This window comes from Amycolatopsis sp. NPDC004747 (assembly GCF_053601335.1).
Window position 1 is genome coordinate 1 of record NZ_JBSGBQ010000047.1, and the last position, 57,671, is coordinate 57,671.

The following is a 57,671-nucleotide window of genomic DNA, read 5'->3' on the forward strand; positions in this document are numbered from 1 at the left end:
GGCGCCAGCTCGGCGGGCTTGCCGGCCAGCTCGTTGAACTTGGCGTCGCCCAGCGCGGCGAACGCCGGGTCGGCCGGCGCGAAGACCGTGATGGCTTCCTGGCTGTTCAGCGTGTCGACCAGGTTGGTGGCCTTGACCGCCGCCACCAGCTTGGTCAGCAGCGGGTTCGTCGACGCGGCCGAAGCGACCGGCTGCGGGCCCATCGAGTCCAGCGAACCGGGCGCGGAACCCTGCGGCAGCTGCGAACAGGCCGGGCCGAAGACGTCGGCGTTGGTGGTCACGCCGGAGCCACCGGCGGCCATACTGGTCGAAGGCGCGGGCACCGTGGACGACGGCGCCATCGAGCTGCTGGAGCTGCCCGACGAAGCGGTATCGCTGCTGCCGCACGCGGTCAGGGTGAGCGCGGCGGCCGCGGTCAGACCAATACCGGCAATACGAAGGTTACGCACGAGAATTCACTCCAATTGATTACGCGGCTGAGGCTGCCGAGCCGGCGAGAACCTCTTGTTGCCCGTGATTCGGGACCCGGCGAGATCCGGATTGGTGGATCGGGAAAGAATTTTTCAGGCTGCGGTGAACGTGACGTTGTGCCATCCTGTGGCGCCGTCGGGCACGGTGCCGGCACGCTGGTCGGTCTGGGTGTAGCCGGACTTGTCGGTGGCGCGGCAGAACACCTGGTGCACCCCGGCCGGGATGTCGACCTCGGTCCACCACATCCGCCACGTGTTCGGGTTGACCTCCTGTGACAACGTGGTTTCCTGCCACGGTCCCTGGTCGACGCGGACCTCGACCTTCTCGATCCCGGTGTGCTGCGCCCACGCCACCCCGGCGACCCGCACCTTTCCCCTTTGGACGTTCGCGAAGCCGCGGTGCGAGTCGATCCGCGACTCGGTCTTGATCGGCGCCTCCTGGGCCCAGCTGCGCTTGAGCCAGTAGGCCTGCCGCGCCGCCCACGTCGTGACCTCGATGTCGACGACCCATTTCGTCGCCGACACGTACCCGTACAACCCGGGGGTGACCAGCCGGGCCGGAAACCCGTGCTCCAGCGGCAGCGGCTCGCCGTTCATCCCGATCGCCAGCATCGCGCCCCGATCGCGGTCCTGCGCCGCCGCGACCGGCGTACCCGAGGTCCAGCCGTCGACGCTGGTGCAGAACAGCTGCTCGGCCCCGGGTTGCACGCCGGCCTCGGCGAGCAGGTCCGCCAGGTCGACGCCGATGAAGTTCGACGTGGACACGTAGTCGCCGCCGACCTCGTTGGACACGCACGTCATGGTGACGGTGCGCTCGACCAGCGGCCGGTTGCGGATGTCGTCGTAGCGGTAGCGAATCTCGCGGTCGACCATGCCGTGCAGCCGCAGGCTCCAGTCTTCCGTGCGCAGCTGTGGCACCGACAACGCGGTGTCGACGCGGTAGAACTTGTCGTTCGGCGTCAGGAACGGCGGGGTCCCCAGCTTGGCGAAGTCGGCGTCGGCGGGGATCATCGGCGCTGTCCGCGCCGGGACCAGCTTGCCGACCGCCGCCCGGGAGGCCGTCGCGTCGCGTGAGGAGCTGATCAGCTGCCCACCGAGCCCCGCCGCGCCGGCGCCGGCGACCACCCCGGCGCCACCGAGCAGGAAAGCCCGCCGGGAGGTGCCGGTCTTCTCGTCCTCGTCGTCCCGCCACACGCGCGGCGCGATCCGGTGCAGGAGCAGGAACACGGCGATGCCGACGACCAGGCTCGCGCCGGCCGCGAGCAGCGCGACCGCCGTCAGGTCCGGGCGCTGGTACACCGCGAACGCACCGACCAGGCCGAACACGGCGATGAGGACGGTGCCCGGCACCGGTGACCGTCGTGAAAGGACACCCGCCAAGGCGGCGACACCGACCATGACCACGGCCATGCTGCCCAGCAGCACCAGCTTGTCGTAGGTCCCGAACGTACGGACGGCGAAGTCCTTCAGCTCGACCGGGGTGAGATCGATGGCGCCGTTACCCACCGCCAGGTACGGCGAGGCGTTGACGCTGATGAACCCGGCCACCAGGTGCCCTGCGGCGAGCGCGGCGGCCAGCGCCAGGACACCGGTGAGCGCGGCCGCGAAGAATCGCAACCGGGCGCGCGGCGGCGTCGGCGGAGCTTCCAGGTTTTCAGTGGCGGTCATACCGGTCGTTCGACGCCACCCGGTCAAGGTATTGGTCCACGGCGGTTCGAGCACCCGGCCAGGTCGATCCACTGTGGACAAGTTCCGCCATGTGGGTGACCGGCTGGGTCTTTCGTCACACCACCAATCCGCTCGGGCCGGTCCGGACGAACCCCTGGTGACCGCCGCCGGCCGCGGCGCGTGACTCGGCGCCCGCCGGCGTCGTGCTCCAGGTGCTGCGCTCCCGGGCACACACCGAAGAGGCCCCCGGGAAGTCCTGCTCGAAATCCGGCGCAAGGCGGCGACCTTGGACGCCCGCCGCGGACGCGCGCAGACCTGGGCGCTGACCATCGCCCACCGCCGCGCGATCGACCGGGAAGAGCGGGCTGACCGGCTGGACGCCGGCACCGCGACGGTCAGCGTCAAATAGGCGGGCAGCAACGACCCCAGCCGGGTAAGGGATTCGTAAGACTCTTCAGCTGGTTCGGCGGTATGCCGCGACATCGGCTCGCGGCAGGTTGGAGACGCCAACACGTCCACCGGGCCACGTCGCTGCCCCGGCAAGAGAGGACCCGTCACCGTGCACGTCGCACTGGTTCGCCGTCTGATCGCAGAACTGGCAGGCACCGCAATCTTGTGCACCTTCGGTATCGGCGCAGCGGTGGCGGTCAGCGCCGCCTCGGCCGGGGGCGGTGGGCTGCTGATCGTCGCGCTGGCGCACGGTCTCGCGCTCGCCGTGGCCATCTACGCCTTCGGCGCGACCTCCGGCGGCCACTTCAACCCGACCGTCACCATCGCCCTGGCCGCGCGCGGCAAGTTCGCCTGGCGCGAGGTTCCGGGCTACCTGGTGGCTCAGCTTCTCGGCGGAATCCTCGCCGCGTTACTGGTCTATTCGGCGTACACGAGCACCGCACTCGACGCCGGCCTCGGCGCGACGACCTTCGGATCGGGCGTCTCCTTCGGACCGGCCGTGCTCGCGGAAGCGGTGGGGGCCTTCATCCTGGTCACCGCCGTGTTCGCGCTGGCCGTCTCGCCGGACGCCCCGCGCGGCGTGCACGGGTTCGGCATCGGCTTGGCGCTGGCCACCCAGATCATGGTGTTCGGACCGCTCACCGGCGCATCGGTGAACCTGGCCCGCACCATCGGGCCGGATGTCGTGCTGTTTCTGACCGGCCGGAGCGTGACCTGGTCACAACTGGCCGCCTACCTCGTCGCACCCGTCGCGGGCGGGCTGGTCGCGGCGTTCCTCCACGGCTTCGTGACCCGTCGCGCATCAGCGAAAACCGTGACCGCGAAACAGGTATGACCCGCCATGGCTGACGACGCTGCGTTCGAACCCCCGCCCGGGTGGGTGTACCTCGAAGCTCACCTGATCTGCGCACGCACCTGCCAGGCGGCAGTTCAAGGCTGGTTGATCGAAGGCATGTCCGTCACCTTCTCGAGTCACCGGCCGGTTGGCGCGGGTGCCGGCTTGGCGTGCGGCGACCTTGCCGGCGACGTGGCCGAGCGTGCGGCCGTTCAGCCCGATCGGGAGCCGGCGCGGGGTCAGCCGGGTGAGGGGTAGGCTGATCAGGCCGTGCCCTGCGCGTAGAAGGCCTTGGTCAGCAGCCTGACCATTTGTGGCCCCTCCCAGGTGTCCCACCTCGCGATCGCCAGCTTTTCCACGATTGCCGCCGCCTCGTCGAAGGGCAGACCGTCCGCCTGCAAGCGGCCGGCCTCGTCCCGCACGAACGCGAGGTAGGCACGCACCTCGCGGATCAGCTCGACATCGGCGACTTCGCCGTGGCCGGGCACGACGATCCCGGGCTCGAGCGCGATCAGGCTGTCGAGCGCGTCGAACCAGCGATCAGGGGCGAATCCGACGTCGAACGGCGGCAGGTAAGGGAGAATCGCGAACATCCGCGTCTCGAACAGGTCGCCGCCGAACAGGACCCGATCATCGATGAGGACCGTCTGATCATCCGGTGCGTGCGCGGGACCCCATTCCCGGAGGACCGCGGTGGTCCCGCCGAGGTCGAGGGTGAGGGGGCCGTCGTGAACGATGTCGGGGCCGACGAGTTCGAGGCCTTCGAACTCGTGCTCCACGGCTTCGCCGAGTCCGAGCTTCCTGAACGCGTCCGCGTAGCCGGGAGCGTGGCGTTCCAGCCGATCGCGTTGGGCGGCACCGAGAATGATCGTCGCCGTACCCTTGAACGCCTGAAGACCGAATCCGTGGCCGGGATCCAGCTGGGTGATCGTCACGGACAACGAGCGTTTCCCGGCCAGGCGCTTCGCCTGTTCGAGGACGTGGCGTCCGTTTCGCGGCCCCACGCCGGTGTCGATCACCAGAGCCGCGTCGTCGCCCAGCACGATCCCGACGTTGGGCACCAGGGACACCCGGCCGTCCGGGATGACGAAGACACCGTCGGAGACCTCGACCGGTTCGCCCGTGACCCTGGGCGCGGACTGCTCGTGTCGGTTCAGTTCTGCCATGAAGTGAATCCCCCTTTGCGGTGGTACCGGCCGTTCAGACGAGCGAATGGAACGACCACCGTTTGCCCTCGGCCAGCCCGCACAGCTCCCGGCCCGCCGCCTGCAGGACGACGCGCGAGGACGAAAAGTGCTGCGTACCGCCGTGCACGTCGCGGAACAACCGCTGGAGCGTCCCCGATCGCAGCGCCGTCGAGCCGCTTGACGCGTAGACGAACCCGGCGATCTCGTGGCACCGCCACGTCGCGTTGTTCAACGCGACCTTCGACAGGGTTTCGAGCCGCACCGTCGGCGGGTCACCCTCGGCCAGCCTCTGCTCGATCTCCTCCCACACCTCGTAGAGCAGGGCCTTGGCGGATCGGAGTTTGACCTCGGCGGCCGCATAGTCCTCCGTGAACGCGGGGGAATCCGCCGGCGCGCCGGGTTGGCCGGCTTTGCCGCGCACGGATTCCGCCAGCTCGTCCAGCAGCCGCCTGCCGACGCCCAAGGCCCACGCACCGTGGTTGATGCTCGCGAAGTTGCCCGCGCCGATCCGGTACACCGGGCCGCCGGTGACGGGCTCGGCACTCACGGCCGCGAACGCGTGGTTCGCCGGGACCAGGACGTCCTGGGCCGAGTAGTCGATGCTCCCGGTGCCGCGCAGGCCCATGACGTCCCAGTTGTCCACCTGATCGACGTCGTCTTTCGGCAGCACGAGGCACAGCGGTGTACCCGTGTCGGCATCGATCGCGGAGGTGAACACGTGTGTCGCGTGCTTGATGCCCGAGGCGAAGCTCCAGCTGCCGCTGAGCAGGTAGCCGCGCTCGGTCCGTACCGCGCGCCCGGCCCTGGTGCCCTGCCCGGCACAACCGAAGCCCGGCTGCGCGAACAGCTCGGCCGCGGTGTCGCGGTCGAGGAAGGCACCGGCCAGACCGGTCGCGAAGCCGATCGCGAACGCCACCCAGCCACTGGACGGATCGGAGTACGACAGAGTGCTGATGAGGTCCAGCGCCTGAGCCGGGCTCATCTCCGCGCCGCCCCATTCGCGGGGCGTGAAGAGCCCGAATGCGCCCGTCGAGCGCAACTGCTCCACTACCGCATCGGAGAGCCGCCCTTCCCGGTCGTGCTCGGCCCCGTGGCTGTCGAGCAACGTGTGCAACCGCTTCGCATCGTGCAGCACGGCTGCGGCTTCCGGTGCCGCGGGGAACCTGACGATTCCGGTCATTCCGACCTACGCTCCTTGCCTGAACAGGGAAATTGATCCCGAAACGACGCGAACGCACTCATCGATGTCCGCCGGCTCACCGACACCGACCTCCGCTATTCTGGTCATTCGGCACGGCCGGACAATCAGGATTTCATTCAGTGAACCGACGGGGAGAACGGCGCTCATGACGGACGGCAGCACGCCCCGCCCCCGCGGTGGGAAACCGGCTCGCGGCGAGCCCGTCGTCGACCGTGCCCTGCGTCTGCTCTCGGCGTTCGAGGCGCATGACGGCGCACTGTCCCTGGAGCAGCTCAGCGTGGAAGCCGATCTGCCCAAGGCCACCGCATTGCGCCTGGCGAGGCGGTTGACGGAATGGGGCGCCCTCGAGCGCACCCCGCAGGGCGAGTACGTCATCGGACTCCGGCTTCTCGAGATCGCGATGCTGTCCCCGCGAGGACAGGGGCTGCGCAGGATCGCGCTGCCGTACCTCGAGGATCTCCATCACGCGACGGGCCAGCACGTGCAGCTGGCCGTTCGAGACGGCCACGAAAGCGTGCTCGTCGAGCGCCTCTCGGCACACGGCGCCTCGGGAGTCCACCACCGCATGGGAGGGCACTACCGGGTCGGCGGACGAGCGCCGCTGCGGGTCACCGGCGTGGGGCGGGTGCTGCTCGCCTTCGGTCCTCGCGAACTCCGGCAAGACGTGCTGGCCGGCGACCTGGGGTCGCCCTTCGAGGACGGGGCCTCAACACCTGAGCAGCTCCGGGCGATCCTCGCGCAGGTGCGCCAGGAGGGTGCCGCCATCGTCTCGATGGCCCGTCCCACCCCGATGACGTCCGTCGCCGCACCGATCTTCGGGCCCGCGCAAGAGGCCATCGCCGGACTGTCCGTCCTGGCGCCGACGGGCTCGTTCCAGCCGGCCGGCCTCATTCCCGCCGTCGTGGCCGTGGCGCGGGCGATCTCTCGCGTCGCCCGGCTCGCCGCGGCTCCGGCCGACGGCGGCTGAAGCGAAACCGAACGTCCCGGCAGGACGTCAGGTGTTCAGCAGGCTCGGCACGAAGATGTCCTCACAGGTCAGTCGATCGCCGGACAGGCCCTGCTCGTGGGAGTACCGCAGGAAAGCGTCGATCGTGGCACGGTTCGCCGCGAGCCCGTGCCGCCATGCGCCGTCCCCCAGCAACGCCCGGTTGCGCTCCCACAGCTCGCCGAGCCACGGGATCATGAAGTCGGATTGCTGGGCCATCCTGCCGTAGCGGTCGTAATGGTTCATCGCCGCGTCCCGGGATTCGCAGAACGCCTGGTACACGGCGTGCTCCAACCCCGGGTGCCCGGCGAGCAGGCTGCGGCGGACCACCACGGTGTGCATGATCGGGTAGATACCGGTCCGCGCGAAGTACCCACGCTCCACGGTTTCCACGTCCGCGAACAACGGGCGCACCTGCGGAGCGCCCGCCAGCACGCTCTGCGGCACGATCGCCGTGATCAGCGCATCGATCTCCCCTGCCACCAGCATCCCGTCCAGCGTTTTGCCCTCCGGTGTGGTGGTGACATCGACGTTCGAGGGGTACCGGAACGGAATGAAGTCCAACGGCCGCTGATACCGGTTCGTACCGCCGATCACCCAGCGCGACTGTTCGGGTACCACACCGAAGTCATCGGCGAGGATTCCCTTCGGCCAGATACCGGCATCGTGACCGTACGTCGCGAACTCCCCGATCGTCTTGCCGGCGAGATCCTCCGGCTTCTCGATACCGCTCGACGCGTTCACATAGATCGCCGAATGCCGGAAGTGCCGGTTCGGGAACACGGGTATGGCGATGTACTCGGGGTCAGGCATCTCCAGGCTGCGCAAATAGAACGTCAGCCCCAGCTCGGCCACGTCGAACCCGCGGTTCCGGACGGTCTCCTCGAAGATCTCCGAAACGATCCCCATGCTTTCGAAAGTCGCTTCGGCGCCCTCGATCCGCACACTGCCGTCGAACAGCGCGCGCGTGTGATCGTAGTTCCAGACCCCGACCCGCAGCTGAACACCAGCCATCATTGGCCTCATATCTTGCTCGAATGCACGGAAAGCCGGACGGATCGCACTGATCCGGCAAGTTCGTCCACAAGCTACGCACGGGTCCGGCACCGGCCAACCGCGATTTCAGTGAATGAACCCGGTGGTCCGGGCCGCCGGGTCGATGCGGTGTGGTCGGGGTCGGCAGGGCCGGAAGCGGTGCTCCGGAGAGATCGTCTTGACTGAGATAATCTCAGTTCGTACGATCTTGGCATGGCTACTTCTCGACCCCCGGATTTCCAGGGGCTCCTGCCCGAGGCTGCCGCGCCGCCGGACATGGCCGTCTACCAGCTTCCGACCGGCACCTACCAGACCAGGGCCGCGTTCGCGTTCAAGGGCGGCTCGTTCGGCGACAAGCGGGCCTTCGCCGCCACTGCGGTGCTGGTGCGCCACCCGCAGGGCGATCTTCTGATCGATGCCGGTTTCGGCGCCGGCATCGCCGCGCACGTCAACGCCCAACCCCGGTTCGCGCGCGCTCCCTACACGACGACCAGTACCGCCAGTGCGCAGCTCGACGCCGCAGGCTACGACCGCGGCCGACTGAAGGGAGTGCTTCTCACCCACGCCCACTGGGACCACGTGAGCGGCCTCGACGAGCTCGATGTGCCCATCTGGATCAATGAGGCCGAGCTGCGATACGCCGCCGGAGCCCGCGACGGGCGCGTGTTCCAGACCGTGTCGAAAGGACACGAACTCCACCACTACGATTTCGACGGCAAGCCCTACCTCGGCTTCTCCTCGAGCTACGACGTCCACGGTGACGGCTCGGTGGTGGTCGCCTTGGCCGGAGGCCACACGACAGGCTCGGTGATCGTCTTTGTCACGTTGCCGACAGGCAAGCGGTACGCCTTCATCGGCGACCTCGCGTGGCAACTCGAGGGCGTCACCCGGCTGGCCGAGCGGCCGCTCTTGATGCGCAAAATGGCCGACAGCGACGAGGGCCGGGTGCGCGACGGCCTGCGCCGGATGGCCTCGCTCGCGAGCCTCATGCAGGTCGTCCCGTCACACGACCTCGGATCCTATGACGGCATTCCGCTGCTGCCGGCCCGGTAGAAGCGGAAAGGTACGGTCTCGGCATGCGAAGTGGAGAAGCTCCGAGCACGCCTTCGGACGACGTGGCCGCGCCGGGCGAGCTGCGGCCCTCGGTCGACTCGGAGATCACGTGGCTTCTGCATCGCGCCGCCCAGCGCCTGCGCACCGTGACCGGTGAGCAGGCCGAGGCGCACGGGATTCACCTCCGCGAGTACATCATCTTGACCGCTCTGGACCTGAACCCGAACCTCACCCAGATCGAGCTGGGAAAGTCGCTCGGCCTGGACAAGACGACGCTGATGAACCAGCTGGCCCAGCTGGAGCGGAGGGGACTGATCGTCCGGCGCACCGACCCGCGCGACGGACGCGCTCGGATACCGCAGAACACCGAAGCCGGCAGTGCCTTGCGCGCCCGGGTCGCGAAGTCGTGCGAGCGGGTCGAGGCCGCGATACTCGGCGGCTTCCGCGAAGACCACATCGACGTGTTCCGGCACATGCTCTTCGAGATCATCGGCGACACCTACGACAAGGGTTCGTGCCTGTAGCCGGCCGCCGGGGCGAGCAGTGCGGTTCGCAGGGACTGCAGCAGCCACTCCTCGGCCTGGTCGAGTGACCAGTGGTTGTCGCCGGTCAGGGTGAAGTACGACTGGTTGCAGAGGTAGAACCACAGCGTGTCGGTGGCCGACTCGATGTCGACGCCGTCGCGCAGTGCCTTCAGTTCGGCCAGGCGACGCGCGGTGAGCTCCAGGCCGGTGCGCAGGCTGGCGTGCGCCGACCGCAGCGCCTGGGCCGCGCCCGGTTCGTGGGGCGCGGTGTCGGTGACGACCCGCATCAGGTCTCGCGCGTTCTCGAAGCGGACGCGCGTGGCGTGGGTCGTGAACCGGAGCAGTTCGCCGGCGTCTTCGTGGGCGGTGATGCGGGCGTGGGTCTCTTCGACGTCGGGCGCGGTCGTGCGGGCCTCGATGATCGAGTTGAGCAGTCCCTGCTTCCCGCCGACCACGGCGTACACCGACGCCGGTGCCACCCGGGCCGCGGTGGCGATGTCGTCGACCGTCGTGGCGAAATAGCCCTTGGAGACGAACAGCTCCCGGGCGGCGTGGTGGATCGCCTGCCGCGTGGCCGCGGCGTATTCCGCGCGCCGGCCGCCGCCGGTGGTTCTCGAACGCTTGCTGGGCACGGTGGTAGCGTAGCGGCACACTCACTGGAGTCTGACTCCAGTGAGTAGACCCCAACTTTCCCGAAGGAGTTCCCGTGGACTACGTCTTCGTGCCCGGCGCCTGGCACGGCGGGTGGGCCTGGCACCCGGTGGCGCGCCGCATCGCGAGCGCCGGCCACCGCGCCGTCGCGTTGACCATGCCCGGGATGTCCCCCGGTGACGACCCCCGCGCGGTGCGGCTGACGGACGCCGTGGCGTACCTGGTCGCCGAGGTCGAGCGGCGCGAGCTGACCGACGTCGTACTGGTCGGCCACAGCTGGGGCGGCATCCCGATCGCCGGCGCCGCCCGGCGGCTGGGCAAGAGGCTGCGCGCGATCGCGATGGTCAGCGCGTTCGTGCCGCGCGGCGGGGAGTCGATGGCCGAGGCGATGGGGCCGCAGGTGGGTGCCTACGTCCGCGCGACGATCGCGGCGTCGCCGGACCACACGCTCGGCCTCGACTTCGCCGCCTTCCGCGACTCGCTCATGCCGGACGAGCCGGAGAACCTCCAGCGCCTGACCTACGAACTGCTGGTGCCGCAACCCGGCGGCTACATGCTCGACGCGCTCGACGTGGTCGACCTCGCCGACCTGGACGTCCCGATGACGTACCTGCTCGCCGAGCGGGACCAGGCCCTGGCCGCGCCCGGCGCGGAACTGGCGGCCCGGCTCGGTGCCGAGCCGGTGCTCGTGCCGGGGACGCACGAAGCGATCATCACGCACGCGGACGACGTGGCGAAGGCACTGCAGGCATCCGTGCGCGGCACCGACGGCTGATCCCACTGGAAAACAACGGAGTTCGCATGGACATCACGGCCGCGGTGGCCACCGAGCCGGGTGGCGAGTTCACCCTGCAGCAAGTCACCCTCGACGACCCGGGCCCCGGCGAAGTGGTCGTCGAGATCGCCGGGGTGGGGCTTTGCCACACCGACCTCGCCGCGAAGGACGGGCACCTGCCGTTCCCGCTGCCCGGTGTCTTCGGGCACGAGGGCAGCGGTGTCGTCACCGCCGTCGGCGAGTCCGTCGCCAAGGTGGCGGTCGGTGACAAAGTCGTGCTGAGCTTCAACAGCTGCGGCGAATGCCGGGAGTGCCGGCGCGGCGAACCCGCGTACTGCCACGAGTTCCGGGCCTGCAACTTCGGCGGCGCCCGCCCGGACGGCCGCAGCACCCTGCACCGGGACGGCACGCCGCTGGGTTCGGAGTTCTTCGGCCAGTCTTCCTTCGCCACGCACGCGCTCGCCCACGAACGCAACCTGGTGAAGGTGCCCGACGACGCGCCGCTCGCCGTGCTCGGCCCGCTGGGCTGCGGCGTGCAAACCGGCGCCGGGGCCGTCATGAACTCCCTGGACTGCCCACCGGGCTCGGTGCTGCTGGTGCTGGGCGGCGGATCGGTCGGCCTGTCCGCCGTGCTCGCCGGGGTCCTCCGGGAACTGGCGCACATCATCGTCGTCGAGCCGCACGCCCGACGCCGCGACCTCGCACTGGCGCTGGGCGCGACGCACGCGCTCGACCCCGCCGCCGGGCCGCTGGCCGAGCAGGTGCGGGCGATCGTGCCCGGCGGCGTCGACTACGCGATCGACACCACCGGCATCGCCGACGTGCTGCAGCAGGCCATGCAGGCGCTGGCGCACCGGGCGACCGTCGGCATCATCGGCGTTCCCGCCGACCCCGAGGCCGCGCTTGCGCTGAACATGCTCCAGGCCGAGGCCCTCGGCCTACGGGTGCTCGGGATCGTCGAGGGCGACAGCGACCCCGACGTGTTCATCCCGCACCTGCTCGAGCTGCACCGGACCGGCCGCTTCCCGTTCGACGAGCTCGTGACCACCATGCCGCTCTCGCAGATCAACGAGGCGGTGGCCGCCCAGCACCGGGGCGACGCCGTCAAGGTCGTGCTCGTGCCAGACACACGCGAGGCGCTGTCATGACGATCGGCTACGACCGGCAGCGTGCGGGCTACGCCGGGTTCTCCGCGACGGCGAGGTAGTCCGTGTAGATCTGCGGTGAGCCGGAGAACGAGGCCAGCTTCTTCCACTCCTCGTACATCTGCTTGGTGTCGCGGTGGGCGGCCGCGAACTCCGCCGCCTCGCCGGTGGCGATGTCGGGCTCGGGGTAGAACACGTCCAGCGCGGCCAGGCTCGCGATCTCCATCATCATCACGTACTGGTCGAGGCGGTTGCCCCGCTCGCCCTTGAGCACGTGGAACCGCCAGTCCGGGTAGTCGTCGATGCGATGGTGGTTCTCGGCGATGAAGCGGTCGAACATCTCCTCGGTCACCCCGGCGCGCAACGCCAGGTTGTGGATCCCGATCACCCGGGCGACGGGCTCCTCCCCCGGGCGGTTGCGGTAGCGGGGGCCGGGCGTGACCGTGCTCCGCGGGTTGTCGGCCAGCAGCCGGTAGTCGGTGAACAACGTCGGCAGCTCGGCGAACGTGCCCAGCCGCCGCCACCGCGCCAGCACCTCCGCCGCCTCCGGGTGCCGCGCCCAGAACTGCCGGGCCGGCTCGGTCTGCTCACCCCGGGCCGTGACGTACCGGTCGCGCTGCTCGGCGCTCTCGATCTCGTACAGCATCAGGTACTGCCCGGTCCGCTCTCCGCGCAACCCGCGCAGCAGAGTCCACCGCCACCCCGGGTACAAGGGCAGGTGGACGCCTTCGGCACGCACGAAGGTCTCGAACTCCTCCGGGGTGACACCGGCCTCGGTGTCGATGGCGATGTACTGGAAGGTGAACACCGACGAGCGTCCCATTGCGCATCCAATCCTCGGGCCGGGAAAGGAACCGTGCCTCCGACAAGCACGGCTCCCTGCACCACATCCTGCCCGTTCCGGAACAACGGGGCCGGCGAACCCTCCCCGCCGGACGCGATCCGACGGGATCCCACCGCCTGCGAGACTGCGGGAGTACGCGCGCTCAGCGCTGCCGGTTCAGCGCACTGATTTCGGCCTGGACCTGCTCCCGCACCTTCGCCGTACCGTCGGACAGCCGCGTCCGGACGCCGGTGGCCACGCCGCGCACCGGGCCGGCCACCGGGTACACCCGGTCCTCGCCGGGCAGCGGGACGCCCGGGCAGGTCGTGGCGCGCGGGCGGGAGTTCTTGACCAGGAACACGTTCACGAGGCCGTCGACGCACGGGTTGCCCGCCAGGGCGTACTGGCCGTGGAACGGCGAGTCGTCCACCGACACCAGCGGGACGCCGGCCGCGCGGGCCCCCGATGCCGCCTGCTCGTAGCCGGTCTGCGGGTCGAATTCGCCTTGCACGACGAGGATGTTCGAGGCCACTTCGGCGGGCACCTCGGGCAGTTCGTGCCGCGGGAGGTCGGACCAGTGGCCGCACGTTTCGCCGAGGCCGTAGGCCCAGCCGAACAGCGGGTAGCGCGGGCCCTGCCGGTCGCTGAGCCGCCGGTACCAGGCCGCGGAGCGGGTGGGCTGGTCGCCGCACGCGACGGCGTAGCGGGTCCCGGGGGCCTGGGTGTAGTCGGGAGCCAGCTTCGGGGCCTCGGCGACGACGCGGTCGGCCGTCAGCTCGGCGGCCGGGACGCCGAACGTCGTCCGCGACGCCGCGTCGAGGTCGGGGGCAAGGGCCGCCGGGTCCGGAGCCGCGCCGCCGTCGAGCGCCTGCGCGCCGAGCAGGAAGACCAGGGCGCCGAGGAGCCAGCGGATCGGGCTGCCGTTGCCGACGAAGACCCCGTCGAACGTGTCGGGGGCGAGGCCGTGCGTGCCGTAGTAGGCGCGGACGCGCTCCCACTCCGCCTTGACCTCGGCGGCGGTCCCGCCCAGCTGGGCGGGGAAGGTGCGCGCCAGCCACGGCAGGTAGACGTCGTCGAACTGCCGCTGGTCGATGACCGGGAACGCCTCGAAGTCGGCCTGCAGCCTGCCTTCGAAGTCGACGCTGGAGTCGAGCACGACCTTGCCGGTGTGCCCGGGGAACAGCGAGGCGTACTTGGCGCCGAGCCAGGTGCCGTAGGAGTAGCCGAGGTAGTTGAGCTTCTCGTCCCCGAGCAGGGTGCGGACCAGGTCCATGTCGTGCGCGGTCTGCCAGGTCGTGACGAACGGCGCGAGCGCGTCGCTCTGGCAGGCCTCGGCGACGGCCCGCGGCGTCCGCTGGTGCTCCACGATGCTCGCCGCGGACCGGTCGCGGGCGTCGAGCGGCCCCGACGGCAGCCGCCCGACCGGCACCTGGCACAGGAAGCCGTGGTCGTCGGTGCCCGCGTGCCCGGTGCCGCGCGGATCCATCCCGACGAAGTCGTAGAGCGCGCCGACCGACGGCTCCAGCGCGGCCAGCGACCCCGCGAGCGGCGTCCCCTGACCGCCTGGACCGCCGGGGTTCAGCAGGATCGCGCCGCGCCGCTCGCCGGTGGCCGCGACCCGGCTGATCGAGACCTCGAGCTCCGGCCCGGCGGCCGGGTCGGCCCAGTCCCGCGGGACCGTGACCCGCGCGCACTGCGCGGCCGGCTCACCGGCGGCCGGCTCGAACGGGCAAGCACCCCAGCTCAGCTGCTGCGTCGTGTACGGCGCGAGCGGATCGGCGGCGGCAGCGGGCACCGCCGCCGCGAAGAGGGCGGCCGTCGCGGCCACCAGTCCTGTCCGGGAGAGGCGCACCGGGGTTTCCTTCCGTCGGCGGGTGGGTGCGCCCGAGTCTGGCCCGGCGCCGCCCGCCGGAGATCAGCCCGCGGCATGATCCGGACGGGTTCGCCTCGGCCCCCGGTATGAGGTGACCAGTCCGTAGTGCCCGTCGTAACGCTGGTAGAGCACGGCGCCGCGGTCGGTGTCGGCGTCCTGGAAGAAGAGGAACGGCAGTTCGAGGGCATCGAGCCGGTCGCAGGCCGTCCGCGCGTCCAGCCGGGGCACCGGGTGGACGTTGACCACCCACGGCGTCGTGACGGTCCCGGCCGGCGGGGTCAGGCCGGCCAGCCGGGCGAGCCGGTATCCGGTCGGACCTCCGCGGTACACCACCGCGTCCTCGCCGGTGTCCGCGTCGACGAAGAGGTGGACGCGGTAGTCCATCAGGTCCATGGCCAGCGCGGCGTCGTCCGGGCGGCACGTCCTCAGCGGACAACTTTTGCGGCGCACGATCTCCCTCTGCCCGGCCGGACGCGGAAGCGGCGGCGGCTCGTCGCGCGGTGGCGGCCACGGCCTCGGCACGGCCGGGTTGTGCAGCCGCGCCAGCTGTTCGGCGAGCCGTTTCCGGAGCAGGGTGGCCGCCTCCTGGAAGAACACGCCGGTCAGCTGGGCGCGCACCGGGTGCCCGTCGACGACGAAGTTCGCCTGCACGAGCGCGGGCCGTGCCACGGCGGGTTTCCGGAACACCGTGAGCTTGAGCCTCGCGGATTCGACTTGGGCCGGTACCCGCCGGAGGAATGCGCCGATCCGGCGGCGGACGTACTCGCCGGCGCCCGGGACGACGTCGCCCGAGATGTCCACGGCCAGGTTGAGCCTGCGCGACACCGAGTGCCTTTCGTTCGTGGTGGTCGGGAACTGCGCGACAGCTTCGTCAGCGGTCCGCGGGCAGCTGCGGCGGGTCCGCTTCGGCGGCGGGCGCTTTCGGTTTGCCGGTGAAGGTTATTTCGCCTTCGCGGCGAAGGCGTTCGACCATGTGCGGATAGTGCAGCTCGAACGCGGGCCGCTCGGAGCGGATCCGGGGCAGCTCGGTGAAGTTGTGCCGCGGCGGCGGGCAGGAGGTCGCCCACTCGAGCGAGTTGCCGTAGCCCCACGGGTCGTCCACCGTGACGATCTCGCCGTACCGGTAGGACTTGAAGACGTTCCAGATGAACGGCAGCACCGAAGCGCCGAGCAGGTAGGCACCGACCGTCGAAATGGTGTTGAGGGTGGTGAACCCATCCGTGGTCAGGTAGTCCGCGTAGCGGCGCGGCATGCCTTCGTTGCCCAGCCAGTGCTGGACGAGGAACGTGGCGTGGAAGCCGATGAAGGTCGTCCAGAAGTGCCAGCGGGCCAACGCTTCGTCCATCATCCGGCCGGTGATCTTCGGGAACCAGAAGTAGATGCCGGCGAAGGTGGCGAACACGATCGTGCCGTAGAGCACGTAGTGGAAGTGCGCGACGACGAAGTAGGTGTCCGACACGTGGAAGTCCAGGGCCGGCGCCGCCAGGAGCACGCCGGACAGGCCGCCGAAGAGGAACGTGACCAGGAACCCGACGGAGAACAGCATCGGCGACTCGAAGGTCAGCTGCCCCTTCCACATCGTGCCGATCCAGTTGAAGAACTTCACCCCGGTCGGCACGGCGACCAGGAACGTCATGAAGGAGAAGAACGGCAGCAGCACGGCGCCGGTGGCGTACATGTGGTGCGCCCACACCGCGACCGACAGCGCGGCGATGGAGAGGGTGGCCCACACCAGCCCGCGGTAGCCGAACAGCGGCTTGCGGGAGAACACCGGCAGGATTTCCGAGACCACCCCGAAGAACGGCAGGGCGAGGATGTAGACCTCGGGGTGGCCGAAGAACCAGAACAGGTGCTGCCAGAGCACCGCCCCGCCGTTGGCCGGGTCGAACACGTGCGCCCCGATCAGGCGGTCGGCGAGCAGGCCGAACCCGGCGGCGGTGAGGATCGGGAACACGATCAGCACGAGGATGCTGGTGACCAGGATGTTCCAGGTGAAGATCGGCATCCGCCACATCGTCATGCCCGGCGCGCGCAGGCACACCACGGTGGTGACCATGTTGACCGCGCCGAGGATGGTGCCCAGCCCGCCGACGGCGACCCCGACGATCCAGAGGTTGGGCCCGACCCCGGGCGAGTGGATGGCATCCGACAGCGGGGTGTAGGCGAACCAGCCGAAGTCGGCGGCGCCACCCGGGGTCAGGAACCCGCCCAGCATGATCAGCCCGCCGAACAGGAACAGCCAGAACGAGAACGCGTTCAGCCGCGGGAACGCGACGTCCGGCGAGCCGATCTGCAACGGCAGCACGAAGTTCGCGAAGCCGAACACGCTCGGGGTCGCGTACAGCAGCAGCATCACCGTGCCGTGCATGGTGAACAGCTGGTTGTACTGCTCCTGTGACAGGAACTGCAGGCCGGGCCGCGCCAGCTCGGAGCGGATCAGCATCGCCATCGCGCCCCCGATGAGGAAGAACGCGAACGTCGTGACCAGGTACATCACGCCGATCTGCTTGTGATCGGTGGTGCGCAGCAGCTGCAGGAGCCACGCGCCTTTGACGCGTTCGCGCCCCACCTGCGGTCGGATGGCAATCGGGCCGGGTCTGGTGGCCGTCACGGGTGCTCCTGTCTTCTCCGCTCGTCGCACGCGACAGTCGACCGCGGCGCGCGCCTCGCCCGACAGGGACCAAAGTCCTCTGTGGATAACCCAAAGTCCTCCGGCGACGGGACGCCGCGGGGCTGGTGGCTTTCGGCCCTGTGCGGCACCGGGCTTCGGGGGAACGCTGGAGCCGTGACCGGCAAACGACAGTGGCTCGCCTGCGGGATGCGGGACGTCCCCGCAGCCGACGACTGGCTCTCACCCGCCGAAGCAGCGCGGCTGGCCGGGCTGAAGCACCCGAAACGGCGGTCGGAGCTGCGGCTCTCGCGGTGGACGGCGAAACACGCGATCGCGGCCGCGCTGGGGCTCGACACGCACGACGGCGCCCTGGCCCGGATCGAGGTCAGGCCGACCGCCACCGGCGCCCCGGTGGCCTGCCACGACGGCGTGCCCGCGCCGGTGGCGGTTTCGCTGACCGGCCGCGCCGGCTGGGCCGTCTGCCTGACCGGACCGCCCGGCGGCGCGCTCGGCTGCGACCTCGAACTCGTGGAACCACGCTCGGACGCCTTCGTGCGGACGTGGTTCACCGCCCGGGAGCGCGAAACGGTCTTCGCCGGGGAGCAGGCCCTGCTGGCCAACCTGATCTGGTCCGCCAAGGAAAGCGCGCTGAAGGTGCTGGAGACCGGCTTGCGCCGCGACACCCGGTCCGTGGAAGTCGAGCTCGGAACGGCACGACCGGGGTGGAGCCCGCTGGTCGTGCGGGCGGCCGGAGGCGGCGAGTTCCCCGGCTGGTGGCGCCGGTACGGCGAGTTCCTCCTCACCTGCGCGGCACGAGCTCCGTGGGACCCGCCTCGGTGCCTGGCGGAACCGCCGTCGCCGGCGATGGCGGTTCCGCCAGACGGACGGCTCACTCAGGTGCACCGCACCGGGCCATCCCCCGTTCCAGGGCCGCGACCAGGTACGGCCGCAAGCCGCTCGCCGGGATGATGTGGTCGACCGAGCCGACGGCACGCGCGCGAGCGATGTCGTGGACCTCGTCGAACTCCGCCGCCACCTCGCCGAGCTTCTCCGCGCGGATCCGTTCGGTCGTGTCCCGCAGGTCGGCGGGCGAGCAGGTGCCGGCCCGGACCCGGGACTCCGCCTCGGCCACCCGTGGGTCGGCCTGCGTGCGCGCCCGCACTTCCCTGGCGAACACCACCGCCGCCGCCGGTGCCCCGCCGATCACCGACGCGGAGGACCCTTCGACCGCCGCGACCTCCAGGTTTTCGTTGAGCTGCTTGGAGAACACGACGAACGCGCCACCGTGGTAGCGCGAGACGACGGCGAACACGATCGGTCCGTCGAAGTTGGTCACCGCGCGGCCGATCTCCGCGCCGTATTCCAGCTGGCGGCTGCGCATCGACTCCGGTGAGCCGTCGAAGCCCGACAGGTTGGCCAGTACGACCACCGGCCGGTTGCCGCTCGCCGCGTTGAGGGCCCGGGCCACCTTCTTCGACGCCTGCGGGAACAGGGTCCCCGCCGTCCACACCACCGGGCCGTCCCCGGGCACGGGGTCCTCGCGCGGCACCGGGTGCGACTCGAAGCCGATCAGGCACACCGGGATCCCGCCGACGTGCGCGTCCCAGACCACGGCGGTATCGGCGTGCTTCCACCGGGCCCAGCGTTCCAGCGGCCGGTGGTCGGTGTCGGCGGCCGCCCGCATGACCGCGCGGATGGCGAACGGCTTCTTGCGCTCCGGGTTGACCGTGGCGGAGAAGACGTCGCCGACGGTCGTGAAGTCCGTCCCGGCCAGCCGCGGGTGCGGGGCGGCGCGGACGTCCCGGTCGAGCGGGTCGGTGGTCCCGGCCCGCCGGGGGAACCGCTCCCCCGGCACCACGTAGGTGTGTTCGTAGTGCGCGAAGAGGATTTCGCACGCGGACTCGAGGTCGTCGGCCCGGTACTGGGCCTGGCCGTTCGGGCCCATGATCCGCTCGAACCCGCCGATGCCGAGGTTGTCCTCGGCCGAGACGCCGCCGGAGAAGTCGAGGGCCTGTTTGCCGGTGAGCACCATCGCGCTGTCCGGCAGCATCACGAGCACGCCGCGGGTGTGCATGAGCATCGTCGCCTCGGCGTTCCAGTAGGGCTGGGCACCGACGTTGATCCCGGTGACGACGATGTTGATCTCGCCGCCGCGCTGGGTGAAGGTGACGATCCGGCGCAGCACAGCGCCGATCCAGTCCATGTTTTCGGTGCCGCTGGTCATCGAGATGCGGGCGCCCGAGGACACCGCGAACCACTCCACCGGCACGCCCGTCCGCTCGGCCAGGTCGAGGGCCGCGACGATCCGCCGGCACTCCGGTTCGGCGAGCGCGCCCAGGCTGCGGCTGGGGTCTCCGGCGATCAGCACCCGCTGCATGCCCTCGGGCACGGTCGCGGTGTGGTTGCGGATCACGCCGGTCACGAGGTTGGCCGTGTTGCCGCCCGGCGGCCGGTCGACGGGCCCGTACTCACCCGCCGCGTCGAGGTCGTACTCGGTGAACTCCCCGGCGGGGAAGTCCGACGCGGCCCCGGCGGGCGGGGTGAGCAGCCGGATCAGCTCGTACGGGTAGACGTCGCCGCGCCGCTCGGTGCGCAGTGCCTTCAGCTCGTACTCGCCGAGCGGTTCGATCGGCTCGTCCGACGGCGCCGTCTCACGCACGACGACACCCGCGCCGCCGAGGTGGCTGACCTCCAGTGCGACGTCGCGGCCCGCCACCCGCAGCCGGACCAGGACGTGCTCCACGCCCAGGCCGCGGAACGACCACGCCTGCCGGTGGCCGAGTTCGCGCCACAGGTCCACCCCGGCGGTCCACTCCGGACGTACGTGCAGCAGCACCACGTTCTTCAGCAGCCGGCGGCCCGGCGGCCGGTGGGACTGGAACCGGCGCAACCCGGACAGCACCTCGCCGAGCACCCAGTCCAGCGCGGGATAGCTCACCACCTCGCCGCGCTCGCCGGTGACCGGCGTCAGATCGCGCACCTCGGCGAGCGCGAACAGCCGCTCGTCCTTCGGGTTGTCGCGGGCGACGCCGTGGAAGAGGTAGACGTCCTCGGCGGAGGCCAGCCGGGTGATCGCGAAGCGCGACAGCCGGTCCACGTTCAGCCGCTTGGCCAGCATCGGGTGCATGTCCCGGTACAGCGGCTCCTCGGCCAGTCCGTCCGCGGTGGAGCGGAACGTGTAGTGCCGAGTCTCCCGGGGGCCGCTGACCGTCACGTCGGCGCGGTGCAGCACCCGGCCGGGCACCGCCGCGGCGAGGACGTCCCGCAGGTGGTCGCGCAGCTCGTCCCCGGGCTCGGCGCCGGCCCACAGGTGCAGGTCGAGCACCGGCCGCAGGTGCGTGGCGATCCCGGCGAGGTACCGGCCGACGGCGGCGGCCAGCGCGGGCAGCCCCTCGGCCGCGCCGCAGGTCACCATGAGGTGGAACAGCTCGTCGCGGTGCCCGTACCCGGACACGGCGAGCCGGACGCCGCCGGCGTCGACCAGGTCCACCGGGCCGAGCTCGCGGATCCGGTAGTAGCGGCGGGCCGCGACTTCGAGGGCGACGTCACGGGCCCGCTCGTCGCCGCGCCGGTACCACCGCAGCAGCAACGGCCGCAGTGGCTGCGGGCAGCCGACGAGCGCCGCCATGCGCCGATCCCGTTCGCCGTCGGTGACGCCCGCGGCGAGCGCGGCGATGTGGCCGTCCATCTCCTCGTACAGCCTGCCCCGCGCGCGCACCAGCACCGGCTGTTCAAAGCAGCGGAACCGGACGTCCCGGGCCAGGTCCATGACCGCCGGGTAGCGCTGGTCGGTGGCCGCGACGAGCCGGTCGAGCAGCTCGCGCAGGTCGTCGCCGGCCGGCGGGCCGTGCGTGCTCCAGCGGTCCAGGATCGCCGTGACGGCGGGGAGCACCGCCTCGAGCCGGTGCTGGGCGCGGTAGAGCCGCAGCAGCGCGTCGGCGACTTCGGCCGACGGGCCCAGTTTCGTGATCCCGTGGTGGCGCAGCACCCGCAACAGGCCGTCGAGGAACCGCGGTGGCAGGCCCTCGCCGCCGGTGCCGTAGGTCCGCAGGCAGGTCAGCAGGTACTCCTCGGGCGCACGGACGCGCTCCTCCCCGGTTTCGTCCGCGGGCTCCGGACGGCGGCGCGACACCGCGCAGACGTCCGCGAACAGCCGCAGGAACCTCCGCTCGCCGCGGAACCGCTCCGGATCGTCCGCCGACAGCGGCGACCACGGGTCTTCGCCGTGGCCGAGCCGGGCCAGGGCCGTCGCGTCCGCGTCGAATCCGAGCAGCAGCGAGCGCAGCGCGGCGGCCAGGCTCCGCCCGGTTCCGGTACCGGCGCTCAGTTCCGGGACGGCCCGGCCCGATACCGGGCTGTCCCCGATCACCGGATCCAGCCGCAGCAGCGGGGTACCCGCGCCGACCTGGACGTTCGGCCCCACGAGCACCGAGCGCACCCGGCCGGGGAAGGTCGCGGTCACCGCCGTCTCCATCTTCATGGACTCGATGACGACCAGCGGGTCACCCACCGCGACCGGGTCACCCGGCGCGACGGCGACCGACACGACGACCGCCGGGGTCGGTGCGCGGACCACGCCGCCCTCGTCTCGCGCGATGGTGTGGGTGATCCCCTCGACCTCCACGGTGTGCACCGGACCGGCGTGCGCGGCGAGCACCCGGTAGACCCGCCCGGGGAAGCTCAGCCGCCGCTCGACGTCGCCCACCCGGGCGACCTCGACGTCGGTTTGCGCATCCCCGAGCGAGACCTGGTAACTCGCCGGGCCGTACTGGCGGACACCGAGGGCGCACGCCGTCCCGCGGTAGCGGAACTCGATGCGGCGGCCGCCGGCCGGGGCGGGGCCCGGCCGGCCGCGGGCCACGCCCGCGTAGAACTCCGCGCGCGTGCGCTCGTGCTCCAGCGCGTAGGCCTCGATCGCGGCGCAGACCAGCGCGATGTCGGCGTACCGGCGTTCCAGGAGCTCACCGGTGGCCGTCTTCGCGTCGAGCCAGCCGGTGTCGTAGTGGCCGGCCGCCACGTCGGGGTGGTCGAGCAGGGTCAGCAGGAAGGCCTTGGTGATCCGGCCGCCGTCGACGATCAGCTGGGTCTGGGACAGCGCGCGGGTCAGCCGCGCCTGTGCCTCCTCGCGGTCGTGGCCCCACGCCAGCACCTTCGCGATCATCGAGTCGAACTCGGCGGCGATCTCGTCGCCTTCGGCGACCCCGGTGTCGACGCGGACGCCGGGCCCGGCGGGCAGGCGGAACCGGCGGATCCGGCCCGGCGCCGGCACGAAGCCGTGGTCGGGGTCCTCGGCGGTGAGCCGCACCTCCATCGCGTGCCCGGACGGCACCGGCGGCGCCCCGGTGAGCCGGTCCCCGCGCGCGACGGCGATCTGCAGCTTCACCAGGTCGAGCCCGGTGGTCAGCTCGGTCACCGGGTGCTCGACCTGCAGGCGCGCGTTGACCTCCAGGAAGTGGTACTCGCGCGTCTCGGGCCGGTACAGGAACTCGACGGTGCCGGCGTTCGTGTACCCGGCGTCGCAGCAGAGCCGGGCCGCCGCGGCGCGGATCTTCGCGTCCTGCGCCGGAGAGAGCAGGACGCACGCCGACTCCTCCAGCACCTTCTGGTGCCGCCGCTGCAGCGAGCAGTCACGCAGGCCGACCGGCCAGACGGCGCCGTGCCGGTCGGCGATGACCTGCACCTCCACGTGCCGGGCACCGGTCAGCTCGCGTTCCAGGAACACGCTCGCGTCGCCGAAGCCGTGCCGTGCCTCCGCCCGGGCCGACTCGAACGCCGCTTCGAGCTCGCCGGTGCCCGTGACCCGCCGGATGCCGCGGCCGCCGCCGCCCGCGGTCGCCTTGACCAGCAACGGGAAGCCGATCCGCTCGGCTGCTTCGACGGCGTCGGCGAGGGTGTCGACCGGACCGCCGCTCCACGGCACCACGGGTACGCCGGCCCGCTCGGCCAGCTGCTTGGCGTGGATCTTGTCGCCGGCCAGCCGCATCGCCTCCGGCGAAGGGCCGATGAAGACGATGCCGAGCTTTTCGCACAGCTCGGCGAATTCGGCGTGCTCGGCGACGAAGCCCCAGCCGACCCACGCCGCTTCGGCGCGGGCCTCGACCAGTGCCTTCTCCAGCCGTTCGAGGTCGAGGTAGGCCTGCCGCCGTCGGCCGGTGCCGGAGTCGGTGGTCGTGGCCGGGCCGAGGCACACGGCTTCGTCGGCCTCCCGCACGAACCAGGTCTGCCGGTCGGGTTCGGTGTAGAGGGCGATGGTGGTCAGCGGGTGGCCCTCGCGGGCGAGCTCGGCCGCGGCGTTGAGGAACCGCAGGGCGGCCTCGCCGCGATTGACGATGGCCACCCGGTGGAAGCCGGTCACGACATCGCCTCCGTCATCGGTGCGCTGCGGCCCGCGTCGAGGGCGCCGGGCAGCTCGGTCGTGCGGTAGCCGCTCAGCTCCAGGAGGACCGCGCCGGTCTCGTCGAGCACCCGCCCGCCGAAACCGTCCTCTTCGGGCGTCACGACGGCTTCGAGGCGTCCTCGCGGTTCGGGGGCGTCGTGCCACACGATCCGGTCGACGTGCCGCGGCAGGCCGAACCGGCTCCGGTGCCCGATTTCCCACACCCCGGCGGTCTGGAAGACGAGCTCGATCAGCCTCGGCGACACCAGTTCCGGCTGGTCCGCCGGCAGGTGGTCGGGTGGGAGGTCGCTCGCGTACAGCCCGACCGGGCCTCCGTCGTCACGCCAGGCGCGGTCCAGCACCCGGAAGGCCGGGCCGTGGAAGAAGACGTCGTAGATCGCGGTCGCGGGCACGCCCTTACCGTCGGGCACCGGCGGCGCGGCCGCGGTGACGGTGTCGCCCACCGGGGTGCGGGCCAGCCGGACCCGGCCGGTGAAGTGGGTCGTCACCTGGGGTTCGGCCTGGCCGGCCAGCTGACGGCTGCCGGTCAGCGCGCAGTCGGCGACCAGGCCGTCGCCGTCCGCGCGGAACGCCGCGGTGACCGTGAGCGTGCGCGGCTCGTCCCGGTAGAACTTGCACGGGGCGAGGAACTCGACGTCCTCGATCGCCACCGGCCGCCAGCCGGGCAGCGGCAGCGCGGCGACCTCCGCGAAGGCCTCGATGCCCAGCACGCCGGGCAGCACCGGGGTGCCGTCGATCCGGTGGTCGCCGAGGAACGGCTGCTCGCCCGGGTCGAGCGTGGTCCGCACGGAAAGTCCGCTGTGGACGCTCATCCGCTCGACCTCGCCGGTCATCGGCCCGGCGGGGAAACGTGCCGCGTCGATGCCGTCGCGCTCGCCGACGAGCGCGCCCAGCTCGCCCGCGACCACGACCTCGCCGCGGTGCGCACCCTCGGTGAGCTCGCGGCGGATCCACGGAACGCCGATCTCCGGCGGCAGCATTTCGATGCCGGCCCGCGCCATCATCTTCGGGATGGAGCCGCGGGTGGCCATGCCGATGCCGGCCCACGCCGTCCAGTCGACGGCGAGGCCGCCGGTCGCCGAAGTGAGCTTGCACAGCAGGTCGTTGGCCGCGCTGTAGTCGGTCTGGCCGAGGTTGCCGAACCGGCCCGCGACCGAGCTGAACACCACCGTGGTGCCGGGCGGGTGGTCGCCGAGCGCCTTGCGCACGGTGAACCAGCCGTCGGCCTTGACCCCGAACACGAGGTCGTATTCGCGGGGTTCCTTGTCCGGCAGGGCATGGCTGATGTCGAGCCCGGCGGCGTGCAGCAGCACGTCGACGCGCTCGATCCCGGCGAGCGCCTGCGCCACGGCGTCGGCGTCGGTCAGGTCGACGCAGTGGTAGTGCGCCCGGCCGCCCGCCTCCCGCACGGCGTCGATCGCCGCCCGCGCGGCGGCGAGCCGCTCGTAGCGGGCCAGTTCGCGCTCGACCTGCACCGGGGTGGGGCGCTTGCCATTGTCGGTCAGCCGGGTGATCAGGTCGGCCTTGAGGCCGTCGTGGTCGGTGGTGAACCGGGTGGTGTCGGTGTCCTGCGGATCCGGTTCCGGCGTCAGGTCGAGCAGGTGGAAGGTCCCGCCGGAAGCCTTCGCGAGGTCGGCGGTGATCGCGGAGACGATGCTGCCGGCCGCGCCGGTCACGACGAACACCGTGTCCGGGTCCAGGGTCGTCCCCTCGCCCTCGAACGGCCGCTCTTCGACCGTGACGCTCCACCGCAGGCCGTCTGCGCGCCCGACTTCCAGCGCGCCCGGGTCGGCGAGGGTCTCTTCGACGAGGGCGTCGGCGATCTCCTCGCTGGTGGCCTCCGCGCCGAAGTCGACCGCCTTGACCAGTGCGTCGGGGCGCTCGCGCCCGTACGCCTTGGCGAACCCGGTGACCGCGCCGCCGAGCGGAGCGTACGCGCCTGCTTCGTCGTAGCCGTGGCGGCCGCCGAGCCGGGTGCCGGTGACGAGGAACGGTTCCTGGTCGTACAGCTTCCGCATCGTGGCGTACAGCAGCTTCACCCGGATCCGGTTGGCTTCGCGCCAGGCTTCGAGGTCCATGGCCTCGATCGGGCCTTCGTGGTCGAGGGCCGGGAGCCAGTAGACGCCGTGGACGGGCCCGTCGCCGAGCCGGTCGTCGCCCGGCTCGGCGAGCAGCACGTCGACGCCGCGGGCGGCAAGCCGTCCGGCGAGCGCGGCGCCCGCTCCGCCGGCGTCGCTCACGACGAGGACCCGCTGTCCCGCACCGAGTTCGGCGCCGGTGGCCCGGCAGAACTCCAGCGGCGGCCGGATGGTCGCGACCGGCACGCGGCGCGGGAAGGCGCCGGTTTCGGCGGGGCTCTCTTCTCCTGCGGACACCTCGACGGCCGTTGTCGTCGAGGCGCGTTCGCGCACGAAGCCGAGCACGTGGGCGAGCGTCGGGTAGTCCCGCAGCCTCAGCGTGTCGTCACGCTCGATCCCGAACCGCTCCCGGATCTGCGCGAACACCTCCGCCTGCTTGACCGTGTCCACCCCCAGATCCGCCTCGAGATCCAGGTCGAGTTCGAGCATGTCCTCCGGGTAACCGGTCTTCTCGGCGACCACGGCGAGGACCGTGGCTTCCACCGGGTCCCCCTCGGGCTCGGTCGCCGGGCCGGAACGCTCGCGCACGAAACCGATCACGTGGGCCAACGTCGGGTAGTCCCGCAACCGGAGCGTGTCGTCACGCTCGATCCCGAACCGCTCCCGGACCTGCGCGAACACCTCCGCCTGCTTCACCGTGTCCACCCCGAGGTCCGCCTCCAGATCCAGGTCCAGCTCCAGCATCTCCTCCGGGTAACCGGTCTTGTCGGCGACCACGGACAGGACTTCGGCCTCCACGGTGTCCACCGAGGGCTCGGCCTCGGCAACCGACCGGTCGCGGACGAAACCGATCACATGGCTCAACGTCGGGTAGTCCCGCAGCCTCAGCGTGTCGTCACGCTCGATCCCGAACCGCTCCCGGACCTGCGCGAACACCTCCGCCTGCTTCACCGTGTCCACCCCCAGATCCGCCTCCAGATCCAGGTCCAGCTCCAGCATCTCCTCCGGGTAACCGGTCTTCTCCGCCACCACAGCGAGGACCTGCTCGGCGATGCCGTCGCCGGCGGGCACCGGCGCGGCGACCGGCTCGGCGGCAGGCTCGGGAGCCCGTTCGACGGGGTGGTCGGCGATCCGCAGCCGCCGGTGGTCGACTTCGAGCTCCGTGCCGCCGAGGTCGGCGAGCCAGCGCTGCCACGCGGCCCGGTCGGCGATCCGGTACTCGTAGCCCAGCTCGGCGGGCGCGCGGTGACGGCCGTCGGCGACCGGGGTCCAGCGCAGCAGCACCATGCTGATCTGCGAGCCGAACCCCGCCGCGAGGCGCAGCGCGTACCGCACCGGGTAGGCGCCGCCGCCCGAGAGGTTGAGCCGGCCCAGCGACGGGTCGACCTCCTTGAAGTTCGGCACCGGTGGCACGATCCCGGTTTCCAGGGCTTTGATCGCGACGACGTCTTCGATCCCGACACCCATCGGGTGACCGGTGAACCCCTTTGTATTGGCGATGATCACGCTGTCGGCGGCCGGCCCGAAGACCTTGCGCAGCGCGTCGATCTCGGCCTGGGCGCTGCCGCCGCGGGCCGGCGTGTAGGTCTCGTGGGAGACGAACACCGTCTCCGGCGCGATCGCGTGCCGGTCCAGTCCCTTCCGTTCCGCCTGCGCCACCAGGGTCTCCATCACCCCGGAGATGTGCTCGACGTCCAGTTTCGTGCCGTGGAACGCGCTGTTGGCGCTCACCCCGGCGAGGACCTCGCAGATCGGCTGCAGGCCGCGTTCCCGGGCGGCCGCGGCGGATTCGACGACCATCCCCGCGGCGCCCATGCCGAGCAGCATTCCGTGCCGCCGGCCGTCGAACGGGAGGGCGGCGTCCTCGACCGCCGCGTCGGTGGCGGCCGCGCCGCTGGCGAGGAAGCCGGCGCCGACCCACTCCAGCAGCGGGTCGGAGGTCGCGTCGTCGGCCGCGACGATCACGACCCGGCGGCACCGGCCCGCCCGGATCCAGTCTTCGGCCAGCCCGATCGCCTGCGTCGTGCTGGCGCAGGCGGAGTTGATCTGGGTGTTCGGCCCGCGGGCGCCGATGATCTCGGCGAACTGCGAGTGCCCCATCGACAGCACCCGGAACAGGAACCGGCGGTCGAAGGTGAACGGCGAAGCCGCGATCTCGACGTCGAGCGCCGCGATCCGGCGGTCGAGCTCCGCGGCGACGTCACCCTCGGCGCGGGTGCGGATCGCCCGCAGGGTGTCGCGTTCGTGGCGGCGGTGCCGGTCGGCGAGGTAGCGCTCGACGTCCTCGGCGAACTCGCCGAGGCCGGGGAACGCGGACGCGAAGATCACGCCGGTGTCGTCGCGCAGCGCCTCGGGCAGGCCCCACCGGTCCGGCAGCTTCCCGCCGACCGTGGTGGTCTTGTAGTGCTGGGACAACGGGATCCCGGCGTCTCGCAACGCGTCGAAGCCCGCGCCGATCGCCAGCCGGGTGCACTCGCCGAGGGCCTGGTCGCGTTCGGGGTCGACGCCGAACTCCTCGACCACGTCGAGCGCTCCCGCGCGGGCGGCGAGCTTGATCACGTCGTCCGGGGTGTCGATGCTCTCGAAGCGCGGCGCGCCGTTCTCGCTCTTGACCAGGCGGGTGATGTGCTTGTCGGCGATGGCTTCGCGGAACGCCTGCGGGATCGCGCCGATGAACTGCTCGCCGTGCAGGATCCGGCCCACGTTGGCGTCGTCGAAGACGCGCTCGGTGCCGGGCAGGCCGAGGGCGGCGCCGGTGATCACCACCGGCTCGGTCTCCGCGGGCACCGCCGCGGCGGGGGGTGCGCCGCCCAGCACGGCTTGGCTCCGGGCGAAGAAGTCGGCCACCAGGTGGCCCAGCTCGGTGTAGCGGTCGGTGGTCAGGTCGGGAGTCACGGTCGCCGTCCTCGGGGTGGCGGGGCTCGGCGCGGCCGCCTCGGCGGCGCCGATCCCCGCGGCGTAGAGCCCGCACAGGGCCTGGTTGAACGACACCAGGTCACCCTGCTTGGGGTGGTTGGTGAACAGGGCCAGCACGTCGTCGTGCCGGCTGCCGAGCGCGTCTTCGACGAAGCCGTGCAGTGCCTTCTTCGGGCCGACTTCGACGAAGACGCGCGCGCCTTGGGCGTACAGCGTCTCGAGGCCCTTGACGAACTGGACCGGCGAAGCGACCTGGCGGCCCAGGATGTCGAGCATCCGCTCGGGGGCGTCCGGCCCGGCCGGGTACAGCTGCCCGTCGACGTTCGCGACGACCGGCAGCGCCGGCGCCTTCAGGTCGAGCCGCCGCAGGGTCGCGCGCAGCGGGTCGCTCACCGGCGCGACGATCGCGGTGTGGAAGGCGTGGCTGACCGGCAGCCGCACGGCGGTGCGCCCGGCCGCGGTGAACCGCTGGACCGCGGCTTCGACCGCCGTGGTGGCGCCCCCGACCACCGCCTGGCTCGTGCTGTTGACGTTCGCGATCACGACGTAGCCGTCGATCTCCCCGACGGTCCGCTCGATCTCGTCGAGCGGGGCGAAGACCGCGGCCATCGCGCCGTTGTCCTCGACCGTGAGGTGGGCCATCTCGCTGCCGCGCGCGCTGACGGCTTCCAGCGCGTCCTCGAAGGAGAGCGACCCCGCGGCGACCAGCGCGCCGTACTCGCCGAGGCTGTGCCCCATCACGAGGTCCGGCCGGACACCGTGGGTGGCCAGCAGCCGGGTCAGCGCGAGGTCGGCCGCCAGCACGGCGGGCTGGGTGATCTCGGTCTGCAACAGCCGCCGCTCCGCCTGGGCGACGGCGTCGGCCCCGTCGGCGAACAGGAACCGGGTCAGCGGCTCGCCGAGCAGCGGGGTCATCACCGCGTCCGCCTGCGCGAACGTCTCGGCCACCACCGGCTCGCGGGCGGCCAGCGTCCGGAGCATGTTGACGTACTGCGAGCCCTGGCCGGTGTAGAGGAAGGCCACCTTGCCGGGCCGCCCGCGGCCGAGGAAGACGCCCTGGGCGCGCAGCGCTTTCCAGATCGCCGGGTTGCCGCGGTCCAGCGCCTGCAGCGCACGGTTCGCCTTGCCGGCCAGCTCGGCCGGGTCGCCGTAGTCGATGGCGATCCGCACCGGCGCGGCGAGATCGGCGGTCGACGGCGGTCCCGCCGGCGGTGTCTCGCCCGCGGCGGCCTGCCGCAGCCGGTCGGCGAGCCCGCGCTCGTCGGCGGCACCCGCGACGAACGCGCCGCGGGCGGGCTCGGTCTTCGCGGGCAGGTCCGCCCCGGCGAAGGACACGGCCTTCCGCTCCGGGTCGCGGTGGCGCCCGGGGACGTACTCCTCCAGCACGGCGTGGAAGTTCGTGCCGCCGAAGCCGAACGCGCTCACCCCGGCGCGGCGGATGCCGGCCGCGGGCGTGGCCCATTCGCGGATCTCCGTGTTGGGCCGGAAGGGCCCGTGGGCGAAGTCGATCTGCGGGTTCGGCACCTCGGCGTGCAGGGTCGCCGGGAGCACCTTTTCGTGCAGGGCCATCGCCGCCTTGAACAGCCCGGCCGTCCCGGCCGCGCCCTTGAGGTGGCCGATGTTGGACTTCACCGAGCCGAGCGGGATCGACCCGGCCGGTGCCGAGCCGAAGACCTCGGCCAGTGCCTGCACCTCGACGACGTCGCCGACCGCGGTGGACGTGCCGTGGCCCTCCACCAGCGAGCAGGTGGCCGGGTCTTCGCCGGCCAGCCGCCAGGCCCGCTCGACGGCGAGCCGCTGGCCCACGGGGTTGGGCGCGGTGATGCCCTTGCCTCTGCCGTCGCTCGAGCCGGCCATGCCCAGCAGCACCGCGTAGATCCGGTCGCCGTCGCGCTCAGCGTCGGCCAGCCGCTTGAGCAGGAACAGGTTTCCGCCCTCGCCCATCACGAACCCGTCCGCGCCCTTCCCGTACGGCCGGGTGCCGGTGGCCGAGAGGGCGCCGATCTTGCAGAACTTGACGTAGGCGGCGATGCCCATGTTGCGGTCGATGCCGCCGGTGAGCACCGCGTCGTACTCGCCGTTGATCAGGCCTTCGATCGAGGCGGCCATGGCGGCGAGGCCGGACGCGCAGGCGGCGTCGGTGACGTAGCTGGGCCCGTGGAAGTCGAAGAGGTTGGCGATCCGGCCGACGATGACGTTGGCCAGCTCACCGGGCATGCTGTCCTCGGTGACGTCCGGGATGGTTTCCCGCAGGCCGTGCCGGGCCTCGTCGACGATCGCGGCCCGGGTCGCCTTGGGCAGCGCCGAGAACGCCGCCGAGCGCTCCAGTTCCCGGGCGAACTCGGGGAAGCTGATCCGCAGCGCGGTCTGGTAGTGCTTCTCCCCCGCCAGTGCGTTGCCGACGATCACGGCGGTGCGGTCGTGGTCCAGCTTCCGCTCCGGCCAGCCGTAGTCGAGCAGCGTCGCCCGCGCCAGGTTCACCGCCCACTTCTGGGCGTCGTCCATGTACGCCGCGACCCTCGGCGGAACCGGCAGGCGCCAGTGCCGGGGGTCCCATTCGAACTCGCGGACCCAGCCGCCGATCTTCGAGTAGGTCTTGTCCGGCACGGCCGGATCGGCGTCGTAGTACAGCGCCGGGTCCCACCGTTCCGGCGGGACGTCGCTGATCGAGTAGCGGCCCTGGACAATGTTGTGCCAGAAGGCCACCGCGTCCGGCGCGTCGGGCATGATCGCGCTCACGCCGACGATCGCGACGGCGCGCTCGTGGGATGGCTCGTGCATCACTTGCCTCCGGATCGGGCGTTGAGGATGCCGGCGAGGGCATCGCAGTCGGCGAGCCCACCGGCCTGGCTCGCGGTGACCTCGGGCAGCCGCAGCGCCGAGGGCAGGTCGGCCACCGCGGTGCCGGCGCTGCTTTGGACGAGCTGCAGCCCGGTGGTCGCCACGCGAAGCACCGCCTCCCGCGCGAAGACCCGCGCCAGGACGGCGAGTGCGTCCTTGTCGAACCGCCGGTCGGCCTTCGACGGCAGCTCGGCCCGCGCGGCACGCCGGCACAGGGCGGCGGCGCATTCGGCGTACGCGATGAGTTCGCCAAGGCGCAGCAGGACGTGCTGGTGCCGGGTGAGCCGCTCGATGCGGCAGCGTTCGAGCAGCTCGGCGAGCACGTGCAGACCGAGTGCCGCCGTGGCGGCGCCGGCCCCCGGACCGGCCGCGGCGAGGGTTTCGAGTTCGGCGGCCCGGTCGTGGTAGTACCGGCCGCGGGTCTTGAGGTGCTGCTGCCAGCGGTCGCGGGAGATCGTCATCTCCATGATCTCCGACGTGCCTTCGTAGATCGTGGTGATCCGGACGTCGCGCTTGATCTTTTCGACGAGGTACTCGTGGGTGTAGCCGTAGCCGCCGTGGGCCTGGATCGCGGCGTCCGCGGCGGCGTTGCCCGCTTCGGTGGCGAGGTACTTGGCGATGGCCCCCTCGGTGTTCAGCCCCCGTTCGCCGGTGTCCAGCCGGGTCGCGGTCTCCTCGATGTACGCGCGGGCGGCTTCGAGCCGCGCGGCGTGCGGCACGATCAGCTTGTGCGTGTACCCCTGCTTGCGGGACAGGGGGCCGCCGGCCTGGATCCGGTCGGCGGCGTAGGCGATCGCCCGGTCGAGCGCCGCCCAGCCCGCACCGAGCCCGAAGGCGGCGACCATCAGCCGGGTGTAGCCGAACACCTGCTGGGCCTGCCACAGGCCCTGGCCCTCCACGCCGCCGACGAGCGCGTCGAGGCCGACCGGGACCTCGTCGAGGAACAACGCGGCGGTGTTGCTCAGCCGGATCCCGTGTTTGTCCTCGGGTTTCGCCCGCGTGAACCCGGGCGCGTCCCGCTCGACGACGAACCAGCTCGGCCCGCCCGGCGCGTCGGCCAGCACGCTGTAGGCGTCGGCGATGCCGCCGTTGCTGATCCACTGCTTGCGGCCGGTGATCCGGTACCCGGTGGTGCGGCCGTCCTCGACGACCGGGACGGCGACGGTCTTGAGCGCCCCGAGATCGCTGCCGGCCTCGGGTTCCGTTGCCCCGTAGGCGAACAGCAGTCCTTCCCCGGCCATGCGGCTCAGCCACGTCTTCTTCTGCTCCGGGGTCGCGCCGACGGCGATCGGGTCGCTGCCCAGCGCGGTGGCGAGGACACTGGTGGCGACGCCGAGGTCGATCCCGGCCATGCGTTCGCAGACGCGGCACACGTCGAGGCTGCCCGCCCCCATCCCGCCGTAGTCCTCGGGCACGAACAGCAGGTGGATGCCGAGGTCGTCCCCGCACATCCGGCGGACGAGCTCCTCCGGGCACTCGTCCGCGTGGTCGAGCCGCAGCAGCAGCTCGGGTTTCAGGTTCCGGTCGGCGAACTCCCCGATCGCCTCCAGGATCATGGTCAGGGTTTCGGCGTCCAGGCCGGCGAGCTCGGCTTCAGTCATGGCTCGGCCCGCGATGTCGCGCGACGACAGGGCAAACCAGCATCGCGGGTCCTCCTCTCCGTCGAGACGGATTGCGCGATTCTCCAGCGTGGAACCGGCCACCCGGCCGGACAGGGGCCGAATGTCACCGGGCGGCGTGCCGATGGGCCCCTGATTGGTATAGACCACTTGGATTTCGCGAAAACCGCTGGCACACGGGCGAATCCGCTCCCCCCGCCGGTCCAACGCCCCGCTTCCGCGACCTCTTGACCGACTCGCTCCTGTCGCCGGAGAACCGGTCAGTGCCTGCGGAGGACCAGGAGGAATTCGGCGGTGCCGTGATCGGCGAGCGAGCCGAGGGCGCCGTATCCCTCGGGTGCGGCGATGCCCCAGTCGGCGAACGCGACGGGGAACGAGCCGGCGGCGCGGAGGAGGTCGCCGTCGCGGCGGGCGGTGAGGGTGACGGTCACCGGGTGGGTCCGGCCGCGCAGGGTCATCGCCGCCGGCGTGGTCGTCGTGACGGTGGCGCCGGAGCCGAACCCGGCGCCGACGTCCGCCGGCCGGCTCAGGGCGATCGTGGCGGTGGGGTACCGGCCGGTGTCGAGGCTGATCGCGACCTGGGGTGTCTTCCGCCCGTTGGCGGTGCCGTCGTCGGTGAGGGTGGTGAGGTCGACGGCGAACGTCGCGGTCGTGATCGCCGTGGCCGTGGCGGCCAGCTGCCCGGTCACGGCTTGCGTGCGCTGGACGACGTCGCCTTCGGCGAACAGGACCGTCTGCCTGATCCGGAGCCCGGCCGCGGACCCGCCGGTGGCCTCCCAGGTGCCGGCGAGCGGGCCGGTGGGCTGTTCGGTCGCGGCGGGCAGGGTGAGGGGTGCGGGCGCCGGCGCGTTCGCGACGTACAGCTGGACCGTCACCACGACGAGGACGATGACGGCGACGAGGGCGGCGAGGGTCCACCGCAGCCAGTGGCGCTTGCGGCGGCGGGGCGCGGCGGGCTCGGCCGAGCCGGTGGTGGTGGTCATGGCGTTGCCTCCTCGGTGTGGTGCCGACGGGCGCCGGCCACGGGATCGACCCGGAAGACCGGGTAGCGCGCCGCGATGGCGGCGAAGTCGGCCCGCGAGGCGCCGGGGCCGACCGGGAGGTGGGGACGGGCGCCGGGCACGGTGGCGAGGTAACGCTCGAGGATCGGCGCCCGCTGCGGCACGGGAACCTCGCTCAGCCGGCAGGTCCGGCGCCGGCCGCGCCGGAGGACGACCTGCCCGTGTGCGGCACGGACGTTGCGGACCCAGCCGCTCCGCTCGCCGAGCATCGGCACCAGGTACCAGGCGCCCTGCCAGTCGGCCATGCCCAGCGGGTACGACCGCGTCCGGCCGGTGCGGCGGCCCCGGACCTCCAGCGTCACCCACCGCCGGGGCAGCAGACCCAGGGCGAACACCCAGGCCCAGAACCTGGCGAACCGGCGCGCGGTGGGATCGGCCCGGCCGCCCGCGTACATCGCCCGCAACCGCTCCTCCGAGTACGGCCACATCACCCGTCACCTCCTGGGACACGTGGTTTCATGGACTTGAAGAATCCAAGACTTGAAACTTGAGACATAGAGTCCAAAGTCCCCAGGAGGGCGCGCCATGGCCGATTCCGTACCCGGACCGACCGGGCTGGGCCGCCGGGCCCGCCGGCTCTCCGACGGGGAAACAGCCGACCGGATGCTGTCGGCCGCACTGGAGATGATCAACCGGACCGGCCTGACCGTGAGCCTGGACCACCTCAGCCTCGAAGACGTGATCCGGGAAGCCGGCGTGGCACGCAGCGCCGTGTACCGGCACTGGCCGTACAAAGACCTCTTCTTCAGCGACGTCGTGGCCGAACTGGCGAAAGCGGCGATCCCCACCGCCGCGGCCAACGACGCCATCGCCGGCCTCATCCGGGGGATCGTGGCCGAGCGGGCCGGCGACCTCGCCTCTCCCGAAGGGCGCCACGGCCTGCTCGTCGAGGTGATCCGCCAAGCCGCGCTCGCGGACTTCGACGCGCTGTACGGTTCCGCGCAGTGGCGGACTTACCTGGCCCTGCACGCGACGTTCCTCAGCCTCGGGGACGGCGAGCTGCGAGACCGCGTCCAGGAGACCCTGCGCCGGTCCGAACAGGGGTTCGTCGACCGGGTGGCCGCGTCGTGGCAGCACGTCGCCGGGCTGTTCGGCTATCGCCTGCGGCCCGGGTACGGCACGAGCTTCGCCACGGTCGCCACCGTGGCCAGTGCCGCGCTGCGCGGGCTGATCCTGATGGGTCTGTCCACACCGGACATAGCGGAGCGGCGGACCGCGGCCCGGCCGTTCGGGGCGACGCGGCAGGCCGAATGGTCCGTGCCGGCACTCGGGCTCGCCGGGATCGCGTCGTCGTTCCTCGAGCCCGATCCGGACGTGACCTGGGACGCCGAGCGTTCCGGCGCCGTCCTCCGGGCGATGGCGTCCCTGACGGTGCCCACGCCCTGAGGCCGGAGCCGGATCGTTCAGCCGGTCAGAACTCGATGACCAGACGCGCCGGAACGCGGTTGGCCAGGACCTCGCCGAACGCGTCGTTGACGTCCTCCAGCTTCCGCGTCTCGGCCGTCACCGTGGTGCGGCCGGCGGCGTGCAGCGCGAACACCTCCGCCAGGTCCTTGCGGGTACCCACGATCGAGCCGAGCACCGAGATCCCCTTGATCACCGCTTCGAAGATCGGGACCGGGAGGACGCCGTCCGCCGGGATGCCGACGCACACCAGCCGGCCGCCCCGGCGCAGCGAACGCAGGGCCTGTTCGAAGGCACTCGGCGCGGCGGCCAGGACGATCGCCACGTCGGCGCCGCCGTCGGCCTGGATGGCTTCGGCCGGGTCAGCGGCGCTCGCGTCGACCACGCGGTCGGCACCGAGTTCGCGGGCGAGACCGAGCTTCGCGGGCTCGACGTCGACCGCCGTGACGAAGCCGCCGGCGATGCGGGCGTACTGGATGGCGAGGTGGCCGAGGCCACCGACGCCGAAGATCGCGACCCGGTCCGCCGGCCGGACATTGCCGACCTTGACCGCCTTGTACGTCGTCACACCGGCGCACGTCAGCGGGGACGCCTCGATCGGCGGGACACCTTCGGGCACCGGGACCGCGTAGCGCGCGTTCGCGACGGCGTACTCGGCATAGCCGCCGTCGATCGAGTACCCGGTGTTCTGCTGCGACTCGCACAGGGTTTCCCAACCGGACACGCAGAAACCGCATTCGCCGCACGCCGAGCCGAGCCACGGCAGCGCGACCCGCTGCCCGATCCGGCTCTCCGGCACGCCCGCGCCGACCCGCTCGACGATGCCGACGCCCTCGTGGCCGGGGATCAGCGGCAACGGCGGCTTGACCGGCCAGTCCCCGTGGGCGGCGTGGATGTCGGTGTGGCAGATCCCGCAGGATTCCAGCCGGACCAGGATCTGCTGGGCGCCCGGTTCCGGGATCGGTACCTCACGCAGCTCGAGCGGCGACGAGAAATCCGTGACGACGGCGGCCTTCATGTTCACTCCTCTTGGACGGTGGGGCCCCACGATCGCGGAACCGGCCCCCGGCCGACTGTGGCCGGCGGTCACGAGCCGGCGGGACTTTGGTCATCTCGGCGGGTGGGCCCGGGCTGCCGGGCGAACCACTCCCGCTGCCACCGGGCGAGGCGCAGCCGGTTCAGCACGGCGACCACGCCGACGTGGGCCAGGACGAGGAGGAACACCACGCCCGCCCAGAGCCCGATCGCGACGACCGCCGCGTCGACGGCCGCCGCGATCGGGGTCAGCGGGCGGTCGACCGGCGTGCCGGCGGCATCGAGCCAGACCGGAACCTGGTTGCCGACGACCGTTCCGGCCGGCGCGTCGACCTCGCCGACGTGCCGCTGCCCGGTGCGCGTCAGCCAGAACGCCCGGGTGGGCCCGGATTCGCCCGGGACGCCGCCGCGGCCGACGGTGCCGGCGGTGGGACCGTCGGCCAGCAGAACCGCCGTCGCCTCGTAGCGTGCGGCGGTTTGCGCGCGGGACTCGGCCGCTTGCCCGGCGTGGATGCCGATTCCGAGCAGGACCGCACCCGCCCCCGCGAGGAGGGACGACACGATCACGCAGAGGAGCACGGCCCCCTGGAGCCGATCCGACGGACGAGCCACGGTGTCGCGCCCGGGCAGGACGCTGTGCCGCAACCGGGTGAACCACATCGAGGTGGGCATCTGTCCTGCCTTCCGCGCGACCGGGGAACGGGGAGCGCGGCCCAGCATCACCGATGGCCACGGTGACGGCGAAGAGCCCACGGTCCCGCTCCGGTGGGCCATGCGTCCGTTTCCGCGGCCGCCGATCCGGTGACCTAGGACCCTGGCGGCGTCCCTCCCCAGGACCGACGCTGGAAGCCGCCCGCCGAGCGAGAGGTCCCCGGATGCAGACGGTCGATGTCGATGAGCTTGCCGTCCCCGGGTTCCGGCGGGAGCGAGCGTCGTGACGGCTCGTTCGTGGCACGGTGGCGAACTGCGCTGGAACGCCGAAACCGAGGACTGGACCGTGGTTGCCCAGGGCCGCCGGGCGCGCCCGCACAGCGCGACCGGAGCCGGCTGCCCGTTCTGCCCGGGTACCGAAGACACCCCGCCGGAAAGCTGGCGGTTGCCCGGCGAGGGACCGGACTGGCGCGTCCGCACGGTCCCGAACCGGTACGCGCTGTCCGACAAGCACGAGATCGTGATCGAGTCGCCCCGGCACGACTGGGACCTTGCGACCGGCACCGACGCCGAGGTGGCCGACGTGCTCACCGCCTGGCAGCAGCGGCACCGCGCGCTGCGGCCCGCGGCGGCTCAGGTCGTCGTGTTCCGCAACCACGGCCTCGCGGCCGGGATCTCCCTGCGGCACCCGCATTCCCAGGTCGCCGGGCTGCCCGTGCTGTCCGCGGGAACGCGGCGCGAGCTGGAGACGGCGCGCGTCCACCACCTCGACCACGGCCGTCGGCTCGCCGACGAACAGCGGGAAGCGGCGTTGAGCGAGGGCAAGCGGGTCGTCTTCGCGGACGACCACGTGGTCGCCTACACGCCGTTCGCGCCGATCGCCGCCTACGAGGTCCGGATCCTCCCGCACCGGGCAGCACCGGACTTCGCCGCCGCGAGCGCCGGAGAGATCCAGGCGACGGCCCGGTGCCTGCGTGCGGTCCTCGCCGCCTTGCACGCCGAGCTGGGTGACCCGGCCTACAACATCGTCGTGCGGACCGCGCCCGGCGGTTACGAGACCGCACCGTTCCTGGCGTGGTCACTGCAGCTCGTGCCGCGCCTGGAGATCCCGGCCGGGCTGGAGCTGGCGACGGGTGTCCCGGTGACGACCGTGGCCCCGGAACACGCCGCCGCGCGCCTGCGCACCGCGGTCGGGGCGGCCGGGCCGCGGTGACGCGTTCCGCGGCCGAGCGCGGCCCGGCCCGGGACTTCCGCCTCCCGGCCGGTGACCTAACGCCCTTCGGCGTCGCACGTCGAACGGCGATCCTCGGGGCATGAACGCGCCTTGGGCCGCTGTGCACGAAACCCACATCGGCGCGGTCTTCCTCGTCGGGGACCTCGCCTACAAGCTGAAGAAGCCGGTCGACCTCGGTTTCCTCGACTTCACCGCCCGCGAGACGCGGGAGCGGGTCTGCCACCGGGAGGTGGAGCTGAACCGGCGGCTGGCACCCGACGTCTACCTCGGCGTCGCCGACGTCACCGGCCTGGACGGCGCGGCGCGGGACCACCTCGTGGTCATGCGCCGGATGCCCGAAGACCGCCGCCTGTCCACCCTGGTCCGCCGGCACGAGCCGCTGCACGCGACGATCCGCCGGCTGGCCCGGCGGCTCGCCACCTTCCACGCGCGGGCCGAACGCGGCCCCGGCATCAGCGCCGACGCGACGCGCGACGCGGTCCGGAACCGGTGGCGCGCGAGCTTCGCGCAGGTGCGTCCCTTCCACGGCGAAGTGCTGGACCCGGCCACCGCACTCGAGATCGAGGCGCTGGCCGAGGGCTTCCTCGCCGGGCGCGGACCCTTGTTCGACCGCAGGATCAGCGAGGGACACGTCGTCGACGGCCACGGCGACCTGCTCGCCGACGACGTCTTCTGCCTCGACGACGGTCCGCGGGTCCTCGACTGCCTCGAGTTCGACGATCACCTCCGGCACGTCGACGTCCTCGACGACGTCGCCTTCCTCGCGATGGACCTCGACCGGCTCGGCGCACCCGAGCTGGGGGAACGGCTGCTCGCCGGCTACCGCGAGTTCGCCGGTGACCCCGCTCCCCCGGCCCTGGTGCACCACTACCTGGCCTACCGGGCGTTCGTCCGGGTCAAGGTCGCCTGCCTGCGCCACGCGCAGGGCGACCCCGGCGCGGCCGCGCTCGTGGGCGAATACGCCGACCTCACGCTGCGGCACCTCCGGCTGGGGCAGGTGCGGCTGGTCCTCGTCGGCGGAGAACCGGGCACCGGCAAGTCGACGGTCGCCGGCGGGCTGGCCGACCGGCTCGGCGCGACCCTGCTGCAGTCCGACCGGCTGCGCAAGGAGCTGGCCGGGCTCGTCCCCGTCCGGCGGCCCGCCGAGGGCTACCGGCAAGGCCTCTACGACGACCACCACACCGACGCGACCTACGCCGAACTCGTGCGCCGAGCCGGGCAACTGCTCGCCCTGGGCGAGACCGTCGTGCTGGACGCGTCCTGGAACGCCGCGCGGCACCGCGAACCGGCCGCCGAGACCGCCGGGCGGACGAGCAGCCTGCTGGTCGCGGTGCGCTGCCAGGCACCGGAAGCGACGGCCGCACACCGGATCACCGGCCGTGCCGGCACCCTGTCCGACGCGACCCCGGGCATCGCGCACCGCATGAGCGCGGACGCCGACCCGTGGCCCGAGGCGTACCCGCTGCCGACCACCGGTACGCCGGCCGAATCGGTGACGCACGCCTTGGCCCACGTGGCACCGGAGCACCGAAAGTCCCCCGCCCAAGGGCATTCCGGCCCTGCTACCGGCGAGGCGGGCGGTGCGAGGCTCGACCCGACCGAGCATCCCGAGCATGAGGAAGGCCCATGATGGAGCGAGCATTCCCGGACGAGTTCACCGTCAAGACCGCGGTGGCGATGGCCGTCCGCGCGCCGTCGGTGCACAACTCCCAGCCGTGGTACTGGCGGATCGGGCACAGCTCGCTGCACCTCTACGCCGATCCGGACCGGCTCCTGCACGAAACCGACCCCGACGGACGGGACCTGATCCTCAGCTGCGGCGCCGCCCTGCACCACATCCGGATCGCGTTCGCCGCGCTCGGCTGGACCGCCGAGGTGCACCGGCTGCCCAACCCGGACGAGCCCGACCACCTCGCCGCGATCACCCTCGGGCAGCACCAGCCGACGCAGGACGAGGTCGCCATGGCGGCCGCGATCCCCCGGCGGCGCACCGACCGGAGACGGCACAGCTCCTGGACCGTGCCGCGCGGGCACGTCGAGGCCATGATCAAGGCCGCCGCGCTGGAAGGCACCGTGCTGCAGGCCGTCGAGAACTCCGCGCGGTACCACCTGGCCGTCGCCATCGAGGAGGCTTCGCGGCGGCACGCCGCCGACCCCGCCTACCGCACCGAACTGGCCGCCTGGAGCGGCCGCCACCTCTCACCCGACGGCGTCCCGGCCCGCAACACCCCCGCACCGGAGAACACCCCAGGCACACTCCGCACCCGCCCCTTCGCCGACCCACAACTGGCCCAACCCCCCGACGCCAAAGCCGAAGACGACGAAACCATCCTGCTCGTCCTCAGCACCGCCTCCGACGACCGGATGTCCCGCCTGCGCGCCGGCGAAGCAACCAGCGCCGTACTACTCACCGCCAACGCCTTCGGCCTCTCCTCATGCCCCCTCACCGAACCGCTCGAACTGCCCGACGTCCGCGACACCGTCACCGAACACGTCACCGGCGGATCATTCCCCCAAATGGTGCTCCGCATCGGCTGGGCCCCCGCCAACGCCGACCCGCTACCGGCAACACCGCGACGCGACCTCGAGGACGTGCTGCAGCCGCTCGAAGCGGCCCCGAAGCATTTCCAGGCCCACTAGGCAAGAAGCCCGGTCATGCCGTACTGGCACCACGCAGGGCACCGCAACCGCCGCCGGGCGACGCGGCCCGCCGGGTCCTCGACGAGCGGTTCGCCCGCGGCGAGCTCGACCAGGAGGAGTACGAACGCCGCCGTGACGCGTTGACGCCGAGATGACCAGGCAGGCCAAGACCGTTCTCGTGACCACGAGAACGGTCTTGGCCCGCCTCGGTCCTGCCCGCGGCTCCGACACGCGGGCAGCTGCCTTTCCGTGTGTTCACGCGAGCCGGGCCGCCGGACGCGATCCGCCGGGTCCTTCCTCAGGGCCGAGACCCACGCGACGATGCGGCGCCGGCCGGAGCGCACGGCGACGCCGCGAACTCCGCGGCCAGCCCGGCGACCAGTGCCTCCGGATCGGGGATGAGCTTCCGGTCCGTGCCGAACCCGAACCTCACCTGCCCGGCGTAGCTGAACACGCAGATCGTGATCGCCTGCCGTCCGCTGCACGGCGCCCAGCCGACGACGCCCTCGACCTCCGCACCGGCCAGCGTCATCGGCGTGCGCGGGCCGGGCACGTTCGTCAGCACCCCGACCGCCTTGCCGGCGAAGAACCGGCTCAACGCGAGGCCCAGTGGTGCCGGGCTCCGGGCGATCGCGTACTGCATCCCGAACGTCAGCACCGGTTCGTACGAGTCCCGGATCCGCGCGACCCGGCGGTGCACCTCGGCGAGCCGCTCGGCGAACGTCCGGCGCCCCAGCGGCAGCCGGGCCAGCACGAGCGAGAAGTGGTTGCCCAGCGTGGCCGGCAGCTCGTCGTCGAACGACGACAGGCTCACCGGGATCAGCCAGCCCAGATCGGACGGGTCCGGGCGGGCGGTGCCGTGGTCGGCGAAGTACCGGTCGAGCGCGCCGGCGACCAGCGCCGTGCAGACGTCGTTGACCGTCGTCCCGGTTTCGTGGCCGATCCGGGCGAGCTCGGCCAGCGGGATCGGCTCGCCCCACGCCGCGGTTTTCTCGACCCCGGGCTCACCGTCCCACAGCCCGGTCGCGGTGGACGGCCCGAGCAGGTCCGCGGCGCCGGTGGCGCTGTGCCAGACCGTCGTCGTGGCGCTGGCGACCGTGTCGACCACGCGGCGCGGACCGCCGTCCAGCGCCGAGGCCAGGAACCCGGCGACGGCACCGGTGGCGCCCACCGTCGCGGTCGCTCCCAGCACCGGCAGGGCCACCGCGGCTTCCAGCACGGGGTGCGCGCGGGCCGCCTCCTGCTGGGCCTTCGCGCCGGTGTCGCCGAGCGCGCGCAGGGCGGCCGCACCGAGCCGGACCACCGGCTGCGCCACGGCTCCCCGGTGTGGCGCCGCACCGCCGACCTTCGCGTGCGGAGCGGTAGCACCGTCCAGCGGGTCCAGGAGGCTGAACAACACCTGCGTCAGCCGGATCCCGTCGGCCATCGCGTGGTGCGTGCGGCAGACGAGCGCGCTGCCGTCACGGTAACCCTGCAGCAGCTCGATGGTCCACAGTGGATGCTTCGGGTCGAGCGGGGTGCTTCGCCGAGCGGCGACGAAGTCTTCGAGCGCCGCCTGGTCTCCGGGTGCGGGCAGCTCCTGCTCCACCACGTGGTTTCCGAGGTCGAAGCCGGGATCGGTCTCCCAGGTGATCGTTTGCGCCGGGCCGCCGTGCCGCACGGCTCGCTGCAGGTACACCGGATACCGGGCGAGCAGCCGGTCCGACACGAGCGACCGCAGCCGCGCGGCGTCCACCGGCGTCCTGGTCCACAGCACGGACGTGACGACCATCAGGTTCTCCGGCCGGTCCAGGTGCAGCCACAGGCTGTCCTGCGCCGGCATCCGCCGATGCGGCCCGATCAGTTTCCGCCTGTTCCGCACGGTCATCGTCCGCTCCCGTCGCTTCGCCGGCATCCACCCTGGCGCCCGGGGTGCCGTCCGGAAAAGGGCCGGAAGTCACCCGAGGGCGGAGCGAAGTGCCCCGCCCTCGAAGACCGGTTGTCCACGCTCCCGGCGACGCCGGGGACTTCCCGGTGAAGCACAACGAAGCTGCCGTTCTGCCCGGCCTGCGGGGACCAAGGGCCCTACACGCGAAGGCGCGTGGTGCAGACCATCGAAGGGGAACGAACGAGGACAGGGAGAGACCCATGACGGTACGGCTCGGCATCAACGGCTTCGGCCGGATCGGCCGCGACATCCTCCGGTGCGTGCTGGAGGCCCCGGACAGTCCCATCGAAGTGGTCGCGGTCAACGACATCACCTCCCCGGAGATGCTGGCGCACCTGCTCGCGCACGACTCCACCTACGGGCGCCTGCGCACCCCGGTCGAGGTCGTCGACGGCGAAGCGCTGCGCGTCGGCGACCACCTCGTCCAGGTGACCTCGACCGCCGACCCCGCCCAGCTGCCGTGGGGCGAATACGGCGTGGACGTCGTCGTCGAATCGACCGGCAAGTTCCGCACCCGCGAAGCCGCCGGCGTGCACCTGGCCGCCGGCGCCAAGAAGGTCGTGATCTCCGCGCCCGGCAAGGACGTCGACGCGACGATCGTGCTCGGGGTCAACGAAGACGACTACGACCCCGCCAACCACCACATCGTCTCCAACGCCTCCTGCACCACCAACTGCGTCGCCCCCATGGTGAAGGTGCTGCACTCCGCGTTCGGCATCCGCCGCGGCCTGCTCACCACCATCCACAGCTACACCGGCGACCAAGCCCTGCTCGACCGCCCGCACAAGGACCCGCGCCGCGCCCGCTCGGCCGCCGTCAACGTCGTCCCGACCAGCACCGGCGCCGCGAAGGCCATCGGCCTGGTGCTCCCGGAGCTGGCCGGCAAGCTCGACGGCGTCGCCGTCCGCGTCCCCGTCGAAGACGGCTCGCTGACCGACCTCACCGTCGAACTCGAGCACCCGGTGACGGCCGAGCAGGTCAACCACGCGTTCGCCGAAGCCGCCGACGGCGACCTCAAAGGCATCCTGCGCTACACCGAAGCCCCCATCGTCTCCCGGGACATCATCGGCGACCCGGCATCGTGCGTCTTCGACGCCCAGCTGACCAAGGCCGACGCACACCTGGCCAAGGTCTTCGGCTGGTACGACAACGAATGGGGCTACGCCACCCGCACCGTCGAGCTCGTCGAGCTGATCGGGCGGTCACTGGGCTGAGCGACCCGGGTGCCCGCCGGCGACCCGGCGGGCACCCGGTCCTCGTTCACCGCGCGGCTGCGGGCCGGTCGATCGGGACCGGGAACCGCTTGCCCGCGCGAGGCATCGCACTCGGCAGGCCGGGCAGGTCCCGCCCGGGCAGCATCGTGTGCCAGTAGAGCCACGGGAACATCAGTTTTCCGAGGTGGTTGAGCCGCGACTCCTTGAGCAACGGCAGACCCGTGTCCGCCGGGTAGTGGCCGGGCAGTGGCTCCGTGTCGTAGTTGAAGTCGATCAGCAGTGCCTTGCCGAACCCGCTCTCGACGAAGCAGTTCGCGTGCCCGTCGAAGCTCGCGTCGAGTTCGCGGCCGTCGAGGAACTGGCCGACGTTGCGGGCCAGCACCTCGCCCGCGAAGTGCGTTGCGGAGCTCACCTTCGACGTGGGCAGCGAGGCGGCGTCCCCCAGGACGAAGATGTTGTCCCGGACCAGGGAGCGCAGGGTGTGCTCGTCGGCGCGGACGAAGCCGAACTCGTCGCCGAGGCCCGGCGAACGGTCCACATAGGATGCGCCACCGTGCAGCGGCACGACCACCGCCTGGTCGAAGGCGCCTTCACGGCCGTCGTAGGAAACGAGCCGGTTCCGGGTGCCGTCGACTTCGCCGGTGTCGAACCCGGTCACCAGCTCCACGCCCTTCGATTCGAGCAGACCGGCCAGGGTCCGCGCGGCGACCGGTGTGGTGAACGCGGCGTCGAGCGGCGTGACGTAACTCAGCTCGACCTGGTCGCGAACGCCCCGCTCGGTGAAGAACCAGTCGGCGAGGAAGCAGAACTCCAGCGCCGCAAGCGGGCTCTTGACCGGCAGGCCGATCACGTTGACCACCAGCCGGCCGCCGTGGAAGGCCTCGAGCGTCGACGCCAGGCCGACGGCGCCGTCGAGGTCGTAGAAGGTGTCGACCTGCGCACGCCAGCCCGGGCCGGTCAGTCCGTCGGTCTCCTCCGGCAGCAGCCGCGCGCCGGTGGCGATCACCAGGACGTCGTAGCCGAGGATCGTGCCGTCCACCAGGTGGACCCGGTCGGTGCCGAGGTCGACTCGCCCGACTTCGCCGCGGTGGTAACCGATCCCGTCGGCCAGCTGCCCGGGACGGGATCGGACGAGGTCGTCGGCATCGGCCATGCCGAAGGGCACCAACAGCAGCCCCGGCTGGTACACGTGGTCGTCGTCCTGGTCCACGACGGTGATCTCGGCGCCTTCGCCGAAGTCGCCGCGAAGCCGGTTCGCCGCCAGGGTTCCGCCGGTGCCGCCGCCGAGGATCAGGATGCGCTTCATCACGGCTCCGATCGTCGGGAGTTCCTAGTGCGGCTGGACGGCCGTCCCGTCGTCCTGCAGGTACTTCAAGCGGTTGCGGACCGCGATCACGCCCGGCACCGCTTCGGTGAGCCACTCCGCGCGCTCCACCTCGCTGCGCCGGTCGATCACCCCGCTGAGGGTCACGACGCCGTCGTCGACCTGGACCCCGGCTGTCGAAAGATCCGCCCAGATCGACCGCTGCAGGACTTCGCGCTCGACGGTTTCCCTGATCTCCTCGTCCGGCCGCAGGAACGCCCGCAGGACGTCTCGGCGCGCGAGAACGCCCACGAGGTGGCCCGCGCCGTTCACGACGTAGAGGCAGCGCAGGTCCGCCTCCACGAGCCGCCGGGCCGCGCCGGCCACGGGTTCGTCCTTCGCCACGGTCGGCACGCGGCGGGTCATCAGCTCGCGCGCGGTCAGGCCTTGGGCCTTGGTCCACACGCGCAGCCGCCCGAGCCCGCGCTCACGCCGGGCGTCCTGGCCGTGCCGGGCCAGCAGATCGGCCTCACCGACGACGCCGATCGGGCGCCGGTGCTCGTCGACCACCGGAATCGCCGCGATGGCGTGCTCGGCCAGCAGGGCGACCAGTTCCTTGAACGACGTCCCGGGACCTGCCGACACGACCGGCCGGCTCATCAGGTCGGACACCAGCGGACCACGCATGACTGCACCTCCGTCGGAAACGCTTCTCCAGCCAAGGTAGGAGCCGGCCGGTGGTTCGCGCGGCTGGCTACGGTCCCCGGCCGAGAGGCCTTTCGCCCCTTTGCGCGCGGGTTCCGGTGCCGTTGCCTGAAAGCCCGGAGAGAGGAGAGCCCATGGGCGAGCGCAAGCGGTGGCGTGAGCTGACCATTCGGCAACGCAGGGGCATCGGCGCCGCGGCGAGCGTGCAGTTCCTGCTCGCCGCGGCGGCCTGGTGGGACCTCGCCCGGCGGCCCGCCGGCCGGGTCCGCGGGCCGAAGTGGCTGTGGACCCTGGTGATCGCCGTGAACTACGTCGGGCCGGTGGTCTACTTCGCGTGCGCCCGGGTCCCGCGGGCGACGACGACCGGGCAGAGCGCGTAGGACATCAGCGACTGGCTCGTCGAGCCCAGGGCCAGGCCGCTGAACCCGCCCCGGCCGCGGCTGCCGGCCACGAGCAGCTGCGCCCGGTCGGCGAAGCCGAGCAGCTGCTCGGCCGGGCGTCCCGCCCGCACGACGCGGTCGACGACGACGTCCGGGTACTTCTCCTGCCAGCCGGCCAGCCGCTGGGCGAGCAGTTCGTGTTCGTGCTCCTCCATCGCCGTGCTGTCCACCGTCCACCGGCCTTCTTCGAAGACGGCGGCCAGGAACCCTTCGTGCCAGCAGTGGACCGCGACCAGCCGCGCACCCCGCCAGGACGCCTCCTCGAACGCGACCGCGATGGCCGCCTCGCTCGCCGGAGTGCCGTCGACGCCCACGACGACCGGCCCTTCGGCCGGCGGCGCGTCCTCGCCCGCGTGCGGCCGGATCAGGGCGACCGGGCACGGCGCGTGGGCGGCCAGCGCCACCGAGACCGACCCGAGCAGCACCCGGCCGAGCGGGCGCAGTCCCGGCGTCCCGAGCACGATCATCGCCGCGCCTTCCGCTTCGGCGAGCAACGCCTCGGCAGGCCGTTCCGAGCGCACCACGGTCTCGAGGCCCGTGCCGGACACGACGGCACGGGCCTCGGCGAGCACGCGCTCGCCCCGCGCACCGACCGCCTGCTGGATCTGCTCGAACGTCGGGTCGCCCCGCGGGTAGGGCGGGGGCAGCTCGGGCAGGGCGTGGACCAGGCGCAGACCGAGGTTCCGTTCCCGCGCGACGCGCGCCGCCCAGCGAACCGCCGTGAGCGCGCCCGCCGAGCCGTCGACGCCGACCACCAGTGCTGGAGCCGAGCCGGTCATCCGCTTCCCCTTTCCCGTCACCGCTTACGCGAAAAAGCCAACCGGCCGAAGCCGCGGCCGGCGCGGGGCTTCCGCCCTCGTTGCGCAGGACTTTGGTCCCTTCGGCGCGGTCCCGCGAACGAGCACCCAAGGGCCTCCCGGCCGGGGACCTTCGACCCGAGACCGGGCCGCGGCGACGGCAGAAACTGAGGGCAACACCGAGGAACGGAGGTTTCCCCATGTCCATCCGACCGGATGAAAAGAAGACCACCTCGAGCCGTGTCCCCACCCAGCGGGCCACCGAGCCGGCGACGGTCCCCGACTTCGTCGCCGAACCGACGATCGCCGGGAAATCCCTCGCCGTTCTGCGGTTCGCCACCGGGTTCGTGTTCCTGTGGGCGTTCCTGGACAAGCTGTTCGGGTTCGGCTACGCCACTCCGGGCAAGGGGGCCTGGATCAGCGGCGGCTCCCCGACCAAGGGCTTCCTCAGCGGCGTCGACGCCGGCCCCTTCCAGTCCATGTTCCACGCCTGGGCCGGCACCTGGTGGGCCGACACACTCTTCATGCTCGGCCTCGCCGGCATCGGCACCGCCGTCATCGCCGGCATCGGCCTGCGCCTGAGCGCCGCCGCCGGCTCACTGATGATGCTCATGATGTGGGCCGCCGAATGGCCCTTCGCCCTCAGCACCAGCACCGGCCAAGCCACCCACTCCACCAACCCCGTCATCGACTACCACATCATCTACGCCCTCGTCCTCATCGCACTCGCCGCCACCGCGGCCGGGAACACATGGGGCCTCGGCCGCCGCTGGGCCGCCCTCGCCGGCGACCGCACGTGGCTGCGGTGAGCACTTCGCCCCAGGGCGCCCGCGACCGGCGGGCGCCCCTTCCCGTTTTCCTGGCAAGGAGAAGAAGGGAAGGCATCGCCGAAGGTCGCCCTGTTCCGCAGCGGCACCCACGGGAAAGCGGTCACCGTCCGATTCGGACGGTGGCCGCTCTCGCGTGGGCCGTCGGTTCAGTTGTGCGGTTCGTGCGAGCTCAAGATTCCGGCGACGGCCTTGAACGGGCGTCCGGTCCGACGGTGGCGACTCGGGTCGTCATCACCGAACCCACCTTGCGGCGGCTGGGCATCCGGATCTCCTTCACAGCAGCGGGCCCGGGTAGTAGTTGCCCGCGGGCTCCGGCGTCCGCACCGTTTCCTTCTCCGGTTCCGGAACCGTCCGCGCCGGGATCACCACCACGGAGCAGTTCGCCTCACGCACGCAGCGCAACGACCCGACGGCCGCTCACCGCCGCCTCGGACACCGCCCAGCGCAGCGCGGCGACGCTGATCGCCGAATGGTCCACACCGACGACGATGTCGCCCTGGTTTGCCGTGGTCATGTCAGTTTCACCTTCTCTTCGTCCTCAAGAACGGGTTTTGCGATCCAGGTCGGCGAACCACTCCTGCTGCCAGCGGGCGAAGCGGAAGCGGTCGAGGGAGGACACCGTGAGCCGGTAGCAGGCGGCCAGCAGCGCCAGCGCGCCGAGCCACAGGCCGAGCCCGACGCCGACGGCTTCGACGACCACGCCGGCGCTGTTCAGCGGCGGTGCCACCGGGTTGCCGGTCCGGTCCACCCAGATCGTCACCGGTTCGCCCTTGAGCATGCCCCGGGCGGCGACGACCTGGCCAATCCCTGGTACCACCAGGATCATCGATTTCCGGAACCGTTCGAAGAGGCCTTGGTCCCCGGCGCGCCGGGACTCGTCCGCGCCGCTGGGGAGGTCCTGCGGCGGCGCCCTGAGGCCTTTGGACCCTTCGCCGGCCCGGAACAGCCGGGAATCCGCGGCCCGCCGGCCGTGTCCGAGCCTTAGTCCGACGGCACGTCGGGCCCGGCGCGGTGGGTCAGGACGTCCTCGACCGGCCGGCGGCTCGTGAGCCGCGTCGGGTAGCCGTACCCGATGCGCAGCAGGGTGTGCGGCTGCCCGAGCCCGGCGAAGAGGCGATCGAGCGACTCCCGCGTGTGCGGGGTTTCGAACGGCTGCGACAGGAACGACGTGGCCAGTCCTTCGGCGGTCGCGGTCAGCAGCACCCGCTGCATCGCCATCCCGGCCCGCACCTCCGCGTGCGGCCCTTTGTCACGGGTCAGCACCGCACCGAGCAGCGGCTCCTGTTCGTATTCGCGTGGGGGCAGGTCCTCGTTCTCGTGCGACGCCCGCAGCGACACGACACCCGGGCCGTGCGGCGGCGGCCCGGACGCGATCTTCGGGACGCCGTCGGGGCTGTCGGCCTCGCGATGGGTCCAGTAGGCGGCCTCCGCCCGGAACGCCGCGTCCTCGGCCTGCAGCGCCTCGGCCTGCCGGACCAGCGACGCCACCGGCGTGTAGCGACCCGACGCGTCGAGGTATTCGACCTGGCCGCCTTCCTGCAGCGCCGCGGACTTGAGCGCGGACCGCACCGCGGACGGCACGTCCTTGTCCAGCATCGGGCGCCGGTTGGTGTGGCGGCGGAACACGGCCTCGGCGAGCGTGCGCTCGGCGGCGGTGGCCTTCTGGTTGCCGTCGAGCCCGATCACCGCGACCAGGTCCGGTTCGGCTGGATCGGGCAGCATCCGCACCTTGACCGCGAGCCCGTTGGCCCGCAGGCAGATGACCAGGTTGAACGCGGCGGCACCGCACGCCAGCCGCGCCTCCCGCCCGTGCGGGTCGGCCACGGTGAGCAGGCGCTCACGGTCCAGCCACACCTCGATCACGTCGTGCTCGACGACGAACCGCCAGGGCTGGGTGTTGTGCGGCGACGGCGCGCGCACAGCCGAGGCGAGGGCCTGGTCGAACACGCCGGGCAGTGGTCGGCTCATCGTCGGGCTCCGGTTCCTGGGGGGGACGAACACACCCAGCATCACCGGCGGCGGCGTCCGCCCGCGACGGCAACGCGTCACGAGCCGAAGGGACCAAAGGCCTCCCGCGGGCCTCGGGCCTGAGACGGGTTTCAGCCGCGCCGTGCGATGCTCGACCGGAACCGCGCCCCGGAGGGCTCGACCATGGATCGTCAGGCAGCGCACGAGCAGTGGGAGCACGACCGCGCCACGCTCCACGCACTCGTGGCCGCAGCCACCGCCACCGGGCTCCGCCGCCGGTCGAGAGGTACCCGGTGGACCAATCGGCAGCTGCTGTTCCACCTGGTGTTCGGCTACCAGGTGGTTCGTGCCCTGCTGCTCCTGGTCCGCTTCTTCGGCCGCCTGCCGGACCCCGTGAGCCGCGGGTTCGCCGCCCTGCTGAACGGAGCCGCGCCCGCGTTCCACGTGATCAACTACCTCGGGTCCTGCGGCGGCGGCCTGCTCGGCCCGCGGCTCGCGGCCGCCTGGCTCGACCGCATCGTCGCCTCACTCCACCGCAGCCTCGACCGGGTCACCGAAGCCGACCTCGACCGCGGGATGCACTACCCGACCCGGTGGGACCCCTTCTTCCGGCCGTACATGACGCTGGCCGACGTCTACCGCTACCCGGCCCGGCACTTCGCCTTCCACCTCGGGCAGCTCACCCTCGATCAGACTTCGAGCTGACCGACTCCCCCCGCGGCCACCGGACCGGCACCGGAGCACAAAGTCCCTCGGTCCGGCGGAATTCGTCCCCTACCGGCGCACGCCTCCCCCGCCACACGATCGAGGCAACACCGGAGGAAAGAAGGCAGATCATGGACTCACCCACCGGCCGCGTGCTCGTCGTCGGCGTCGACGGCACGCCCCACGGCGACGCCGCCCTGCAGTGGGCGCTGAAGATCGGCGCGCACGCCGGCGACACGGTCCGCGCGATCCTCGTCCGGCCGCGCGACACGCTGCTGCCCGGGACGTCGTTCGCGATCCACCCCCACGGCCGCGTGCCCGAAGCCGGTTACTCGCTGGACGAGCACGTCGCCGGGCTGGCCATCGACACCGCGGCACGGCTGGATACCCGCACGGTGCACGGCGACCCGGCGACCGAACTGGTCACCGCCTCGGCGGACGCGGACCTGCTGGTCCTCGGCACCCACCGCGGCGGCGCGATGGCGGACCTGGTGCTCGGCAGCGTCGGCCGGGAGTGCGTGCGCTTCTCGCGGTGCCCGGTCGTGGTCATCACCCCGGAGGCGGCCCACCGGCTCGCTCCCGCCTGAATCCGGCGTTCGATCACCCGCCGGCACCCAGGTGTTCCGACGCAGCCCGGCAGGTCGCCAGCAGGCCCTCGACGTCGATCACGGTGACGCGGTTCTCCAGCCCCGGCGGTACCTCGGCTCGCACGCACGCGTCCGGGGACACCAGCGCGACGGGCACGCGGTCGCGGACCGCGCAGACGACGCCGTACTCGCGTGCGGTCAGTTCACCGCCCTGCCCGCGGACGTCGACGACGAGGTCGGGCTGGGCGAACGGCTCGTCGAGCGGGCAGCGGCCCCCGACCGCCAGCGCGCGGCAGAGCCCGGCGCGGCTGTGGCACCGGCTGACCAGGCAGCCCGCGTCACGCAGGGGTTGCAGCAGGAAATCGGAGTCGCCGAAGGAGGATTCGGTCAGGAGGACGTGCACGGGTCACCTCACGGACACTCGGGCGAGCGCCTCTTCGGCGCCGCGGGCAGGCTCCGGGTCTTCCCGGGGCAGGACGATCAGGGCGGGCACCGGCGAGCCCGGCGCGGTGCCGACCCGATCGGTTTCGGTGTGCGGCACGACTTCGGCGTCCACGGTCACTCCCTTCAGTCTCGCAGCCGCCGCAGGAACGGGTCTTCGCTCGCGGCGGCCTCCAGGCGGGCGCGCACATCGAGGGCCACGCAGCCGTCGGACCGGACCCGCACCGGGTTGAGGTCCAGTTCGGCCAGTTCCGGCACCAGCTCCGCGAGCCGGCTGACCTTCAGCAGCAGCTCGCGCACCGCCGCCCGGTCCAGGCCCGACGCCCAGAGCGCCTTCGACGAGCGCAAGCCGTCCAGCAGCAGGTCGGCGTCGGCGCCGGTGAGCGGGGCGAGCCGGGCGGCGCGGTCGGCGATCAGGTCGGTGTCGACGCCGCCGAGACCGAACACGACCAGCGGGCCGAACACCGGGTCCGAGCGCACGCCGACCAGCAGTTCCCGGCCCGGTTCGGCCATCGGCTGCACGGTGACCCCGCGCAGGGCCGAGCCGAAGCGGGACCGCAGGGTGCGGAACGCCTCCAGGATCCGGTCGGCGCCGTGCACGTTGAGCAGCACGCCGCCGCCGGCGGTCTTGTGCAGCAGACCGTCGGCGTCGGCCTTGAGCACGACCGGCGAGCCGAGGTCGGCGGCCGCGGCGGCCATCGAGTCGCCGGCCTCGAGGTAGTGCGTCTCCACCATCGGGATCTCGGCCAGCCGCAGCAGCTCGACGGCGTCCGCGGGCGAAAGCCAGCCTGCGCGCCCGGCGACGAACGCCCGCAGCGCACCGGGATCGGCCGGCGGAGTCACGGACTCGGCGGGCTCCGGCCGGTTCAGCCACTGCTCGTACCGGACCAGCCGGGCCAGCACCGCAGCCGCCGCGGCCGGATCGTCGTAGCAGGCCGTCACGCCCGCGCCCGGGACCAGCGGCGCGACCCGGGCCCGCTGCCCCGGCCGGACCGCGAAAACGGTCTTGTACTCGGGCGGCAGCACCGCGGCGAGCGACGTGCCGGGATCGCCGACAGCGGTGGGCACGGTGGCGGCGATCACCGCGTCGACACCGTCATCGGCGAGCACGGCACGCAACGCGTCGGCGAACACCTCCGCACGCACGGCCGCCGTCGTGTCGACCGGGTTCCGCACGGCCGCCTCGGCCGGCAGCAGCTTGGCGAGCCGGTCACGGGTCTCCTCGGCGAGGTCGGCCATGACCAGGCCCTCGCGCTCGCAGGCGTCGGCGGCCAGCACCCCGGCGCCCCCGGCGTTGCTCACCACCGCCACGCGTGGGCCGCCCGGCAGCAACTGCCAGGACAACCCCGCGATCACGTCCACCAGCTCGGCGACGGTGTCGACGGCGATGACCCCGGCCTGCTCGAACAGGGCGTCCCGGGTGACGGCGGGAGTCGCCGCGGCCGCGGTGTGCGACGCGGCCGCGCGCTGCGCGGTGTCGCCGCTGCCGGAGCGGACGGCGAGCACCGGCCGGGTGCGGGCGAGCCGGCGGGCCAGCCGGCCGAACTTGCGCGGGTTGCCGAAGGACTCGAGGTAGAGCACGGCCAGTTCGGTCCGCCGGTCGGCGGTCCACCACATCAGCAGGTCGTTGCCGCTGACGTCGTACTTGTCGCCGGTGGAGACCAGCGCCGACATGCCGAGGCCCAGGTCGTTCAGCGATTCCGCGAGCGCGATGCCGACCCCGCCGGACTGGGTGACGACCCCGATGTTGCCGGGCCTGACCGGCCCGGCGAGGAAGGTCAGGTTCAGCGGACGGGCCGGATCGGTCGACAGGATGCCGAGGCAGTTCGGCCCGACCAACCGGATGCCGTACTCGCGGACCGCCGCGCGGACCCGGTCACCGGCTTCGGTGCCGGTCAGCCCCGAAGAGATGACGACGACCGCGCGGACGCCGCGCTTCCCGCATTCTTCGACCGCCTCGGCGGCGGCCGGCGCGGGCAGGCACACCACGGCGAGTTCGGGAGTGCGGCTCAGCGCCGCCACGGACGGGACGCTGGGCACGCCGAGGATCTCGCCCGCGTGCGGGTTCACCGCTTCCACCGGACCGGTGAAGCCGGAAGCGACCAGGTTGGCCAGGACGGCGTGGCCGACCGAACCCGGGCGCCGTCCGGCGCCGATCACGGCGATCGAGGACGGCCGGAACAGGTGCGCCAGGCTGGCCGCGTCGGCGACCGAGTCGCGCTCCAGCACGGCGTCCAGGTAGGCCGGATCCTCGTCGAGGTTCATCACGACGTCGCGCTCGGGACCGCCGATGCCGGCCTCGAACCGCAGGCCGAGGTCGGCGAAGACGCGGAGCACCTTGGCGTTCTCGGCGAGCACCTCGGCGAGCAACCGTTCCAGGCCCACCTTCCTGGCGTGCGAGACCAGGTGCTCCATCAGCAGGGTGGCCACGCCCAGCTTGCGCACGGACGCGTCCACGACGAGGGCGACTTCGGCGTCCGTGGTGTCCTTGAGGACTTCGTAGTTCGCGACCCCGACGAGCTCACCGCGCCGGTAGCAGCCCACGGCGTAGTGCCCGGGATCGGGCTCGGCGGTCATCTCCGCGACCAGCTTGCCCAACCCGGACGGCCGCGCCCCGAAGAAGCGGAAGTAGGTGTCCTGCTGGGTGAGCCGGGTGTGCAGGGCGAGCACCTCGGCGGTGTCGGCCGGGTGCAGCGGGCGCACCAGCACCACGTCGCCGTCCGCGAGCAGGGCCCGGGTCATAGCTTCTCCTCACGGCACGAGGATGGGCGCGGCCGACCGAGGGCCGCGCCCACCGCGGAGGGTCACCTAGTTCTTGGTGACCTGGATCTTGACGTGCTTGTCGCGCGGGTGCTCCGAAACCGGCATCGAAACCTCGAGGATGCCGTCGGTGTACGTCGCCTTCACCTTCGCCGGGTCCGCCCCGGCCGGCAGGCTGACCGTGCGGCTGAAGGTGCCGTAGTAGAACTCACTGCGGCCGCCTTCGGCGGTCTCCTTCGCCTCACGCTCGGCGGAGATGGTCAGCAGCCCGTTGTGCGTGGTCACGGAGACGTGCTTCTCCGGGTCGAAACCGGGCAGCTCGGCCCGCACGAGGTACCGTCCGTCCACCGTGGACTCCTCGATCCGGACCGGGTTGTGCTCGGCGAACGGCCAGGGGTTCTCCAGCCACGCCGCGATGCTCGGCAACGCCAGGCGCGAACCCGGCACCAACGCAGTCATCGTGTTCCTCCTCTCCGCGACGACGGGCGTCGCACCACAAGGAGACCTCGATCCGGTACCCCGCCGACGCGGCCGGACTACCCGAACCGCGAGGACCTTCGTCACCGATGCGGCCGGCCGATCAGCCGACCGGGGCCGGCCACTCCGGCTTCGGGCCAGCCGCCGGGACGAGGACCGCGGCGGCCGTCCTTCTCAGTCTTCCCAGGCCCAGTTCCGGATCTCCGGCAGGTCCTCGCCGTGCTCCCGGATCCACCGCTGGTGGCGGCCCTGGGCCTCGGTCATCCGCTGCCGCAGCACCCCGGCCGTCGCCGCCAGGCCCGGGACCCGGTCGATCACGTCGATCACCAGCTGGAACCGGTCCATGTGGTTGAGCACCAGCATGTCGAACGGCGTGGTCGTGGTGCCGTGCTCGGTGTAGCCGCGCACGTGGAGGTCGTGGTGGCCGGTGCGGCGGTAGGCCAGGCGGTGGATCAGCCACGGGTAGCCGTGGTAGGCGAAGATCACCGGGCGGTCCGGGGTGAACAGCGCGTCGTACTCCCGGTCCGAAAGGCCGTGCGGGTGCTCGGCCTCCGGCTGCAGGCGCATCAGGTCGACCACGTTCACCACCCGCACCGCCAGGTCCGGCAGTTCTTCCCGCAGGATCTTCGCGGCGGCCATGACTTCCAGGGTCGGGGCGTCGCCGGCGCAGGCGAGGACGACGTCGGGCTCCCGGTCCGGGTGGGTGCTCGCCCACTCCCAGATGCTCGCCCCGCGTGCGCAGTGCAGCGCCGCCTGCTCGGCGTCGAGCCAGTTCGGCGTGTCGTTCTTCCCCGCCACGACCACGTTCACGTAGTCGCGGGACCGCAGGCAGTGCGCCGCGACCTCCAGCAGCGTGTTCGTGTCCGGCGGGAAGTACACCCGCACGACCTCGGCGCTCTTGTTCGCGACGTGGTCGACGAACCCCGGGTCCTGGTGGGAGAACCCGTTGTGGTCCTGCCGCCACACGTGCGAGGTGAGCAGGTAGTTCAGCGACGCGACCGGCCGCCGCCACGGGATCTGCCGGTGCACGCGCAGCCACTTGATGTGCTGGTTCACCATCGAGTCGACGATGTGCACGAACGCCTCGTAGCAGGAGAACAGCCCGTGCCGGCCGGACAGCAGGTAGCCCTCCAGCCAGCCCTGGCACAGGTGCTCCGAGAGCACTTCGAGCACGCGTCCGTCGCGCACCAGGTGCTCGTCGGCCGGCTCGACCGCGGCCTGCCACTCCTTGCCGGTGACCTCGTAGACCGCGTCGAGCCGGTTGGACGCCGTCTCGTCCGGGCCGAACAGGCGGAAGTTCGCCCGGTCGGCGTTGAGCGCGAAGACGTCCCGCAGGAACCGGCCCAGCACCCGGGTCGGCTCGGCCACCGTCGCCCCCGGCGCCGGCACGGGCACCGCGTGGGCCGCGGTGTCCGGCAACGTCAGCGGCCGCAGCAGCACCCCGCCGTTGGCGTGCGGGTTCGCGCCCATCCGCCGGTCCCCCGCCGGGATCATCGCCGTGACGTCGGCGACCGGGCGGCCGTCCGCGTCGAACAGCTCCTCGGGGCGGTAGGACCGCAGCCATTCGTCCAGCTGCCTCAGGTGGCCGGGGTTCGTCCGGACGCCGGCCAGCGGCACCTGGTGGGACCGCCAGGTGCCCTCGACCGGCTGTCCGTCCACAACGGCCGGACCGGTCCAGCCCTTGGGGCTGCGCAGCACGATCATCGGCCACACCCCGCGCCGCTGCGCCAGGGTCGCGACCGCCGAGTCCAGCGCGGCGGCCATCGCCTGGTGCATCGTCTCCGGATCGCTGCCCTCGACGTGGATCGGGGCGTACCCGTAGCCGCGCAGCAGGGCGTCGAGCTCGGCGCGCGGGATTCGCGACAGCACCGTCGGGTTGGCGATCTTGTAGCCGTTCAGGTGCAGGATCGGCAGGACCGCGCCGTCACGGGCGGGGTCGAGGAACTTGTTGGCGTGCCACGACGTCGCCAGCGGCCCGGTCTCGGCCTCACCGTCCCCGACCACGCACGCCACCAGCAGGCCCGGGTTGTCGAACGCGGCCCCGAAGGCGTGCGCGAGCGAGTAGCCCAGCTCGCCGCCCTCGTGGATCGAGCCGGGCACCTGCGGCGCCACGTGGCTCGGCACCCCGCCCGGGAAGGAGAACTGCTTGAACAGCTCCCGCATACCCGCCATGTCGCGCGTGACCTCCGGCCACGCCTCGGTGTAGCTGCCTTCGAGCCAGGTGTTGGCCAGCAGCGCCGGGCCGCCGTGGCCCGGGCCGGTGACGAGCATGGCGTTCAGGTCGTGGGCCAGGATCGCGCGGTTGAGGTGGGCGTAGACGAAGTTCAGGCCGGGTGAGGTTCCCCAGTGCCCGAG

46 protein-coding genes and 1 pseudogene (1 of these 47 running past the window's edge) are annotated in these 57,671 nt (G+C 72.1%); 18 read left to right on the top strand and 29 right to left on the bottom strand.

Going from position 1 to position 57,671, the window contains the following annotated elements; translation table 11 throughout:
• Both ACWEGE_RS42965 and ACWEGE_RS42970 read right to left on the bottom strand, forming a co-directional pair.
• Window positions 1-449, bottom strand: a 449-nt coding sequence (locus ACWEGE_RS42965) for a fasciclin domain-containing protein (RefSeq protein ID WP_449666266.1), incomplete at its 3' end; no start/stop codon positions are given.
• 114 nt (window positions 450-563) lie between these two features.
• Window positions 564-2,138 (bottom strand): molybdopterin-dependent oxidoreductase, encoded by a 1,575-nt coding sequence (locus ACWEGE_RS42970; protein WP_449666267.1) that lies wholly within the window; start codon window positions 2,136-2,138, stop codon window positions 564-566.
• A 286-nt stretch (window positions 2,139-2,424) separates the two neighbouring features.
• On the opposite strand from ACWEGE_RS42970, the gene ACWEGE_RS42975 reads away from it, so the two are divergent.
• Window positions 2,425-2,547, top strand: a complete 123-nt coding sequence (locus ACWEGE_RS42975) for a hypothetical protein (RefSeq protein ID WP_449666268.1) — start codon at window positions 2,425-2,427, stop codon at window positions 2,545-2,547.
• 150 nt (window positions 2,548-2,697) lie between these two features.
• Window positions 2,698-3,423: an MIP/aquaporin family protein gene (locus ACWEGE_RS42980; RefSeq protein WP_449666269.1), complete on the top strand. Its 726-nt coding sequence runs from the start codon at window positions 2,698-2,700 to the stop codon at window positions 3,421-3,423.
• Between the two features lie 263 nt (window positions 3,424-3,686).
• Here the strand turns inward: ACWEGE_RS42980 and ACWEGE_RS42985 are convergent, their stop codons facing one another.
• On the bottom strand, window positions 3,687-4,589 hold the full coding sequence (locus ACWEGE_RS42985; protein WP_449666270.1) for an MBL fold metallo-hydrolase: 903 nt from the start codon (window positions 4,587-4,589) through the stop codon (window positions 3,687-3,689).
• Window positions 4,590-4,623: 34 nt separating this feature from the next.
• On the bottom strand, window positions 4,624-5,790 hold the full coding sequence (locus ACWEGE_RS42990; protein ID WP_449666271.1) for an acyl-CoA dehydrogenase family protein: 1,167 nt from the start codon (window positions 5,788-5,790) through the stop codon (window positions 4,624-4,626).
• Window positions 5,791-5,956: 166 nt separating this feature from the next.
• Between ACWEGE_RS42990 and ACWEGE_RS42995 the strand changes: the two genes are divergently transcribed.
• A complete protein-coding gene (locus ACWEGE_RS42995) occupies window positions 5,957-6,778 on the top strand; it encodes an IclR family transcriptional regulator (protein WP_449666272.1) in 822 nt (273 codons plus the stop codon).
• A gap of 27 nt (window positions 6,779-6,805) precedes the next feature.
• Here the strand turns inward: ACWEGE_RS42995 and ACWEGE_RS43000 are convergent, their stop codons facing one another.
• A complete protein-coding gene (locus tag ACWEGE_RS43000) occupies window positions 6,806-7,810 on the bottom strand; it encodes a 4,5-dihydroxyphthalate decarboxylase (protein ID WP_449666273.1) in 1,005 nt (334 codons plus the stop codon).
• Between the two features lie 234 nt (window positions 7,811-8,044).
• On the opposite strand from ACWEGE_RS43000, the gene ACWEGE_RS43005 reads away from it, so the two are divergent.
• Window positions 8,045-8,884: an MBL fold metallo-hydrolase gene (locus ACWEGE_RS43005; protein WP_449666274.1), complete on the top strand. Its 840-nt coding sequence runs from the start codon at window positions 8,045-8,047 to the stop codon at window positions 8,882-8,884.
• A gap of 23 nt (window positions 8,885-8,907) precedes the next feature.
• Entirely contained in the window at window positions 8,908-9,408 is a 501-nt protein-coding gene (locus tag ACWEGE_RS43010; protein WP_449666275.1) for a MarR family winged helix-turn-helix transcriptional regulator, read from the top strand.
• On the opposite strand, the gene ACWEGE_RS43015 is transcribed toward ACWEGE_RS43010, so the two are convergent.
• On the bottom strand, window positions 9,384-10,040 hold the full coding sequence (locus ACWEGE_RS43015; protein ID WP_449666276.1) for a TetR/AcrR family transcriptional regulator: 657 nt from the start codon (window positions 10,038-10,040) through the stop codon (window positions 9,384-9,386). The genes ACWEGE_RS43010 and ACWEGE_RS43015 overlap by 25 nt on opposite strands.
• Before the next feature lie 74 nt (window positions 10,041-10,114).
• Here ACWEGE_RS43015 and ACWEGE_RS43020 point away from each other — a divergent pair, with 74 nt between their 5' ends.
• Both ACWEGE_RS43020 and ACWEGE_RS43025 read left to right on the top strand, forming a co-directional pair.
• A complete protein-coding gene (locus ACWEGE_RS43020; protein WP_449666277.1) occupies window positions 10,115-10,834 on the top strand; it encodes an alpha/beta fold hydrolase in 720 nt (239 codons plus the stop codon).
• A gap of 26 nt (window positions 10,835-10,860) precedes the next feature.
• Entirely contained in the window at window positions 10,861-11,982 is a 1,122-nt protein-coding gene (locus tag ACWEGE_RS43025; protein ID WP_449666278.1) for an NAD(P)-dependent alcohol dehydrogenase, read from the top strand.
• Between the two features lie 28 nt (window positions 11,983-12,010).
• Here ACWEGE_RS43025 and ACWEGE_RS43030 read toward each other — a convergent pair whose 3' ends face one another.
• From ACWEGE_RS43030 to ctaD, 4 genes are all read right to left on the bottom strand, one after another.
• Window positions 12,011-12,802, bottom strand: a complete 792-nt coding sequence (locus tag ACWEGE_RS43030) for a hypothetical protein (RefSeq protein WP_449666279.1) — start codon at window positions 12,800-12,802, stop codon at window positions 12,011-12,013.
• Between the two features lie 163 nt (window positions 12,803-12,965).
• Window positions 12,966-14,654, bottom strand: a complete 1,689-nt coding sequence (locus ACWEGE_RS43035) for an alpha/beta fold hydrolase (RefSeq protein WP_449666280.1) — start codon at window positions 14,652-14,654, stop codon at window positions 12,966-12,968.
• Window positions 14,655-14,717: 63 nt separating this feature from the next.
• Entirely contained in the window at window positions 14,718-15,500 is a 783-nt protein-coding gene (locus tag ACWEGE_RS43040; RefSeq protein WP_449666281.1) for a sigma 54 modulation/S30EA ribosomal C-terminal domain-containing protein, read from the bottom strand.
• A gap of 46 nt (window positions 15,501-15,546) precedes the next feature.
• Window positions 15,547-17,286 (bottom strand): aa3-type cytochrome oxidase subunit I, encoded by a 1,740-nt coding sequence (gene ctaD / locus ACWEGE_RS43045; protein ID WP_449666282.1) that lies wholly within the window; start codon window positions 17,284-17,286, stop codon window positions 15,547-15,549.
• 174 nt (window positions 17,287-17,460) lie between these two features.
• Between ctaD and ACWEGE_RS43050 the strand changes: the two genes are divergently transcribed.
• Window positions 17,461-18,255, top strand: a complete 795-nt coding sequence (locus ACWEGE_RS43050) for a 4'-phosphopantetheinyl transferase family protein (protein ID WP_449666283.1) — start codon at window positions 17,461-17,463, stop codon at window positions 18,253-18,255.
• Here ACWEGE_RS43050 and ACWEGE_RS43055 read toward each other — a convergent pair.
• From ACWEGE_RS43055 to ACWEGE_RS43075, 5 genes and pseudogenes are all read right to left on the bottom strand, one after another.
• Window positions 18,176-23,641 carry an ATP-binding protein gene (locus tag ACWEGE_RS43055; protein ID WP_449666284.1) on the bottom strand — a complete coding sequence of 1,822 codons (5,466 nt, stop codon included), beginning with the start codon at window positions 23,639-23,641 and terminating at the stop codon, window positions 18,176-18,178. The genes ACWEGE_RS43050 and ACWEGE_RS43055 overlap by 80 nt on opposite strands.
• A gap of 614 nt (window positions 23,642-24,255) precedes the next feature.
• Window positions 24,256-31,458, bottom strand: a pseudogene (locus ACWEGE_RS43060) (SDR family NAD(P)-dependent oxidoreductase); the annotation flags it as partial.
• Window positions 31,458-33,119 (bottom strand): acyl-CoA dehydrogenase family protein, encoded by a 1,662-nt coding sequence (locus ACWEGE_RS43065; RefSeq protein ID WP_449666285.1) that lies wholly within the window; start codon window positions 33,117-33,119, stop codon window positions 31,458-31,460. The gene ACWEGE_RS43065 and the pseudogene ACWEGE_RS43060, both read right to left, overlap by 1 nt.
• Before the next feature lie 278 nt (window positions 33,120-33,397).
• Window positions 33,398-34,120, bottom strand: a complete 723-nt coding sequence (locus tag ACWEGE_RS43070) for a YceI family protein (RefSeq protein WP_449666286.1) — start codon at window positions 34,118-34,120, stop codon at window positions 33,398-33,400.
• Window positions 34,117-34,626 carry a nitroreductase/quinone reductase family protein gene (locus tag ACWEGE_RS43075; protein WP_449666287.1) on the bottom strand — a complete coding sequence of 170 codons (510 nt, stop codon included), beginning with the start codon at window positions 34,624-34,626 and terminating at the stop codon, window positions 34,117-34,119. The genes ACWEGE_RS43070 and ACWEGE_RS43075 overlap by 4 nt, the downstream gene beginning before the upstream one ends.
• A gap of 97 nt (window positions 34,627-34,723) precedes the next feature.
• On the opposite strand from ACWEGE_RS43075, the gene ACWEGE_RS43080 reads away from it, so the two are divergent.
• Window positions 34,724-35,584, top strand: a complete 861-nt coding sequence (locus ACWEGE_RS43080; protein ID WP_449666288.1) for a TetR/AcrR family transcriptional regulator — start codon at window positions 34,724-34,726, stop codon at window positions 35,582-35,584.
• A 25-nt stretch (window positions 35,585-35,609) separates the two neighbouring features.
• Here ACWEGE_RS43080 and ACWEGE_RS43085 read toward each other — a convergent pair whose 3' ends face one another.
• Entirely contained in the window at window positions 35,610-36,620 is a 1,011-nt protein-coding gene (locus tag ACWEGE_RS43085) for a zinc-dependent alcohol dehydrogenase (protein ID WP_449666289.1), read from the bottom strand.
• Between the two features lie 68 nt (window positions 36,621-36,688).
• Entirely contained in the window at window positions 36,689-37,309 is a 621-nt protein-coding gene (locus tag ACWEGE_RS43090) for an Rv1733c family protein (RefSeq protein ID WP_449666290.1), read from the bottom strand.
• Between the two features lie 262 nt (window positions 37,310-37,571).
• Here ACWEGE_RS43090 and ACWEGE_RS43095 point away from each other — a divergent pair, with 262 nt between their 5' ends.
• From ACWEGE_RS43095 to ACWEGE_RS43110, 4 genes are all read left to right on the top strand, one after another.
• Complete coding sequence (locus ACWEGE_RS43095; RefSeq protein WP_449666291.1) at window positions 37,572-38,501, top strand: galactose-1-phosphate uridylyltransferase; 930 nt, start codon at window positions 37,572-37,574, stop codon at window positions 38,499-38,501.
• 100 nt (window positions 38,502-38,601) lie between these two features.
• Window positions 38,602-40,152 carry a bifunctional aminoglycoside phosphotransferase/ATP-binding protein gene (locus tag ACWEGE_RS43100; protein WP_449666292.1) on the top strand — a complete coding sequence of 517 codons (1,551 nt, stop codon included), beginning with the start codon at window positions 38,602-38,604 and terminating at the stop codon, window positions 40,150-40,152.
• On the top strand, window positions 40,152-41,162 hold the full coding sequence (locus ACWEGE_RS43105; protein WP_449666320.1) for an Acg family FMN-binding oxidoreductase: 1,011 nt from the start codon (window positions 40,152-40,154) through the stop codon (window positions 41,160-41,162). Before ACWEGE_RS43100 ends, ACWEGE_RS43105 begins: the two co-directional genes overlap by 1 nt.
• Before the next feature lie 23 nt (window positions 41,163-41,185).
• Window positions 41,186-41,317: an SHOCT domain-containing protein gene (locus tag ACWEGE_RS43110; RefSeq protein ID WP_449666321.1), complete on the top strand. Its 132-nt coding sequence runs from the start codon at window positions 41,186-41,188 to the stop codon at window positions 41,315-41,317.
• A gap of 143 nt (window positions 41,318-41,460) precedes the next feature.
• Here the strand turns inward: ACWEGE_RS43110 and ACWEGE_RS43115 are convergent, their stop codons facing one another.
• Complete coding sequence (locus tag ACWEGE_RS43115; RefSeq protein ID WP_449666293.1) at window positions 41,461-43,029, bottom strand: WS/DGAT domain-containing protein; 1,569 nt, start codon at window positions 43,027-43,029, stop codon at window positions 41,461-41,463.
• A gap of 260 nt (window positions 43,030-43,289) precedes the next feature.
• Here ACWEGE_RS43115 and gap point away from each other — a divergent pair, with 260 nt between their 5' ends.
• Window positions 43,290-44,303: a type I glyceraldehyde-3-phosphate dehydrogenase gene (gap, locus tag ACWEGE_RS43120; RefSeq protein WP_449666294.1), complete on the top strand. Its 1,014-nt coding sequence runs from the start codon at window positions 43,290-43,292 to the stop codon at window positions 44,301-44,303.
• A 46-nt stretch (window positions 44,304-44,349) separates the two neighbouring features.
• Here the strand turns inward: gap and ACWEGE_RS43125 are convergent, their stop codons facing one another.
• Together ACWEGE_RS43125 and ACWEGE_RS43130 are read right to left on the bottom strand one after the other, a co-directional pair.
• The gene (locus tag ACWEGE_RS43125; RefSeq protein ID WP_449666295.1) at window positions 44,350-45,609 is read right to left on the bottom strand and encodes an NAD(P)/FAD-dependent oxidoreductase; all 1,260 of its coding nucleotides are present in this window, start codon (window positions 45,607-45,609) and stop codon (window positions 44,350-44,352) included.
• Window positions 45,610-45,633: 24 nt separating this feature from the next.
• Window positions 45,634-46,293, bottom strand: coding sequence for a CBS domain-containing protein (locus ACWEGE_RS43130; RefSeq protein WP_449666296.1), 660 nt, complete (start codon window positions 46,291-46,293; stop codon window positions 45,634-45,636).
• Between the two features lie 152 nt (window positions 46,294-46,445).
• Here ACWEGE_RS43130 and ACWEGE_RS43135 point away from each other — a divergent pair, with 152 nt between their 5' ends.
• Window positions 46,446-46,691 carry a PLDc N-terminal domain-containing protein gene (locus ACWEGE_RS43135; protein ID WP_449666297.1) on the top strand — a complete coding sequence of 82 codons (246 nt, stop codon included), beginning with the start codon at window positions 46,446-46,448 and terminating at the stop codon, window positions 46,689-46,691.
• Here the strand turns inward: ACWEGE_RS43135 and ACWEGE_RS43140 are convergent.
• The gene (locus ACWEGE_RS43140) at window positions 46,637-47,530 is read right to left on the bottom strand and encodes a universal stress protein (protein WP_449666298.1); all 894 of its coding nucleotides are present in this window, start codon (window positions 47,528-47,530) and stop codon (window positions 46,637-46,639) included. The two genes, ACWEGE_RS43135 and ACWEGE_RS43140, sit on opposite strands and share 55 nt — an antisense overlap.
• A 218-nt stretch (window positions 47,531-47,748) precedes the next feature.
• Here ACWEGE_RS43140 and ACWEGE_RS43145 point away from each other — a divergent pair, with 218 nt between their 5' ends.
• Window positions 47,749-48,357: a hypothetical protein gene (locus tag ACWEGE_RS43145; protein ID WP_449666299.1), complete on the top strand. Its 609-nt coding sequence runs from the start codon at window positions 47,749-47,751 to the stop codon at window positions 48,355-48,357.
• 406 nt (window positions 48,358-48,763) lie between these two features.
• Here ACWEGE_RS43145 and ACWEGE_RS43150 read toward each other — a convergent pair whose 3' ends face one another.
• The 3 genes from ACWEGE_RS43150 to ACWEGE_RS43160 all read right to left on the bottom strand — a co-directional run bounded on the left by ACWEGE_RS43150 (window position 48,764) and on the right by ACWEGE_RS43160 (window position 50,346).
• Entirely contained in the window at window positions 48,764-48,892 is a 129-nt protein-coding gene (locus ACWEGE_RS43150; RefSeq protein ID WP_449666300.1) for a hypothetical protein, read from the bottom strand.
• 24 nt (window positions 48,893-48,916) lie between these two features.
• A complete protein-coding gene (locus ACWEGE_RS43155) occupies window positions 48,917-49,195 on the bottom strand; it encodes a hypothetical protein (protein WP_449666301.1) in 279 nt (92 codons plus the stop codon).
• A 164-nt stretch (window positions 49,196-49,359) separates the two neighbouring features.
• Entirely contained in the window at window positions 49,360-50,346 is a 987-nt protein-coding gene (locus ACWEGE_RS43160; protein ID WP_449666302.1) for an Acg family FMN-binding oxidoreductase, read from the bottom strand.
• A 183-nt stretch (window positions 50,347-50,529) separates the two neighbouring features.
• Between ACWEGE_RS43160 and ACWEGE_RS43165 the strand changes: the two genes are divergently transcribed.
• The gene (locus ACWEGE_RS43165; protein ID WP_449666303.1) at window positions 50,530-51,051 is read left to right on the top strand and encodes a DinB family protein; all 522 of its coding nucleotides are present in this window, start codon (window positions 50,530-50,532) and stop codon (window positions 51,049-51,051) included.
• A 131-nt stretch (window positions 51,052-51,182) separates the two neighbouring features.
• Complete coding sequence (locus ACWEGE_RS43170) at window positions 51,183-51,638, top strand: universal stress protein (protein ID WP_449666304.1); 456 nt, start codon at window positions 51,183-51,185, stop codon at window positions 51,636-51,638.
• A 13-nt stretch (window positions 51,639-51,651) separates the two neighbouring features.
• Here ACWEGE_RS43170 and ACWEGE_RS43175 read toward each other — a convergent pair whose 3' ends face one another.
• The 5 genes from ACWEGE_RS43175 to ACWEGE_RS43195 all read right to left on the bottom strand — a co-directional run.
• Window positions 51,652-52,041: a hypothetical protein gene (locus ACWEGE_RS43175; protein WP_449666306.1), complete on the bottom strand. Its 390-nt coding sequence runs from the start codon at window positions 52,039-52,041 to the stop codon at window positions 51,652-51,654.
• A gap of 3 nt (window positions 52,042-52,044) precedes the next feature.
• Window positions 52,045-52,194, bottom strand: coding sequence for a hypothetical protein (locus ACWEGE_RS43180; protein WP_449666307.1), 150 nt, complete (start codon window positions 52,192-52,194; stop codon window positions 52,045-52,047).
• Window positions 52,195-52,205: 11 nt separating this feature from the next.
• Window positions 52,206-54,821, bottom strand: coding sequence for a GNAT family N-acetyltransferase (locus ACWEGE_RS43185; protein ID WP_449666309.1), 2,616 nt, complete (start codon window positions 54,819-54,821; stop codon window positions 52,206-52,208).
• Between the two features lie 66 nt (window positions 54,822-54,887).
• Window positions 54,888-55,298, bottom strand: a complete 411-nt coding sequence (locus tag ACWEGE_RS43190) for an Hsp20/alpha crystallin family protein (protein ID WP_449666310.1) — start codon at window positions 55,296-55,298, stop codon at window positions 54,888-54,890.
• Between the two features lie 192 nt (window positions 55,299-55,490).
• Window positions 55,491-57,671 carry the 3' portion of a phosphoketolase family protein gene (locus ACWEGE_RS43195; protein WP_449666311.1) on the bottom strand. 165 nt of this gene lie beyond the right edge of the window, so the window shows 2,181 of its 2,346 coding nt (coding positions 166-2,346); the start codon falls outside the window, past its right edge; the stop codon is at window positions 55,491-55,493.

Excerpts from the sequence above, each read along its gene's own strand:
- ACWEGE_RS43005 (WP_449666274.1), top strand. The coding sequence starts at position 8,045 with ATGGCTACTTCTCGACCCCCGGATTTCCAGGGGCTCCTGCCCGAGGCT.
- ACWEGE_RS43085 (WP_449666289.1), bottom strand. The coding sequence starts at position 36,620 with ATGAAGGCCGCCGTCGTCACGGATTTCTCGTCGCCGCTCGAGCTGCGT.
- ACWEGE_RS42990 (WP_449666271.1), bottom strand. The coding sequence starts at position 5,790 with ATGACCGGAATCGTCAGGTTCCCCGCGGCACCGGAAGCCGCAGCCGTG.
- ACWEGE_RS43080 (WP_449666288.1), top strand. The coding sequence starts at position 34,724 with ATGGCCGATTCCGTACCCGGACCGACCGGGCTGGGCCGCCGGGCCCGC.
- ACWEGE_RS43090 (WP_449666290.1), bottom strand. The coding sequence starts at position 37,309 with ATGCCCACCTCGATGTGGTTCACCCGGTTGCGGCACAGCGTCCTGCCC.
- ACWEGE_RS43165 (WP_449666303.1), top strand. The coding sequence starts at position 50,530 with ATGGATCGTCAGGCAGCGCACGAGCAGTGGGAGCACGACCGCGCCACG.
- ACWEGE_RS43170 (WP_449666304.1), top strand. The coding sequence starts at position 51,183 with ATGGACTCACCCACCGGCCGCGTGCTCGTCGTCGGCGTCGACGGCACG.
- gap (WP_449666294.1), top strand. The coding sequence starts at position 43,290 with ATGACGGTACGGCTCGGCATCAACGGCTTCGGCCGGATCGGCCGCGAC.
- ACWEGE_RS43145 (WP_449666299.1), top strand. The coding sequence starts at position 47,749 with ATGTCCATCCGACCGGATGAAAAGAAGACCACCTCGAGCCGTGTCCCC.
- ACWEGE_RS43100 (WP_449666292.1), top strand. The coding sequence starts at position 38,602 with ATGAACGCGCCTTGGGCCGCTGTGCACGAAACCCACATCGGCGCGGTC.
- ACWEGE_RS43150 (WP_449666300.1), bottom strand. The coding sequence starts at position 48,892 with ATGACCACGGCAAACCAGGGCGACATCGTCGTCGGTGTGGACCATTCG.
- ACWEGE_RS43000 (WP_449666273.1), bottom strand. The coding sequence starts at position 7,810 with ATGGCTGGTGTTCAGCTGCGGGTCGGGGTCTGGAACTACGATCACACG.
- ACWEGE_RS43125 (WP_449666295.1), bottom strand. The coding sequence starts at position 45,609 with ATGAAGCGCATCCTGATCCTCGGCGGCGGCACCGGCGGAACCCTGGCG.
- ACWEGE_RS42985 (WP_449666270.1), bottom strand. The coding sequence starts at position 4,589 with ATGGCAGAACTGAACCGACACGAGCAGTCCGCGCCCAGGGTCACGGGC.
- ACWEGE_RS43140 (WP_449666298.1), bottom strand. The coding sequence starts at position 47,530 with ATGACCGGCTCGGCTCCAGCACTGGTGGTCGGCGTCGACGGCTCGGCG.
- ACWEGE_RS43160 (WP_449666302.1), bottom strand. The coding sequence starts at position 50,346 with ATGAGCCGACCACTGCCCGGCGTGTTCGACCAGGCCCTCGCCTCGGCT.
- ACWEGE_RS43070 (WP_449666286.1), bottom strand. The coding sequence starts at position 34,120 with ATGACCACCACCACCGGCTCGGCCGAGCCCGCCGCGCCCCGCCGCCGC.
- ACWEGE_RS43105 (WP_449666320.1), top strand. The coding sequence starts at position 40,152 with ATGGAGCGAGCATTCCCGGACGAGTTCACCGTCAAGACCGCGGTGGCG.
- ACWEGE_RS43130 (WP_449666296.1), bottom strand. The coding sequence starts at position 46,293 with ATGCGTGGTCCGCTGGTGTCCGACCTGATGAGCCGGCCGGTCGTGTCG.
- ACWEGE_RS43065 (WP_449666285.1), bottom strand. The coding sequence starts at position 33,119 with ATGACTGAAGCCGAGCTCGCCGGCCTGGACGCCGAAACCCTGACCATG.
- ACWEGE_RS43190 (WP_449666310.1), bottom strand. The coding sequence starts at position 55,298 with ATGACTGCGTTGGTGCCGGGTTCGCGCCTGGCGTTGCCGAGCATCGCG.
- ACWEGE_RS43030 (WP_449666279.1), bottom strand. The coding sequence starts at position 12,802 with ATGGGACGCTCGTCGGTGTTCACCTTCCAGTACATCGCCATCGACACC.
- ACWEGE_RS43010 (WP_449666275.1), top strand. The coding sequence starts at position 8,908 with ATGCGAAGTGGAGAAGCTCCGAGCACGCCTTCGGACGACGTGGCCGCG.
- ACWEGE_RS43185 (WP_449666309.1), bottom strand. The coding sequence starts at position 54,821 with ATGACCCGGGCCCTGCTCGCGGACGGCGACGTGGTGCTGGTGCGCCCG.
- ACWEGE_RS43075 (WP_449666287.1), bottom strand. The coding sequence starts at position 34,626 with ATGTGGCCGTACTCGGAGGAGCGGTTGCGGGCGATGTACGCGGGCGGC.
- ACWEGE_RS43135 (WP_449666297.1), top strand. The coding sequence starts at position 46,446 with ATGGGCGAGCGCAAGCGGTGGCGTGAGCTGACCATTCGGCAACGCAGG.
- ACWEGE_RS42970 (WP_449666267.1), bottom strand. The coding sequence starts at position 2,138 with ATGACCGCCACTGAAAACCTGGAAGCTCCGCCGACGCCGCCGCGCGCC.
- ACWEGE_RS43025 (WP_449666278.1), top strand. The coding sequence starts at position 10,861 with ATGGACATCACGGCCGCGGTGGCCACCGAGCCGGGTGGCGAGTTCACC.
- ACWEGE_RS42995 (WP_449666272.1), top strand. The coding sequence starts at position 5,957 with ATGACGGACGGCAGCACGCCCCGCCCCCGCGGTGGGAAACCGGCTCGC.
- ACWEGE_RS43115 (WP_449666293.1), bottom strand. The coding sequence starts at position 43,029 with ATGACCGTGCGGAACAGGCGGAAACTGATCGGGCCGCATCGGCGGATG.